Raw genomic sequence first — 45,986 nt, forward strand, 5'->3', positions numbered from 1 at the left:
GCGGGCCTGCTCGACGTGATGGGCCACCGAATCCAACAACTCGACCGAGTGTCCCCGCCCTCTCATCCAGGCTGCGTGCGCGCCCGGTCCACCTCCGATGTCAGCGACCCTGGATTTTGGCGGCAAATAGCGGTCCAGCAACTCGCGCAACCGGGCCGCCTCCAGCCGACCCCGAATGGTCGCCTCCAGGCGACCGCCTTCGTCGTAGCTGTGCACGTAGTGATCGATCAGATTCTGACTATCGCCCATCGCGTCCTCCACATTTGATGAAAAGTTGCCGCTTCCGGACCGCCTTGCCGTCTGGTCTGTCCAACTCGTAGCCCTCCACCCACGCCCACCCGGGGTAGGTCGGCCGATCGAGGACCCGGATCACCCGGACCCAACCAGGTCCTGCACCTCACCGCTGGAAGTTCATCGGCGGCGGTATGCGGGCTGCTCGCCGGACGCGCCCAAGCCCTCTCACTCTCGGGCCGGCACATGGAGGCGATCGCGACCGTACGGCAGCTTTCCGACCGAGCTGAGGACCTACCCGGGTCGGTGATCGATGATGTGGATGGGCTGTGGGGTTGGCCCGAGCATCGACTCCGGCACACAGAGGCGTGGGTGTACGCACACGCCGGCCGACTCAACGAGGCCACCCTCGCCCGCGACCGGGCCCTGCACCTGTATCCGCCGGCGCTAGCCCGGCTCCGCGCTCAGGTACAGCTACACCATGCTGCCGCGCTGATCCGCGGCGGTGATGTCCCCGACGGGCTCAACCTCGCCACCGATGTCCTCGATGACCTTCCAGCCGAGCACCATAACAAGGTCCTCCGGGCGGTGGCAGGACAGGTTGTCGCAGCGGTGCCGGGTACGGAACGGCGTCGACCGGAGATGCGAGAACTGGCCGACCGGGTGACCGCATAGCATCCGGGAATGGTTACCTACGGCCAGTGTGTCGGCAGAACCGCCAAGCGCCACTTCGACGACCTAGCCGGCTTGTACACCGCCGTGTACACCGGCCCCCCATACAACGAAGGCCCCGAACAGGTCGCACGATTCCGGGAAAAGCTCCCCGTAGAGGCCAGCTTCCCTGGGTTCGCTCTGGTTACAGCTCATGCTGAGGGGCCGCTTATAGGGGCAGCCTACGGATGGACTATGCCCGCCGGAACCTGGTGGTCCCGCGCCGACCAAGAACCGCCCTCAGAGCTACGCAAAGTCGACAAGGTTGCGGTCATGGAGTGGATTGTCCATCCTGGTTACCAGAGCCACGGGGTCGGTCGGAGACTGATGCACAGTCTTCTCGCTGATCGAGCCGAACGGTGGGCAACCCTCGCCTCCAACCCGGAGTCAGCTGCACGCCGCATATATGAGCGGGCAGGTTGGCAACAGGTGGGGACATCCAGCCTTCCATGGGGCACCCCCATGGCGCTACTTGTGTTGGACCTACATCGCCAAGCGACGAGCCGGTAGTCGACCGCCACAGTCGACGGTATTCCCGCCCGCCACGTCACGCCGTCACCTGTCCGTGTGGTCGTTCCTGGCGCGTCGCGGCGTACCGAATTCCCGTACGCCCGCGCTTCTGAAGCTGACTGGTTTCGTCTCAGCCTGTCCGTGTCGGACGTTCCATTAGTCGCAAAAGGCGCAAATGCCATTAACTTTCTTTACTCGTCGATTATGGAGCTGCTATTACCGTTAGTCGCCCAGTGGTCGCATTGAGGTGGTAGGGGTTGGCGCCGCACAGGTCCGGCCATCCGTCGCACACATTCCAGGCTCTACGAAGTTAGTGGGGTTGAGGTGTCCTCGGGTTCGTCGGGCGGTGGCGCAGCGGGTGCGGGTAGCGCGGACAGTTCGGCTTGCAGGTCGGCAACGTGCTCGGCGCGGATGTTGGCGGCGCTGAGGGCCAGCCGGTTGCGTAGTTCCCATTCGTGGTTGCTGCCCGACGACCTCCAAGCCGCCCTTGACGCCATCCACGGCACGCACTAAATGAGCCAATTCAGGCGTCACCATCGGAGCCGCGGACGCTATCCGGTGCTGCCGATGGCTGAAAAGGGGGCCAGACTTCACCATCGTTGGCCGGATCCTCCCCCTCCACCGGTAGATAGCAAGCGCTGGCCAGAATTAGAGCGAGACCGTCTCTATTTTTGTTGGTGGTGAGGCTCATAGTGATGCCTGTATCCGAGTCACGCATTGAGACACTACCTCCAGTGTCATCATCGAAGACGTGATCCTCGGTGATCTCGTAGCCCTGCTTCCGCCGCATGTCGCGGATCCGATCCAGGATAGAGAGCTGCTCTTCAGCATCGACCCAGATCGTGGCGAAGCCAGCCAAATCCCAGCTGCCATTATCGGTAATTTCCCCGGAATGACCCAAACAGGGGGCGGCACCGACGCGCCAGTTCTCCAATGAAGCCCCAGCGGCAGTAGCTGCAGCCTGAGCGCGATCCTCAGCTTGAGCAGCCACCTCGGCAACAGGCTTGGTCTGCAACGGTTCATCCTTTCCAAACGGGGAGCCGGGGCCTCCGGAACAGGAAGCGGTGAGAAACAGCAGGGCCGAAAAGACGGCAGTTCGCTGCCATGCTTTCTGGCGAAAGGAGGTCATGGCGCACTCCCGTCCTCGAGAACGGCTGCTGGGTAGTGGCCCAGAATTACCGCTGCCTGAGACCTCAGGCTCTGGCCACCCTTTTCCCAATATCCGCTATGACCGGAGGTGTCGATGTCGAAGATATTGCCACCGAACTCCGCGTTGTGGGGTGCGGGGCCACGGCCGTTTCAACATCATTCGGCGAGGCCGAGAATCGTGAATGGCCTGGTCATGTTGCGGTTGGCCCATCGGGTGGCTTCGGTGATGTCGGTGCGGCCGGCCAGGCGTAGGGCGTTGATCGCGAGGTTGCGTAGTGAGGCCAGGACGCGGGGTCCGGAGCGGGTGCGGACGCGGGAGTGGTCCTCGCGGTAGCAGGTGTCTCTGATGAAGTGCAGGGTTTCGATGGCCCACTGGCCGTGGTTGAACGCGGCGATCTCGGCCGGTCCGGCGGACTCGGCGCGGTGGCTGGTGACTCCCAGCTGCGCCACGGCGGACCGTTCGCCGTTGTTGGCAGTGGCGTAGCGTTCGATCAGCCAGACCTGGCGGACGTGGGGAAACGGCAGGCCGGAGGGGGCGGGTAGGACCCGGATGGTGCGGCGGGTGGTACGGCCGTGCCCGGTTTCGGTGCTCTCGTGACCGGTCGGGGTGTCGGCCCAGGGCAGCGCGTCGAGGGCGTCGAACAGCGCGGCCCGGTTCTCCTTGACCGGTAGCACGAAGTGGCCACCCTGCTGGCGGATGAGGTCGGCGGTGGCCTTGACGGTGTGCAGCGCGTCGGCTGTCACGGTCACGTCACGCAGATCAAGGGTTTCCAGCAGGGCTCGGGCGGCCGCTGGTTCTTGTGTCTTGGCGCCGTCGGTCGGCGTCTGGGCGATGACGACGGCGGCCGGGTCCGGCCCCAGCGAGCCGGCTAGGGCGGACAGCAGATGCGGTTGTTCGCCGTCGGCGTCGACGGCACCGCGTATGGTCTTACCATCCAGACGGACCTGTGTCGGTGTGTCGCTGCTGGTGGGAGTCTGTTCGCCGATGGTGGGGCGCTGGGCGGTGGTCCACTTGGCGATCACCGCGTCTAGGACGTCGCCGTCGGTGTCGGTGCAGACCCGCCACAGCGTCGAGCGTGACGGCCGTCTGGCCGGCCGGGCCTCGACCCGTGTGTACAGGCTGTCGAGGATCTGGGTCGGTACGTCAGCGACCCAGCCGCTGATAGCGGTGTAGCCCTTCAGCCCAGCTACCGTGGCCGCAGCAACCAACGCGAGTACGACCGCGACCGGATGATCACGGCCCTGGTCCGAACGGCCGTCGGACACGGCGAGGAACAACTCGAGCAGACCGTGACACGACGGCGTGGACGACACATCCCCGGTCGGCGGCGGTGTGGACACCAGATCGGTGGCGAAGATGACAGACTGCGACATGACGAAGCTCCGTTGCACCAGTTCCGTGAAGAAGACCTGGATTCAACGGAGTTTCGTCCATATCCGACACGCCTCCCGCCGCCCCGTCACCCACCGCAACTATCGATCTTAAAACGGCCGTGGGAGCCGCCGGGGCGCACACGGGGCAAAAGACAGCGTCGAACCTTGGCAACCAGCCACCAACGACGTGAGCCCAGGAGCGAGCGTAAGCAGCACGTCGACCGGGCCGCCCCAGGTCGCGGGCGAGACGGTCTGAGTTCCGCTTCAACGTCTGACGCCCGGCTGGGTGGCCAACTGGGTTATGACGGGCGTCAGCAACGCCGGACGTCCATGGACTCCGGTGGACCGTTCGGACAGCTCAGCCCTGCTGTTGACGCAGCTCAACGACAGCCGCCGGTTCCTTCGGGACGAAGCAGCGGGCGAGGGCGAAGCCCACGCTGATCATGCGGGTTGGCCATGTCGGAGAATCGGATCGGCCCCGCCTTGGCCACCGCCACGGCTCTCCACACACCGTCACCGTGCTGGCCGCATCAAATCTAATGATCGTAAAAGGAGCTGCGGATGTCGACTGCGGCTCCTTTCACGATCATTAGTGATGCCTTTGTCGTTCCCGGTCGACCAATCGCTTAGCTCGCCGGCACCACTGTGGTGTCGATTTGCGGCGACGATCCGGCTGGGAGTAGCACAAACACCATGATCACGGACGCAGCGAACAGCACGAGGCTGAGCGATAGCATCACGAGGTGGAGGGCTCGATGGTCTTTGGATGCCCTAGCCCCCCGGGCACTTGCAATGGCCGCAACTATCGATACCGGCACTGCGATTATAAAGTTGACCACCAACGTTACCGCAGCTGCGAGAACTAATGCGACATTGAGGAGCTCACGCGAACTCCACCCTGCGTTTCGTTCGACGGGCAAATCCATCGTAACCGGGCCCTCTGCTCTGGCTCACCAGGTGCTGGCAACTTTAGAGGACAGAGCATACCCGATCGGCGCTGACCGTACCAGAAGCTGTACCCTTACCGCGCAGGCAGTGCTCGGGATGGTTCACATCCCAGCCACCAACGCCGAGGATGAAACGGTGCTTCGCCCAGCCGCGTCCCTGGTTGCTAACTACCTTATAGCCTGAGGCCCTGACGCCGTCATAACGCCAACCGGGGGTCTTGGTCTCGCCACTTGCCTCGAGGATGTGCCCGATGGCAGTGACATGGGAGGCGGTCCCATCATGGGCGGCACGCAGTCCGTTGACGAAGCCGTCGAGCGCCTTGGCGCCAGCTTCCGACTTGCCCCCAAAGACCGCAGAAGGTATGTCGGTGTCGAGCGACGGGGTGTCGTAGCCGAGCCACGCCACAACGGCGATGTCAGACTTATCGCGTTCGAGTTCAAACGCGGCCTCCTGCAGGCGGTCGGCTCGGCGGATCAATCCACCAATGTCGTCGAGCTCGGTGCCGACGCCGGGGACGAGGACGGCGGTGTGGGCAGCCGCGTCAGGGTTACCAATGGAGACGGCCGCCTTCCCATCGCCGCCCGGGTCAACCGACAGCAGGTACAGGCGCTTGTGCTGCGGGTTGCTCTCCGCGCCCTCAAGCTTGTTCAGTAGCATCAATGCGGTCGCGTGCTGCGGATTATCCTGCTCGCTGTGGTTGACGTTATCGCCGATGAAGTTACGCAACACCAACTGGTTGGCCCTATCCCGATCTGCGGCGGGCAGTCCGTCGAGAGCGCCGATGCGTTCCGGGTCGCCGGTCAGGTAGATGCGCCGATCATCGTCGGACAGCTCGCGCCACCACGCCTGCCGGGTCACTGTCCGGGGCCGGGATCTCGTTCGCGGAGAGCCCAAGGGCCTCAGCGGCGGCCGAGGCACCGTCACTGGTCTTGTTGTATTCCCACGCATGCTGCCCCGGCAGGTCGCTCGGAAGCCGAGCCAACGCACGGGTGATACGAGCATCGGCCTCGGTGGCCTCCGCGACGAGCTTCGCAATTAGGTCACTGTAGATTGACGCGTTTTGCGCATCCCGCTGGTAGACGGGCTCCGCGTCCGGGTCATTCCTGCCCGCCGCCGGTATGGGTGGTGGGGATACCCGGCCGGTGCCGTTGACGACCAGGCCCAGGAAGCGGGCTGCCTCGACGGCCGACAGCAGCCTCCGCTGCAGCTCCTCGAACTCCTCGGCTGCTTGCCGCAACACGCTGGCGGCCGTTCGGATGCGCAAGCTCGCGACCTCGAACTCGTCATCGAGCTGGTCACACCGGTAGAACGCCGCGTGGGCAGCCGGCCCCTCCCAGCCCGACGAGCGCAGCGGACCGGTCAAGTCAGCACCGCTCCGCTGCTCCAGCTTCGCGCAGGCCAGGGAGAGCTCCGTCCAGCGGTGCGCGGCGTAGCGAAGCGGGGTGAGGCGGGCCTGGCGAAGATCGGCGTAGGTGACCACCGAGCGTTCACCGCCCGCGGATGTCGAAGTGAGCGGCGTTGGCCTCGTCGCTGTAGCGGTATTCCCGCGCGCAGTCGCCGAAAGCGGCACCGAGCTGGTCGAGGTAGCCGGTCAGCCTGGTCAGATCGTCCAGCCAGGACTCGTGAGGCTGCTCTAGCGCTGCTCGGGTCCGCCACCGCTGCAATCCGGAGACAGCCATTCCTGTCTCGTCCCCGATATCGGCCGCTTCGCGCCGCAGGTCCTCGCGGAGGTCCACGCAGACGCCGGCCGCCCTATCCAACACGTCCGGTACCACCCGTAGCACCGTCACCAGTCCTCCCCCAAGATTGATGCGTAGCTCATAGTAGTGGCACTGTCGCGAATCGGGTGTCCCGCAGCCGCCGCCAGCACGGACGGCTACCGGAGACTCTTCGGGGATCGGTCGCAACGACGAATGCGCCCGCCCCAGGTCGGGACGGGCGCATTCGGAGGGTAGGTCAGTCGCGTCCTGGAAGCTGGGCGACGAACGCCCGCCACGACGCCGGCCCGAAGGCCAGCGCCGGGCCGGTCGGGTCCTTGGAGTCCCTAACCCCCACCACACCGGGCAGATTGTCGGCAAGGGCTTCAGTTCCGACAAAAATGCGCATATAGGCGTCAAAGTCGCCAGTTTGACATTGTTTACTTCGATGATCTGGTAGGGTCGTAATCACAAATCCCCGGCTGGAATGCTAAGGGTGGACAAGGTCACCGATGGATGCGAGGCTTCGACAGTGTTTGCATTCGCATCGGGGGAGAATGCCCGAAAATGCGGCCGTCGCTGTTCCTGTGGGGGAAATGACTGCCACTAGCCTAAACAGCCTTTTCAACGCCTATGGTGACGCCGGTGGACACTGGACGGGAGCTGATGGGACCGCGTCGGTTGCCCTGCCCGACGGTCGTCTCGTCTGGCTCTTCTCCGACGCCTTCCTCGGCACTGTCAACGCTGATCACACTCGGCCTATGTGCAGCCCGATGGTGAACAACGCCATGGTGGTGCAAGAAGGAGAGCAGCTTACAACAACCCTTCATGGCGGTACTTCGGATGAGCCACGGGCACTCGTGGTACCCGCTGGGGAGAATGGTGAGTTCTTCTGGTCGGCCGACGGAATTGTCGAAGATGGCATGCTCAAAGTCCTGTACAATCGACATCGGCGTAATGGCTCCGGCCCGCTGGACTTCGAGTTGACCGGCAACGCGCTGGCGACCTTCAACCTGCCATCCCTGACTCTCGCCTCCGTGGAGGACCTTTCGCTCGGTTCCGTCGTAGCATGGGGAGCGGCGTTGTTCACCGAAGGTGAACATACCTACATTTACGGCACGTCGTCAGCTCCGGGGCGAATGAAATTCGCTCATGTCGCCCGCGCTCCAATCGGAGCGCTGGGCGGGCCGTGGCAGTTCTGGACCGGTTCGGCGTGGTCCGCCGACCCGAACGCGATTCGGCGTATGCTCAGCGGTGTCGGCACCGCATACTCGATGAATAAGGTAGGCGCGCAGTATGCGCTGGTCACTCACGAAAATAACCTGCTCTTTGATTCACAGATCGCCGTATACACGGCCACATCGCCGACCGGCCCGTTCTCCGGGCCAAGGTACGTATATACGGCGCCAGAGGTGCAGGCAGGATCGAAAAAGGTCATTTATGATGTCCGCCTTCACCCAGAGCTGGCCCGCACCGGAAAACTCTTGCTGTCGTACAACGTAAACAGCATGGAGTTTAGTGACTTGCTGGCGGATGCCCGCATATATCGCCCCCGCTTCGTCGAGGTGGACTGGCCGCTGTCTACGGCCCCGGGAGTGCCGCTTGCACCCTCCGGGCTTACGGTTTCAGCCGCTGATGAAAACGCCGAACTGTCCTGGGTGACGGTCACAGGGGCTAAATCCTACCGGGTCTACCAACGCGACTCGACTGGCGGTCAGACTCATTTCGTCCGGCACTCCACTGCGTTGACTGAAACCTCTCACAACGTTGGTCTTCTTATCCCTGGGCATCTCTATGAGTTCAGGGTTACTGCGGAGAACGACGCGGGTGAGAGTGCATTAAGCCCGATCGTCACTGCCAAGCCACAAAGTACGAAACCGGTGACGGAAGTCATCACGTTTGCCGGATCCGAGGAAGCCATTGCTGGCAGCTATATCGTCAGTCTCCGGACCGGAGCGGTGACCGACGAAAACTTGGAGCAGTTTTCCCGAGAACTGTTGGCCCAGTATGGCGGCAATCTATCTCGCCTCTATCCCGTATCATTACATGGATTCTCGGCAGATATGAGCGAGGCCGAAGCCCGCAACCTGGCATCGCACCCCGACGTCGTCGCGGTCGAGCAAAATGTAGAGGTTACCCTCGACGGAGGCGGTAGCAGTCCAGCCCGCCCTGGCACTTAGATCGGATCGACCCGCGCGAGAGCCTACTCGATGAAAAGTACCGATACCCCAGCACAGGTTCCGGCGTGGGTGCGTACATCGTCGACAGTGGGCTGTGGCCGGGACACCCGTAGTTCAGTGGCCGGGTCGCTGCTGGCCACAACAGCATCGACCTGACCACTGACACGGCTGATTGCAACGGTCATGGGACTCAGGTCGCCGGGGCCCTCGCCGGGACGACCAGTGGTGTGGCCAAGGGCGTGACTGTCAGTCCGGTGAAGGCATTCAACTGCATCGGGCGCGCCAGGAATGACAGCATCATCGGGATCGAGTGGATAACCCGGAACGCCGAGCTTCCGGCTGTGATGAACCTGAGCTTCGGGATTCCTCGCGGAGACAGTGAGGCGAGCCGCCTCGAATGGGCTGTTGAGCGGAGCGTCCAGAGAGGTACTACCGTTCGTGCATGTGTTCGATGAGCACGCTCCTGTCGGCACTCGATGGAGGTCTTCGACAGCGCCATGAACTATCCCTCCCACCCCCCACCGTCGCCCCGCCATGCCGCTGGCCACCCGCGCGGCACACGCCGCCACCGCCGCCTACCAGCGCGCAATGACCAATAAGCGCGAACGCCTGCACCAGGAAATCTACCGGCTCCGACAGGAGAGCCAGTGGCTTCGGGGCGAGGTCCGGGCCTGCTTCGATGTCATTGACACGATGGGCCACGACATGGAGGCGCGGCGCCAGGAATTCGTCGTGGGCGAACTCTCCCGGGCAGGCGCCCGCAGGCGCACGGTGGTCGTCGATCAGCGGCGCCGGTTGGAGGTGCACCTTCGCGAACAGCTCGCCGCCGAGTTGGAGGAGGCGCGGCGTGGGGGCTACGCGAAGGGGTATGTGGCGGGGGTGTTGAACCGACTGTCGCGGGGGAGTGGCGAGCCCGCTGGGCGATCTCCCCTACCTGTCCCCTAAAGATCGTCAGGCCCCGGCGTGAACCGGGGCCTGACCTGCGCCTTTACGCGCTAACCGCGAGCGGAGGATACGAGATTCGAACTCGTGAGGGTGTAAACCCAACACGCTTTCCAAGCGTGCGCCCTAGGCCTCTAGGCGAATCCTCCGCCGAACAGGATACAGGTCCCGCCGAGGGCGCCCACCCCACCACCCCCCGTTGATCGACATCAGGTCGGGTAGGCTGTCTGCACCCCCCGTGCGGCGTGCATCTCGTGAACCTCCCCAGGGCCGGAAGGCAGCAAGGATAAGCGGGCTCTGGCGGGTGCACGGGGGGCCTTTCGGTGCCGCCGTCGGCACCTGCCGCTGAGCTGCCTTGCCAGCAAGGGCTCCTTCTGTTAACGCGGGCGTCAATTCGGTTCCTTCCTTGCCCCAGGGCCAGCGGGGCGGGTGGTCACCCGGGCCGGACCGGCGCAGAATGGCTCGGTCGAGAGGAGGCGGGACGCTGTGGCGCTGGCGCTCTACCGCAAGTACCGGCCACGTACCTTCGCCGAGGTAATCGGGCAGGAGCATGTCACCGAGCCGTTGTCGCAGGCGCTGCGCAGCGGGCGGCTCAATCACGCGTACCTCTTCTCTGGGCCGCGTGGCTGTGGCAAGACCTCCAGCGCCCGAATCCTGGCCCGGTCACTCAACTGCGAGCACGGCCCGACCCCGGAGCCCTGCGGGACCTGTGCCTCCTGCCGGGCGCTGGCCACCGATGGTGCCGGTTCGATCGATGTCATCGAGATCGACGCGGCCAGTCACGGCGGCGTCGACGACGCGCGCGAGCTGCGGGAGAAGGCGTTCTTCGCGCCGGCGCAGAGCCGCTTCAAGATCTACGTCATCGACGAGGCGCACATGGTCTCGTCGGCCGGCTTCAACGCCCTGCTGAAGCTGGTCGAGGAGCCCCCGGAGTACGTCAAGTTCATCTTCGCCACCACCGAGCCGGAGAAGGTCCTCGGCACGATCAAGTCGCGGACCCACCACTACCCGTTCCGGCTGATCCCGCCGAAGGTGCTCCGGCCCTACCTGGAACAGCTCTGCCAGGCCGAGGGGGCCCAGGTCGAGCCGGCGGTCTTCCCCCTCGTGGTGCGGGCCGGCGGCGGCAGCGCCCGGGACAGTCTCTCGGTGCTCGACCAGCTCATCGCCGGGGCCGGTCCGGAGGGCGTCACCTACGCCCGGGCCGCCGCGCTGCTCGGTGTCACCGACTCGGCGCTGATCGACGAGATGTGCGACGCGCTCGCCGCGGGGGACGGTGCGGCGGCGTACGCCACCGTTGACCGGATCGTCGGTGCCGGTCACGACCCGCGTCGGTTCGCCGCCGACCTGCTGGAGCGCCTGCGTGACCTGATCATCCTCCAGCGGGTGCCGGACGCCGCGCCGAAGGGTCTGGTGGACGGCCCGGACGACCAGATCGAGCGGATGACCGCCCAGGCGCAGCGGCTTGGGCCGGGCACCCTGTCCCGGTGCGCCGACATCGTGCACGACGGCCTGGTCGAGATGCGGGGTGCCACCGCGCCCCGGCTGCTGTTGGAGTTGATCTGCGCCCGGCTGCTCCTGCCCGGCGCCGACGACTCGACCGTTGGCCTCCTGCAACGCCTCGAAACTCTGGAGCGTCGGCTCACGCTCGCCGGTGCCGGTGCCGGTGCCGGTGCCAGCGCCAGCGCCAGCGCCAGCGCCGGTGTCCCGTCGGCCGTTGTCCCCGCGCCGACTTCCGCCACGCTGGCTGCCCCAGCCCCGCCGGCTGCTGGCCCGTCCGCCGTGCCGGTTGCCCCTGCCCCGGCAGGTGGTACGCCTTCCGCGTCGGCCGCCGCCCCGTCTCCCGCGTCAGCGGCCGACTCCCCGTCCGGCCCGGCGGCTACCGCGACGTCCGCGAGTACGCCGGGCCCGGCTGGTCCGGCCGCGTCCGACGATGCTCGCCGCACCTCCCCCCGGCCGGCGGTCATGCCCGACCCGGCCACCCCCGAGCCGCCCCGGCCGGGTACGACCGGCCCGGGCCCACTCGACGCGGCCGCGGTACGGCGGCGCTGGTCGGAGGTGGTTGGCCTGGTGGGTCGCAAGAGTAAGAAGGCCGCTGCCTGGGCACGGGAGGCGACGGTCCACGAGGTCGACGGTCAGACCCTCGTGCTGGCCTTCCGTTATCCGTTTCACGCCCAGGCGCTTGCCAACGAGCCGGATCTGCTCATCGAGTCCCTCCACGAGGAGTTGGGCGAGCGCTGGCAGATCAGGTGCGAGGTAGCTGGTGAGCGGGTCGGCGGACCCGCTGCCGGGCCCCGTTCCAGCGGCCCGGCTCGGCCTGCGGCCGCGCCGGCGCGGCCGGAGCCGGCGGCGGCTCCAGCCGCTCCGACCCGTTCGTCGGCTGGCGGTGGAGCGGCTGGCGGCGGGGTGGCTGGCGGTGGAGCGGCTGATGGTGCGGCCCGGCGCTCCGCTGGGTCCGCCGATGAGCAGGAGTGGCCAGAGCCGGCGCGCCCCGGTGGGGCTGCTGCCCCGCCCGAGCCGGCCGGCAGCGGGGCCGAGGAGTGGCCCGCGACAGCCCGTCCGGGTGGGCCGGGGGCGGCCGCCACGGCTCCGTCAGCAGCGGCGTCGGCAGGATCAGCACCGGGAGCGGCACCGTCAGCACCGGGCGCGGCGGGGACGGCCGCGGGTGCTGGCCGGGTCTCCGGCGCGGGTGCGGCGCCTGCCGCTGCGGCTGCATCCCGGCCGTCCACGACGAGCGGTTCCCCGGCGAGTAGTGCGATCGCCGCTGCCCGGGCGGCGGCTGCCGGTGGGGGGCGGGCGCAGCGTTCCGCCGCCCCGTCGCGGCGGATGGCGGAGCCGGACTGGGCCGGCGAGCCGCCGTACGATCCGGACTACGACGGTGCGCCGCGCGGTGGTACGGCTTCCGCGGTGGTGCATGAGGGGTTCGATCCGGGGGACGAGCCGCTGGACGAGGTGATTGATGAGCGGACCGCCCGTCAGTCCAGTGAGGAGCAGGCGGTGCGGCTGCTCCGTGAGGCGTTCGGCGCGGAGCGGATCGACGAGGTCGAGTCCCGTTAGGCCGGCGTGCAGCCGGCGGGGAGCAACACCCGTGAGTAACGCCAGCTAGCAGCACCAGTAAGCAGTATGCAGAGTTAGCAGCAGGTCGAGTGATTAAGGAGCCGTTCGTGCGCCCAGGTGGACAGCCGAACATGCAGCAGATGCTGAAGCAGGCGCAGAAGATGCAGCAGCAGATCGCCCAGGCGCAGGCCGAGTTGGCCGAGGCGGAGCTGACCGGTGCCGCGGGTGGTGGCCTGGTCACCGCGACCGTCGCCGGCACCGGCGAGCTCAAGTCGGTCACGATCGACCCCAAGGCGGTCGATCCGGAGGATGTCGAGACCCTGGAGGATCTGGTGGTCGCGGCGGTGCGGAACGCCGCCGAGGCGGCCCGGGAGCTGACCGACCAGAAGATGGGGCCGGTGGCCGGCGGCATGGGCGGCCTCGGCCTGCCCGGTTTCTGAGTCGACGATGTACGAGGGCGCCATCCAGGACCTGATTGACGAGCTGGGCCGGCTGCCGGGCGTTGGCCCGAAGAGCGCCCAGCGGATCGCCTTTCACGTCCTGTCCGCGGATCCGGCCGACATCAACCGGCTGGCCGGTGCGTTGCGCAAGGTCAAGGAGCTGGTGCGCTTCTGCACCAGTTGCTACAACGTGGCCGAGTCCGAGCAGTGCCGGATCTGTCGCGATCCACGCCGTACCGATGAGGTGCTCTGCGTGGTGGAGGAGCCGAAGGACGTGGTGGCGATCGAGCGGACCGGTGAGTTCCGCGGCCGCTACCACGTCCTCGGTGGCGCGATCAACCCGCTGGAGGGGGTCGGGCCGGACAATCTGCGCGTCCGGGAGTTGCTGACCCGGCTGGGCGGTGGCGCGGTGCGGGAGCTGATCCTGGCCACCGACCCGAACACCGAGGGTGAGGCGACCGCCACCTACCTGGCGCTGATGGTGAAGCCGATGGGCATCGCCGTGACCCGGCTGGCCAGTGGCCTGCCGGTCGGCGGTGACCTGGAGTACGCCGACGAGATCACTCTCGGTCGTGCCTTCGAGGGGCGCCGGACGGTCTGAGCTCCGGCGGGCACCCGGGGCCAACGGCCTGGGCGCCACTGGCATCCCGGGGGCCAACGGCCCGGGCCCCGCTGGCGCCCGGGCCAACGGTCTAGGCCCTGCTGGAGCGGCATCAACGGGGATCGTATTGATCTAACACCTGAGGTCTTTCAGGGCCGGAATGACGTAACAGTTTCGCATCGCGGCTACCGATCATTCGGCAAGATCGTCTTTTTTCCTTCGATCCTTCGGTCTGGGCGGCGAAAAGCCGCGATCCGACATCGACTGTCCACCTGGCAGTTTCCGCGGCGTTGGCCGGACGGCTATGGTTCCCGCCATCGGTGACCCCGGTCACCGCGTTGTCCGTATCCACAAGGACGAGGTGAAGCACCCATGCGTGCATCCAGGCCGAAGGCTGCTGTCGCGGCCGTCGCGGTCGCGGCCCTCGCGGTAGCCGGCTGCGCCGAGAGTGACCGCGAGGATTCCGGCGGTAGTAACAACGACACCCTTGTCTTCGGTGTCGCCTTTGACCCGAAGGTGCTCGACCCGAGCTTCGCCAGCGACGGTGAGTCGGCGCGGGTGGCCCGTCAGGTCTTCGAGACCCTGGTCCGCCCCGAGGAGGGCGGCACCAAGGTGAGCCCGGGCCTGGCTGAGTCCTGGACTCCGGACGAGGCCGGCACCACCTGGACCTTCAAGCTCCGCTCGGGCGTGAAGTTCCACGATGGCACCGACTTCAATGCCGAGGCCGTCTGCGTCAACTTCAATCGCTGGTACAACGCCACGGGCCTCATGCAGAGCCCGGACGTGACCTCCTATTGGCAGGACGTGATGGGCGGCTTCGCCCAGAACGAGGACGAAGGGCTCTCGGAGAGCCTCTTCAAGTCCTGCACCGCCAAGGACGACACCACGGTCGACCTGACCTTCACCCGGGTGTCCAGCAAGGTTCCGGCCGCCCTGATGCTGGCGTCGTTCTCCATCCACAGCCCGACGGCGCTGGAGAAGTACGACGCGAGTAACGTCGGCGGCACCGCCACGGACGTCCAGTACCCCGAGTACGCGACCAAGTACCCGACCGGCACCGGACCCTTCAAGTTCAAGTCCTGGGACATCGCCAACAAGTCGCTCACCATCGAGCGCAACGACGACTACTGGGGCGAGAAGGCCAAGCTGAAGAACATCATCTTCAAGACCATCCCGGATGAGAACGCGCGCAAGCAGGCGCTGAGCTCCGGCGACATCGACGGCTACGACCTGGTCGGGCCGGCTGATGTCGAGCCGTTGAAGAGCGAGGGCTTCAATCTCCTGACCCGGCCGGCATTCAACATCCTCTACCTGGCCATGAACCAGGAGGGGAACCCGAAGCTGGCCGACCTCAAGGTCCGGCAGGCGATCGCCCACGCGATCAACCGGCAGGCCCTGGTCGACTCGAAACTGCCCCCGGGCGCGAAGGTCGCGACGAACTTCTTCCCGGACACGGTCGAGGGTTGGAACGGCGACGTCACCACCTACGACTACGACGTCGACAAGGCCAAGCAGTTGCTGGCCGAGGCCGACGCGGCGGACCTGACGCTGCGGTTCCACTACCCGACCGAGGTCACCCGTCCGTACATGCCGAACCCGAAGGATCTCTTCGAGCTGGTCTCGGCGGACCTCCAGGCGGCTGGCATCACGGTCGAGCCGATCCCGCTGAAGTGGACCCCGGACTACATCAACGCCACCACCTCCGGTAGCGAGCACGACCTGCACTTCCTCGGCTGGACCGGCGACTACGGCGACGCCTACAACTTCATCGGTACCTTCTTCGACCGGCAGAAGGACGAGTGGGGCTTCGACAACCCGGCCCTCTTCGAGCAGTTCCAGGACGCCGACTCCACCGCCGACTCGATGGAACGGGTGGAGAAGTACAAGGGTCTGAACAAGACCATCATGGACTTCCTGCCCGGGGTGCCGGTCTCGCACTCACCGCCGGCGATCGTGTTCGGCAAGGACGTGACCGGTGTCACGGCCAGCCCGCTCACCGACGAGCGGTTCGCCAAGGCTGAGTTCAAGTCCTGATCTAACGCAAGAAACCGGGCGGGCGCTGTGCAGCACAGCGCCCGCCCGCGCCCCTCCGCACCCTTCTGAGGCCTCGTGTTCCGGTTTATCGTCAGACGCCTGCTCCAGCTGATACCAACGCTGTTCGGGCTTTCGCTCCTGCTCTTCATCTGGGTCCGTCGCCTACCGGGCGGCCCCGAGGACGCCATCCTCGGCGAGCGTGGCACCCCCGAGATGCGCGCGGCGATTCGCCGCAGTATGGGTCTCGACGAGCCGATCCTGGTGCAGTACGGCCGCTTCGTGCGGCGGCTCCTCCGCCTGGACCTGGGCACCTCGTCGTCGACCAAGCGCCCGGTGGTCGAAGAGTTCCTGGAGCGCTTCCCCGGCACCGTCGAGTTGACCATCACCGCCCTGGTGATCGCGATCGGCGTCGGCATTCCCCTCGGCTACCTGGCCGCCCGCCGTCGGGGCCGGCTACTCGACCATCTCTCGGTCGGCGGATCGCTGGTCGGGATCTGCATCCCCATCTTCTTCCTGGCCTACGTCCTGAAGGCGATCTTCTCGGAGAACCTGGGTTGGTTCCCGTCCAGCGGCCGGCAGGATCCGACCCTCGACGCGACCCGGATCACGAACTTCTTCGTCCTCGACGGACTGATGACCCGGGAGTGGGATGCCGTCGCGGACGCGCTCTGGCATCTGGTGCTGCCGGGGCTCGCGCTGGCCAGCATCCCGCTGGCGATCATCGTCCGGATCACCCGGGCGAGCGTGTTGGAGGTGCTCAACGAGGACTTCGTCCGGACCGCCGAGGCGAAGGGGCTGACCGAGCGGACCGTGCGGGGACGGCATGTGCTGCGCAACTCGCTGCTGCCGGTGGTCACCTCGATCGGCCTGCTCACCGGGGGGCTGCTCTCCGGTGCCGTGCTGACCGAGACCGTCTTCGCCTTCTCCGGCATCGGGGCCTTCATCTACGAGGCGATCGGCCAGCGTGACTACCCGGTGCTGCTCGGTTTCATCATGATCATTTCGGTGGTGTACGTGTTGGTGAACCTCCTGGTTGACCTCTCCTACAGCCTGATCGACCCGAGGGTGAGGGTTCGATGACAATCACAGGTAAGAAGGAGCGGCTGGACCGGCTCGCCGAGTTGGTGAACCGGGACGACGAGCGGGGGGTCAGCCTCTGGCAGGAGGCGTTCCGGCGACTGCGGCGGAACCCCGCCGCCATCATCGGCGCGGTCATTCTGACGGCCTTCGTCCTGGTGGCGCTGGTCGGCCCGTTCTTCGTCCCCTACGAGCCGAAGGACACCATCGGGATTCGCGAGGGCCTGGTGAAGTCGGGGCAGGGCATCATCCCCGGCGCCTCCGCCGAGCACTGGTTCGGCTACGACCACCAGGGCCGGGACGTCTTCAGCCGGATGATCGTCGGGGCCCGGCAGACGCTGCTGGTCGGCGTGGTCGCCACCCTGATCGGACTGACCGTGGGCGCCCTGATCGGCGGCGTCGCCGGTGCGGCCGCCGGTCTGGGGGGCCGCTGGGGGCGCGCGCTCGACAACGCGCTCATGCGCGTCATCGACATGATGCTGGCGCTGCCCAGCCTCCTGCTCGCCGTCAGTATCGCCGCCCTGCTCGGGGCGAGTCTCCAAACCGTCATGATCGCGGTCGGCATGGTGTCGGTGCCGGTCTTCGCCCGGCTGCTGCGGGTCTCGATGATCGCGCAGGCCAACAGCGACTACGTGCTCGCGGCCACCTCACTCGGGGTCCGGAAGCCGAAGATCGCGCTGACGCACATCGTGCCGAACTCGTTGGCCCCGGTCATCGTGCAGGCCACGCTGACCCTTGCCACCGCGATCATCGAGGCCGCCGCGCTCTCCTTCCTCGGCCTCGGCAACCCGGACACGGCGCAGCCCGAGTGGGGCGTCATGCTCGCCGACGCACAGCCGTACCTCGGCATTCGACCCGCACTGGCGATCTTCCCGGCGGTAGCGATCATCATCACCGCGCTCGGCTTCACCCTGCTCGGTGAGGCGATGCGTGAGGCCCTCGACCCGAAGCTGCGGAAGTAGGTCCCGCCATGTGTGTAGCCCGAACGATGGGCGCGCGAGCCCCGCAGGTGCGAACGGAGGGCCGGTAATGGCACTGCTCGATGTGGATGACCTGAGCGTGACGTTCGCCCGGCGCGGGCAGCGTACGGTGCGCGCGGTGGACGGGGTCTCCTTCTCGGTCGACGCCGGTGAGGTCGTCGGTCTGGTCGGCGAGTCCGGCTGTGGCAAGAGTGTCACCTCGCTGGCGCTCATGGGGCTGCTGCCCCGGCACCCCGGTACCCGGATCGGCGGCAAGGCGGTCTTCGACGGGACCGACCTGCTCGGCCTCGACGACCGCTCCCGGCGGGACATCCGCGGCCGCGACGTCGCGATGATCTTCCAGGATCCGCTCTCCTCGCTGAATCCGGTGATCCCGATCGGGTTGCAGGTGACCGAGGTGCTGGCCCGCCACCGGGGGATGAAGGGCGACGCGGCGCGCAAGGAAGCGGCCGGGTTGCTGGACCGGGTCGGCATCCCGGATCCGACCCGGCGGCTCAAGGAGTATCCGCACCAGCTCTCCGGTGGGATGCGGCAACGGGCGTTGATCGCGATGGCGGTCGCCTGCCGTCCCCGGCTGCTGATCGCCGACGAGCCGACCACCGCGCTGGACGTCACCATCCAGGCACAGATCCTGGAACTGCTCAAGGAGCTGGTCCACGACTCCGGCACCGCGCTTGTCATGATCACCCACGATCTGGGGGTGGTCGCCGGCATGTGTGACAGCATCAACGTGCTGTACGCGGGTCGGGTGGTCGAGACCGCCCGTCGACGTCCCCTCTTCCGGGAACCACGGCACCCGTACACCGCGGGTCTGCTCGGTTCGGTACCCCGCCTGGACAGTGGGCGCGGCGAGCCACTGAACCCGATTCCCGGCTCGGTACGGGACGTGCTGTCCTGGTCGGAGGGCTGTGCGTTCGCTCCGCGCTGCTCCCGGCAGGTGGACGCCTGCCTCGACGAGACGCCGCCGCTGGTGCGTACCCACGACGGCCGTAGCTACCGCTGTGTCGACCCGGTGCCGCTGCCCGGCGCCGTCCCGGCCCAGGCCGGTCCGGCCGACCAGCCCGAGGCGTCGAGCCCGGAGCCCAACGAGGAGAAGACCCGTGACTGACAACGACATCCTCGTCGAGGTCCGTGACCTGAAGGTGCACTTTCCGATCAAGCGGGGGGTGCTCTTCGATCGCACGATCGGCCACGTGAAGGCGGTCGACGGGGTCGACCTGCGGATTCCTCGTGGCAAGACCTACGGCCTGGTGGGCGAGTCCGGGTGCGGGAAGTCGACGCTCGGCCGGGCACTGCTCCAGCTGACCCCGCCCACCGGTGGCGAGGTCAGCTTCGACGATGTCGAGCTGACCACGCTGCCGCCGGCCCGGCTGCGCGCCATGCGCCGTCGGATGCAGATGATTTTCCAGGACCCCATGTCCAGCCTGGATCCGCGGCAGAACGTCGAGTCGATCCTCACCGAGGGTTTGCAGACCCACGGCATCGGCGGCAACCGAGACGAACGACGCGCGATCATCGGGGAGGCGCTCGACAAGGTGGGGCTGCCCCGGTGGGCGCTGTCCCGTTACCCGCACGAGTTCTCCGGTGGGCAGCGGCAGCGGATCGGGATCGCCCGGGCGGTGGTCCTCGGCCCGGAACTGATCGTCGCCGACGAACCGGTGTCCGCCCTGGACGTGTCGATCCAGGCGCAGGTGGTCAACCTCCTCGACGAACTGCAGGAGAGCCTCGGCCTCACCTACCTGGTGATCGCGCACGACCTGGCCGTTGTCCGACACATCTCCGACATCGTCGGCGTCATGTACCTCGGCGCCCTGGTGGAGGAGGCGCCGAGCGACCGGCTCTACACCGAGCCGCTGCACCCGTACACCCGGGCGCTCATGTCGGCGGTGCCGGTGCCGGACCCGGATGTGGAGGACCGCCGGGAGCGGATCCTGCTCGCCGGTGACCTGCCGTCGCCGGCCAACCCGCCCGCCGGCTGCCGGTTCCACACCCGCTGCCCGTGGGCCCAGCCAACGCGCTGCGCCGACGAACGGCCGGTGCTGCGCGACATCGGCGGCAGCCGGGTGGCCTGCCACTGGGCCGAGCGGATCGCCAGCGGGGAACTCCGTCCGAGTCACGGCGGGGCGGGAGTCACCGGGGTGCCCGACGGCGGTGCGGCCCCGGCCTAGCCGTCGGGGCGGTGGAGCAGGGCGACGGCGATCGCGTGTACCGCATCGAGGCTGGCCGGGTCGGGCAGCGTCGCCCGTCCGCCGGTCACGACGTACCACTCGTCGGCCTCGCGGTACTGCACCCGCAGGGTGACCTGGCCGTCGAGGTGTTCGGTGCGGAGCGTCAGCTCGCCGGTGATCACGCCGACCTCGTCGGTCATCACCCCACCCGGCCCGGGGACGATGTCCGCACTGCAGACTCGGGACCCGCCGTCGGCCCGCATCCCGGAGCCGGGAGTGCCGCCCGCCGGGGCGCCGGTGGTGTCCGCGCTCATCCCGGCGCCGGGTACCGCGGCACCGGCCGCGCCGTCGGCCGTCATCCCGGCGCTGCCCGGGGCGGGACCACCAGCGGTGGCCGTCGCGTCGTTGTCGGCTCCCGCCGGCCGGTGCGGTGTCGGTTCCGTCCCGGTGCTGGTCATGATTGGTTCCCCCCGGTGCAACCCGCCAACATGTCGGCCAGCGCGGTCTTCTCGTCGGTGTGCACCGACAACTGCCAGTGATGCTTCACCGTGACCCAGCTTTCGGCGTAGCGGCACCAGTACGACCGGTTCGCCGGTCGCCACTGGGATGGATCCTGATCACCCTTCGACCGGTTGGCGGTGCGGGAAACCGCGAAGAGGTGCGGCGACCGGGTGTCGTTGGCGAAGTCACCCCGCTTCGCGTCGGTCCACCGGTCGGCCCCGGATCGCCAGGCGTTCGCCAGCGGCACCATGTGGTCAACGTCGACCTCGGAGGGGTCGGTGAGGACCTGGCCGTCGTAGACGCTCTCCCAGCGCCCACCGACCACGTTGCAGCCGGAGAGTTTGATGCTCTCCCCGTCGCGCACGAGCACGGTGTCCCGGACATCGCAGTTCTTGCCGGTGCCCCGCCAGTGGGGGAAGCGGTCGCGGCTGTAGCCTTTCATCGATCCGGCGCTGGCCACCGTCAGCTCGGCCAGCTTCGCCACGACATTCCCGCCGTCGCTGGTGGGCGACGGGTCGGGCGTGCTGGCCGGGACGCAGCCGGCCAGGCCGAGCGCCAGCACTGTCGCGAGCAGCGGTCCGGATCTGGTACGCAGAGATGACACCTCTTTAGCTTGGCGGTTTCCGGCGGCTCCGCCCAGTACCGCGGCGGGGGGTTTCGGCGTTTCGTAGCCGCTTCGAGATCGTGTCGGGGCAACCTTGGGGCCATGACGCCACCCTCCCTTCGCCTGGGTACCCCTGCGGGGGCCGGCACGCTACTCGCCGCGGTGCTCGCCTCCGGCATGGTCTTCCTCGATGGGACCGTGGTCAACGTCGCCCTTCCCCGCCTTGGTGAAGACCTCGACGCCACCGTTTCAGATCTGCAGTGGACGGTAAATGGCTACCTGCTGATGCTCGCTGCGTTCGTACTGCTCGGTGGCGCGCTCGGTGACCGGTTCGGCCGGCGGCGGGTCTTCCTGCTCGGGGTGGTGTGGTTCACCGTGGCGTCGGTGCTGTGTGGGCTGGCCCAGGACACCGGGCAGCTCATCGCGGCCCGGCTCCTGCAGGGCGCCGGAGCGGCCCTGCTCACCCCCGGTTCCCTGTCGGTCCTGCAGGCCAGTTTCCACCCCGACGACCGGGGGCGGGCGATCGGTGCCTGGGCCGGCTTCTCCGGCGTCTCCACCGCGCTCGGCCCCTTCATCGGCGGCTGGTTGATCGACCAGTTCTCCTGGCGATGGATCTTCTTCCTGAACGTGCCGCTGGCCGTGCTGGTGCTGCTGGCGGCCCTGCGCTGGGTGCCGGAGAGCCGGGACGAGAGCGTCTCGCGTACCAGGACCGCGGGGTCGGGCCGGCGGCGGTTCGACGTGCTCGGCACGGTGCTGGGGGCGGTCGCCCTGGCCGGGATCACGTTCGCGCTGATCGACGCACCGGCTCGGGGTGCGACGTCGGTTGCGGTGTTGCTCGCCGTCGCGGCCGGGGTCCTCGCCTCGGTGGCCTTCGTGCTGGTCGAGCGACGCCGGGGGGAGACCGCAATGCTGCCGACCGGGCTGTTCACCAGCCGGATCTTCTCCGTGCTGAACGTCTTTACCGTGGTGATCTACGCGGCACTCAGTGGGTTCACCTTCTTCGTTGCCGTCTTTCTCCAGAACGTGGCCGGCTGGTCGGCGCTGGCCACCGGCGTCGCGCTGTTGCCGGTGACCGTGCTGCTGCTGGTCGGTTCCCCGGTCGCCGGTGATCTGGCGAATCGGGTCGGGCCCCGACTGCCGTTGACCGTGGGGCCGGTGGTGTCCGCGATCGGGCTTGTTCTGCTCCGCGAGGTCGGGGCGGAGGCGTCCTACTGGCGGGACGTGCTGCCCGGGGTGTTTCTCTTCGGGCTCGGGCTGGCCGTGGTGGTGGCGCCGTTGACGGCCTCGGTGCTGGCCGCCGTCGCGGATCGCTTCGCCGGAGTGGCGAGTGGCTTCAACAATGCGGCCTCACGCGCCGGGGGGCTGCTCGCGGTGGCCGCCCTGCCGCTGCTGGTCGGCCTCTCCGGCACCGACTACGAACGGCCGGACGCGTTGACCGCCGCCTACCGGGGCGCGTTGGCCTGGTGCGCCGGGCTGCTGCTGATCGGGGCGGCGCTGGCGGTGGTCTTCGTCCGCCGTCCGCGCCGGGCGCCGCCACCGTCGCAGCCCTGCCAGTCCCTGCCGGCCGCCACCGGGCCGGAAAAGGGTACGGGGACGGCTTCCTGACGACGCCGGGGCCCGGGTTGACCTCGGGTGGGGAGGCCAACCCGGGACGGGCCCCGGGTGCCTCAGTGGGCGCGGTTGACGGCGCTGGTCACCGCCCTGATGGTGGCGGTGACGATGTTGGCGTCCACCCCGACGCCCCAGACCGTGCGGCCATCCACCGCGCACTCCACGTAAGCGGCCGCTTGGGCGTCGCCGCCGGCGGAGAGGGCGTGTTCGTGGTAGTCGAGGACGCGTACGTTGACGTCGAGGGACTGCAGCGCGTTGACGTACGCGTCCACCGGGCCGTTGCCGATGGCGGTGACGGCGCGTTGCCCGCCGCCGTGCCCGATCAGCGCCTCGAACTCGACCTTGCCGTCCACCGTGCCGAGCGTGTAGTTGGTCAGGGTGACCGTGGGGTCCGCCTGGTGGTCGAGCAGGTACTGCCCGGCGAAGATCTCCCACATGGTCTGCGGGTCGACCTCGCCGCCGTTGTCGTCGGTGACCTGCTGGACCACGCCGGAGAACTCGATCTGGAGCCGGCGGGGCAGGTCGAGCTGGTGCTCGGTCTTCATGATGTAGGCGACGCCGCCCTTGCCGGACTGCGAGTTGACGCGGATGACAGCCTCGTAGGTGCGACCCAGGTCTTTCGGGTCGATCGGCAGGTACGGCACCGCCCACGGGTGCTGCTCGACCGGGATTCCGGCGGTGCTGGCGGAGGCCGCGAGGGCGTCGAACCCCTTGTTGATCGCGTCCTGGTGGGAGCCGGAGAAGGCGGTGTAGACCAGGTCGCCGGCGTACGGGTGGCGCTCGTGCACGGGTAGCTGGTTGCAGTACTCGACGGCGCGTTTGATCTCGTCGATGTTCGAGAAGTCGATCATCGGGTCGATGCCCTGGGAGAAGAGGTTCAGGCCCAGGGTGACCAGGTCCACGTTGCCGGTGCGTTCCCCGTTGCCGAAGAGGCAGCCTTCGATCCGGTCCGCACCGGCCAGCAGGCCCAGCTCGGCGGCGGCCACTCCGGTGCCGCGGTCGTTGTGCGGGTGCAGGCTGAGCACCAGACTGTTCCGTCGGGGCAGGTGCCGGTGCATCCACTCGATCGAGTCGGCGTAGACGTTCGGCATCGCCATCTCGACGGTGGCCGGCAGGTTGATGATCAGCCGGTGGTCGGGGGTCGGGTCGAGGACCTCGATCACCTTCGCGCAGACCTCCACGGCGTAGTCCAGCTCCGTGCCGGTGTACGACTCGGGGGAGTACTCGTAGTGGATGTCGGTGTCCGGGGTGTGGATCTCCGCGGATTTCTGGCAGAGCCGGGCGCCGGTGGTGGCGATGTCGGTGATGCCGTCCCGGTCCAGCCCGAAGACGACCTGGCGTTGCAGCGTTGAGGTCGAGTTGTAGAAGTGCACGATTGCCCGCTTCGCGCCCCGCAGCGCCGCGAAGGTGCGGTCGATCAGATGTTCCCGGCACTGGGTCAGCACCTGGATGGTGACATCGTCGGGGATCAGGTCCTGCTCGATGAGCTGCCGGACGAAGTCGTAGTCGGACTGGCTCGCCGAGGGGAAGCCGACCTCGATCTCCTTGTATCCGAGCTGCACCAGGAGCTGGAACATCCGGCGCTTGCGCTCGGGGGACATCGGGTCGATCAGGGCCTGGTTGCCGTCTCGCAGGTCGACCGCGCACCAGCGCGGCGCGGCCTCGACCTGCCGGGTGGGCCAGCTGCGGTCGGGGAGGTCGGTGCGGAACTGCTGCTGGTAGGGCTGGTAGCGGTGGTGCGGCATCCGGCTGGGGCGTTGCCGGGCGATGGGGTCGGTCTCAGCGTCGGGGGTGACAGCAGGGTGGGCCATGCGGAGTGCCTCCGTGGTCATGTGACGTCAGCGGTCGAGGTCGGCGAGGCGCCGAGGAACGGGTCGGAGTGGACGGCACGATTCGACCCCGCGGCGAGGTGCCGGCCGTCAGGCCTCGCCGCGGCGACCAAGGAGAAGTAACGGCTGCCACATGACCACGTCACCCTACGTGGCGGGGGTGGATCTGGGAAGGATCGCCCGGACTGTGAGATGGGAGTCGCAGCCGGGGTGACCAGCGGTAGGTCGGTGGGAAGGCCGAACTGGCTGGTAGCGCCGGCGCGGTTGGCAGTGGGCAAATTTGGGAAAAGGCATCCGTAACGGTCCGCTGTCCGGAGCGTCCCGGCGCTGGGAGCCGGATGCTGGGATCACCCGACGCGACCGAGCGGTCCGCCGGATACCCTGAGGGCGTCTTGACATGACGCCGCCGGCTCCGTCGGCGGCGTCGGCACGCTCAGGGTCACGTGGGAGGGGAGCGCCGTCGTGGCACTCGTGGTGCAGAAGTACGGCGGATCCTCCGTCGACAACGCCGAGCGGATCAAGCGGGTGGCCGAGCGGATCGTCGCCGCCCGGAAGGCCGGCGACGACGTGGTGGTGGTGGTCTCCGCCATGGGCGACACCACCGACGAGTTGACCGATCTCGCCAACCAGGTCAGCCCGCTGCCGCCCGGTCGGGAGCTGGACATGCTGCTCACCTCCGGGGAGCGCATCTCGATGGCGCTGCTCGCGATGGCGATCCACAACCTGGGGTACGAGGCGCGGTCGTTCACCGGCTCGCAGGCCGGGGTCATCACCACCTCGGTGCACGGCCGGGCGCGGATCATCGACGTCACGCCGGGGCGGCTCAAGGGTGCCCTCGACGAGGGCGCGGTGGTCATCGTCGCCGGCTTCCAGGGCGTGTCGCAGGACACCAAGGATGTCACCACCCTGGGGCGGGGTGGTTCGGACACCACCGCCGTGGCCCTCGCCGTCGCGCTCAACGCCGATGTGTGCGAGATCTACAGCGACGTTGACGGCGTCTTCAGCGCCGATCCACGGATCGTGCCGGACGCCCGGCACATCCGACAGATCACCTATGAGGAGATGCTGGAACTGGCCGCCTGCGGCGCCAAGATTCTGGCGCTGCGCGCCGTGGAGTACGCCCGTCGGGCGGGGTTGCCGGTCCACGTCCGTTCGTCATACTCGACCAGCACCGGCACGATGGTCACCGGATCGATGGAGGACCTTCCCGTGGAACAGGCGTTGATCACCGGAGTCGCCCACGACCGCAGCGAAGCCAAGATCACGATCGTTGGAGTGCCCGACGAGCCGGGAGCGGCCGCGTGGATCTTCGACACCGTCGCCGGTGCGGAGATCAACCTAGACATGATCGTGCAGAACGTCTCCACCGAGGGCACCGGCCGGACGGACATCTCGTTCACCCTGCCCAAGACCGACGGCCCCACCGCCATGGCCGCGCTCAGCAAGGTTCAGGACAGCGTCAAGTTCAAGGGGCTGCTCTACGACGACCACGTTGGCAAGGTCTCGCTGATCGGTGCCGGGATGCGTTCCCACCCGGGCGTGGCGGCCGGCTTCTTCGCCGCTCTCGGCCAGGCCGGCGTGAACATCGAGATGATCTCCACGTCGGAGATCCGGGTCTCCGTGGTGTGCCGGGACACCGACCTGGACAACGCCGTACGCGCCATCCATGACGCCTTCGAGCTCGGTGGTGACACCGAGGCGGTCGTGTACGCGGGGACGGGGCGGTAGCCCGTGGCGTCGCAGCCCACCCTGGCTGTGGTCGGGGCGACGGGCGCGGTCGGCACCATCCTGTGTGAGCTGCTCACCGGCCGGCGGAACGTCTGGGGCGAGATCCGACTCGTCGCCTCCCCCCGGTCGGTCGGGCAGCGGGTGGGTTGCCGGGGCGAGGAGCTGACCGTCCAGGCGCTCACCCCGGAGGTCTTCGACGGCGTTGACGTGGCGATCTTCGACGTTCCGGACGCGGTCTCGGCCCAGTGGGTGCCGACCGCGGTCGACCGGGGCGCCATCGTGGTGGACAACACCGCCGTGTTCCGTACCGAAAGCGATGTTCCGTTGGTCGTCCCCGAGATCAACCCGGAGCAGGTCCGGAACCGGCCGAGGGGCATCGTCGCCAACGCGACCTGCACGACCCTCGCCATGATCGTCGCGGTGGCGCCACTGCACCGCGAGTACGGCCTGCGGGAACTGGTGCTCTCGTCCTACCAGGCGGTCTCCGATGTCGGGCAGGCCGGGGTGGACACCCTGCACCGCCAGCTCATCAAGATCGTCGGAGACCGGGGGCTCGGCTCCCGCCCCGGGGATGTCCGGCAGGCGGTCGGGGACGACCTCGGACCCTTCCCCGCACCCCTCGCGCTGAACGTGGTGCCCTGGGCCGGGGTGCCCGCCGACGGTGGCTGGTCCTCCGAAGAGGTGACCCTGCGTAATGACTCGCGCAAGATCCTCGACCTGCCCGACCTGAAGGTCACCGCCACCTGCGTCCGGGTGCCCGTGGTCACCGGGCACTCGGTGGCGGTGCACGCCGTCTTCGGCACCGAGGTGGACGCCGAGGGAGCCGGTGAGGTGCTGCGCAACGCACCCGGCGTGATCCTGGTTGACGAACCGGCGGCCGGCGAGTTCCCGATGCCGATCGACGCCGTCGGCACCGACCCGTCCTGGGTCGGCCGCCTCCGCCGGGCCCTGGACGACCCCCGCGCCCTCGACTTCTTCGTGACCGGGGACAACCTCCGCAAGGGCGCCGCCCTGAACGCGGCGCAGATCGCCGAACTCCTGGCCGGCGAACTGACGCAGCGCTGACGTTTCAGGCTGCGGCTAGGCGTACGCCGTCGCGGCCCTCCCGTTTCACCCGGTAGAGCGCCTGGTCGGCGCGGTGGAGGGCGTGGCCGGCGGGCTCATCCGGGTACGGGAGGGCGATGCCCACGCTGATGGTGCGGCCGATCCCGCGCGCCGCCGCGGTGAGGCGCTCGGCGACCCGGACCGCCTCCTCGGGGCGGTTCACCTCGATCACCGCCGCGAATTCGTCGCCACCGGTTCGGTACAACTCGTCACCCTGGCGCAACGCGCCCTCCAACGCCCGTGCCAGCTCCACCAGCAGCCGGTCACCGGCCTGGTGGCCGTACGTGTCGTTGACGGTCTTGAAGCCGTCCACGTCGATCGCGAGCAGGGCGGTACGCCCGGGGGTGGCCGCCGCGATCCGCTCCCCGAACGGCCCGGTGTGCCGCAACCCGGTCAGCGGGTCGGAGCTGGCCCGCTCGCGGAGCCGAGCCACGGTCCGGAGCCGGTCCAGGGCGCTTCCGGTCTGGCCGGCGAGCAACTCCAGCAGGTTGACGGTGGTCGGGTCGGTGCGGAGCCGCCGCGCGTCGGCGACCAGCAGGAGCCCGGCGTCGTCGGCTGCGCCGACCGGCACCGCCACCAGTGTGCGGACCCCGGCCCGGGTCAGCGGAGCGTGGTCGTCGGTCGCCGGCGGTTCGGCCTCACCGAGGGTGTAACCGGCGCCGTAGCGGTGCGCCAGGTGGATGATCCGCTCCAGCGCCGCCGGGCCGGCCGTGGCGAGCGCAGAGCGGACCCGGGCCTCCAACTCGTCGGGGCGGGTGGTCGGCGCGCACAGCCGGGGACCCGACGGCCCGGCGAGCACCAGAACGGCGGTGGAGAGCGTCGACACATCCCGCGCCGCCATGCACGCCGCGTGTCGCAGTTCCCGCTCGGTGTCGGCGGCGGCCAGCGCGGCGGCGTGCCGCAACAGCTTCTCGCTCCGGGTCTCCGCCGGCGGTCCGCCGAGTGCCACGATCCGCGCGCCGAGCTGTTCCGCGAGGCGTTCGGCGGTGTCCCGCCACGCCGTCAGGTCCGCCGGTTGGCTCCAGAGCAGGTCGAGGACGCCGACAGGTCGGCCCGCCGGCCCCGGCACCGGTACGCAGACCTCACCGGTGGCGTCGGGGCGGACCGGGAGGCGATCCGGGTCCGCCCCGAGGTCGGTGATGACCGCGGGGCGACCGGTGGTGTGCACCCGACCGGCGACGCCGGTAGCCGGCCCGACGGTGGAGAAGACCTGCCACGACCCGGTGGCAGCAACGCAGCGGAGCCGGTCGTGGACCTCCAGCAGCACCGAGACGGCGGCCGGGGTGGACTGGGCCAGGGCGGCGACGGTCCACTGGCACGCCTGGGTGACGGTCGACGCCATCGGCAGGCGGGCCGTGCCGGCACAGATGATTTGATCGTGATCCACTCGCGTGTTGTCCCGGGTCGGAGGTGACCGGCCGCTGCCGGTGCCGGGTACCAGGGTAGCCAGCCGGTCGCTGGCACCCCGGTCTGCGCGGTACGGCGTACCAGCGGGCCACCCACTGTTGTCGAAGCTGTGGTGTGCCGCCCGGTCGACTGGTGGCGGGAGCGATGAGAGGCTGTTGTCGGTGCTGGTGGCGGTACCCGTCGTCGCCGGTGCCCGAATCCTGCCGATGGCGCGAAATGGTGGGCGTGCCCAGCCCGGATGTTTCCGCGCCGTTCCCACGAGGAGTTCCATGTCCATCCCCGGGATGCGTCGGGCCGCGATCGGCCTGACCGCGTTCGCTGTGGCCGCCTTCGGCGCGGTCGCGACCACCCCCGAAGCGGCGGACGCCGGTCCGAAGCCGGTCGACGTCACGCTGCTCGCGCTGAACGACTTCCACGGCCATCTGGAGCCGCCCGGTGGTTCCAGCGGCACGATCGAGGACCAGCCGGCCGGCGGGGTCGAGTACCTGGCGACCCACCTGGCCGAGTTGCGTAAGGCCAGCAAGAAGAAGAACACCATCACGGTCGCCGCCGGGGACCTGATCGGCGCCTCGCCGCTGCTGTCGGCGGCCTTCCACGACGAGCCGACCATCGAGGCGTTGTCGCAGGCCGGGCTCGACTACGCGAGCGTCGGTAACCACGAGTTCGACGAGGGCTCCGACGAACTGCTGCGGATTCAGCACGGCGGCTGCCACCCGGTCGACGGCTGTGCCGACGGCACCCCGTACCGGGGCGCTGACTTCCAGTACCTCGCCGCGAACTCCTTCGTGACCGAGACCGGCGAGCCGCTACTGCCCCCGTACGCGATCCACCGGGTGCAGGGCGTCAAGATCGGCTTCATCGGAATGACCCTCGAGGGCACGCCGGACATCGTGAGCCCGGACGGCGTCGCCGGCCTGACCTTCGCCGACGAGGCGCAGACCGCCAACCGGTACGCGCGGGAACTGCGCCGCAAGGGCGTGGAGACCATCGTGGTGCTGCTGCACGAGGGCGGTAACCAGGCCGGCGCCGGTGGCATCAACGACTGCGTCGACTTCACCGGCCCGGTGGTCGACATCGTCAACCGGATGGACCGGTCCATCGACGTCGTCGTCAGCGGGCACACCCACCAGGCGTACAACTGCGAGGTCAACAACAAGCTGGTGACCAGCGCCAGCTCGTACGGCCGGCTGATCACCGACATCGACCTGAAGATCGATCGGCGGACCGGGGACGTGCTGCGGGCCACCGCCGAGAACCTGGTGGTCACCCGGGACGTCGCCGAGGACCCGGCCCAGACCGCGCTGATCGACCACTACCAGGCCGTCCTCGGCCCGGTCGCCGGTCGGGAGGTCGGCGAGACCACCGAGGCGATCACCCGGACGCAGGAGACCCTCTTCGACACCGTTCGCGGAGAGTCCCCGCTCGGGAACCTGATCGCCGACGCCCAGCTCCGGGCCACCGCGGGGGACCAGGACGCGGTCGCCGCGTTCATGAACCCGGGCGGTGTCCGGGCCGACCTCGACGCCGGCCCGGTCACCTACGGGGAGGCGTTCACCACCCAGCCGTTCACCAACAACCTGGTGACCCTCGACCTCACCGGCGAGCAGCTCTACTGCCTGCTGGAGCAGCAGTTCGTCACCGAGCGGGTGCTCTACCCGTCGGCCACGGTCCGGTACGTCGTCGATCCGGCCGGCAGCACCGCCCCGACGGATGACCCCTGCGCCGGCACCCGCGTGGTCCGCGGCAGCCTGACCTTCGCCGACGTACCGGTGGAGACCGACGGCACCTACCGGGTCACGGTGAACAGCTTCCTGGCTGGCGGGGGGGACGGCTTCTCCGTACTCACCGACGGCGCCAACCCGGCCACCGGCCAGATCGACCTGGACGCGCTGGTCGCGTACCTGACCGAGACCTCGCCGATCTCCGCCCCGGCACTGGACCGGATCCGTACCACCGGGGAGCTTGGCCGCTGACGTCACCGCTTCCAGCACCGACGGGCCCCGGGAACACCCGGGGCCCGTCCTCGTCCTAGCCCGGTGTTCCCCACCGATCAGGGCGGGGTGGTGGCGAGTCGGTGGTTGAGGGCGGTGTGCCGGCGGCCGGCGCCGACGGTGCGGACCGCGGCGGCGAGGGCCCGGCGGGAGCCGACCAGGACGACGAGCTGTTTGGCGCGGGTGACCGCGGTGTAGAGCAGGTTGCGTTGCAGCATCATCCAGGCGCTGGTGGTCAGCGGGATGACGACCGCCGGGTACTCGGAGCCCTGCGACCGGTGGATGGTCATGGCGTAGGCATGGGCCAGCTCGTCCAGCTCGTCGAAGTCGTAGTCGATGCTCTCGTCCTCGTCGGTGCGGACGGTCAGCGTCTGCTCCTCGGTCGAGAGCTGGGTGACGATGCCGAGGGTGCCATTGAAGACACCCGCCTGCCCCTTGTCGTAGTTGTTGCGAATTTGGGTGACTTTATCGCCGATGCGGAACACCCGTCCACCGGCGCGCCGCTCCGGCTGCCCCTCCCGATGCGGGGTGAGCCGTTGCTGGAGCAGGGTGTTCAACGCGCCCGAGCCGGCGGGGCCCCGGTGCATGGGGGTGAGGACCTGGATGTCGCGGCGGGGGTCCAGGCGGAACTTGGCGGGGATGCGGGAGCAGGCGACATCGACGGTCAGTTCGGCCGTGGCCTCCGTGTCGTCGCAGGCGAAGAGGAAGAAGTCCGGCAGGCCCTGGAGCAGGGGCGGGCGGCCGGCGTTGATCCGGTGCGCGTTGGTGACAACGCCGGACTGGGCGGCCTGGCGGAAAATCTGGGTCAACCGCACCCGCGGGATGGCCGGAGCGGCGAGCAGATCGCGCAACACCTCGCCGGCGCCGACGGAGGGAAGCTGGTCGACATCGCCGACCAGCAGCAGGTGCGCGCCGGGCGGAACAGCCTTGACGAGCTTGTTGGCCAGGATCAGGTCGAGCATGGAGGCCTCGTCCACGACCAGCAGGTCAACGTCGAGGGGGTTGTCCCGGTCGTAGGAGGCGTCCCCACCCGGGCGTAGCTGCAACAGGCGGTGCACCGTGGCGGCGGGGTGCCCGGTCAGCTCGGCGAGGCGCTTGGCGGCCCGCCCGGTCGGGGCCACCAGGGTGACCTTGGCTTTCTTGGCGGCGGCCAGCTCGACGATCGACCGGACGGTGAAGCTCTTGCCGCACCCCGGCCCGCCGGTCAGCACCGCGACCTTCGAGGTCAGCGCGAGCCGGACCGCCTGCTCCTGCTCCGCGGCGAGGTCGTTGCCGGTACGCGCCTTCAACCAGGTCAGAGCCTTGTCCCAGTTGACGCCCACGAAGTGCGGCAACCGATCGTTCCCATCGCCGAGCAGGCGGAGCAGGCTGGTGGCGAGAGACCGCTCCGCCCGGTGGAACGGCACCAGATACACCGCCCGCACCGGCTCCGCTGGGCCGGGTGTCGCCGATGCTGGCCGATCGGCGCCGCCGCCCGGTAGTGACTCCCGGACCACGCCCTCCTCGGCGACCAGGTCGTCCAGGCAGCGGGTGACGAGGTCGGCCGGCACGTCGAGGATCTTCGTCGCGTCCGCGACCAGCTCCGCTTCGGGCAGGTAGCAGTGGCCGTTGTCGGTGGCCTCGGAGAGCGTGTACTGCAGGCCGGCCATGACCCGCTGCGGGCTGTCGTGCGGGATACCGACCGACTGGGCGATGGTGTCGGCGGTCTTGAAGCCGATGCCCCACACATCGGCCGCCAGCCGGTACGGCTCCTTCATGACCACGTCGGTGGCGGCGTCGCCGTACTGCTTGTAGATCCGTACCGCGAGGGAGGTCGAGACGCCGACGCCCTGGAGGAAGACCATGACCTCTTTGATCGCCTTCTGTTCCTCCCACGCCGCGGTGATCTTCGCGGTGCGCTTCGGGCCCAGCCCCGGCACCTCCACCAGCCGGGCCGGCTCCTCCTCGATGATCCGCAGTGTCTCCAGGCCGAAGTGGGCGACGATCCGTTCGGCGAACACCGGTCCGATGCCCTTCACCAAGCCCGAGCCGAGGTAACGCTGAATGCCCTGGATCGTGGCCGGCAGGACCGTGGTGTACGAGTCGACCTCGAACTGTCGGCCGTACTTGGGGTGCGAGGACCAGCGCCCGTGCAGCCGTAGGCTCTCCCCCGGCTGCGCGCCCAGCAGCGCGCCCACCACCGTCAACAGATCGCTACCGCGGTCGGTGGCGACCCGGGCCACGGTGTAGCCGGTCTCCTCGTTGACGTACGTGAGCCGCTCCAGCACGGCCTCGAGCGTCGCCAGGGCGGGACGGGGGGCAGCGGTCACGCCGGCCATCCTGCCGTACTCCAGCGGCGGCGTGGCGCTCCGCCTAGGGCTTTAGTCGAGGAGTTCGAGGCGCACGGTGGTGACGTCGCCGGCCTCAATGGTTTCGGCCTCGCGGACGGCTCGCTTGACGGGCAGCACGTAGCAGCTTCGCTGCTTGTCCGGAAATATCGAGGTCGCCCAGGTGCTGTCACCGACCGTGACCCGGACCCGCAGCGAGCCGAAGCCACGACGCGGCGGTCCGGAGAGGTCCCGGATCTCCTCCGACAGGTCGGTGGGGAGGCTGGCGAAGGTCCAACTGTCGGCCCGCCGGGCACTCCAGCTCCACAGCTCGGCCTCGAAGGTGACGATCACGGGCTCAGCCTGACACGACGGTCCGACACCGACTGTGGCTCGGCCCTCCGAGTGACCGAACCGGCACCGCGGCGCGGTCGCTGGTGCTACAACGTGAGCTGAGCCGTGGTGCCTCGTGGCTACTGTCGGGCCATGCCGCTGAGTTTAGACGAGGTCGAGCTGTTCGAGCACTCCAGGGCCCGGTTGGAAGCGATCGCCTACCGGCTGCTCGGCTCAGCGAGCGACGCCGAGGACGCGGTCCAGGACACGTTCCTGCGCTGGCAGGCCGCCGATCGCCGGCACGTCCAGACACCCGAGGCGTGGCTGACCAAGGTGCTCACCAACCTGTGTCTCAACCAGCTCACCTCGGCGCGCGCTCGGCGCGAGAGGTATGTGGGCACCTGGCTGCCCGAGCCGCTGCTCACCGGAGACCCGATGCTCGGTCCGGTCGACACCGCCGAGCAGCGGGAGTCGGTCTCGATGGCGGTGCTCGTCCTGATGGAGCGGCTTTCGGCCAACGAGCGGGTCGTGTACGTGCTCCGGGCGGCGTTCGGCTACTCGCACGGTGAGATCGCCGAGTTCCTTGACCTCACCGAGTCGAACTGCCAACAGATCTACCGGCGGGCGAAGCAGCACATCAGCACCGACCGGGTCCGTACGGAAGTGGATGCGACCAGCACGCGGAAGATCGTCGAGGAGTTCCTGGCAGCCGCCACCAGTGGGCAGGTTCGGCGGCTCGTCGAGCTCTTGACCACGGACGCGACGAGCGTCGGCGACGGTGGCGGCAAGATCCCGGCCCGGACCACGCCGGTCGCCGGAGCGTTGGCGGTGGCGAGGTTCCTGCGCGGCCTCCTCGTTCCCACCAAAGCCAAACGCGACCGGATCGGCGGTCGACCTGCTGTCTATGCCGGCGTCGTCAACGGCGGGCCCGCGGTGGTGGTCGTGCTCGACGACCGGGTCGTCGCCGTCATGTCCCTACAGGTGACTGGGGAGGGCATCGCGGCCATCCATACCCAGGTCAATCCCGACAAGCTTGCCCGCGCCACCCACCGCTGGTCCGCGGTTGAGCCCGGCGCACCTCTTATCGAAGCCTGGTGACCCAGCTCATAGCCGACTCCTGTCAGCAACCGCGTCGCTGTCCGGTTCAGGAAGCGGACGCATCGAGACAGGAGTGAGATCATGAAGCACCGCATCGTCGTCCTCGGGGCCGGATACGCCGGAGCCGCCGCCGCCGGGCGCCTGGCCCGGCGGCTGCACCCGGACAGTGTCGAGGTCACTGTCGTCAACGCCGGGGCCGAGTTCGTGGAGCGGGTCCGGCTGCACCAACTGGCGGCCGGACAACGCCTCGCCCCCCGCCGACTGCGCGACATCTACGCGGGTACAAGCGTGCGGCTGCGACTGGCACGGGTCACCGCCGTTGACGTCTATCAGAAGATCGTCACGCTCGTTGATGAGCACGGTACCGACGAGGTCGGTTACGACACCCTCGTCTACGCCCTCGGTAGCACCGGTACTGACCACGGAGTTCCCGGTGTCACCGCGCACGCCTACAGCATCGCTGTAAGGGAGTCCACGCTGCGGCTACGCGACCGCCTGGTCCGCCTCGGCGCCGGCGGGAACGTCCTGGTCGTCGGAGGTGGTCTCACCGGCCTCGAAGCTGCCACCGAGATCGCCGAGACGCGGCCGGACCTCGCCGTCGCGATCGCCGCCCGCGGCGGCCTCGGCGACTGGCTGGACGTCGGGGCGCGGGGTCATCTGCGACGCGTCTGTGACCGTCTCGGTATCACCGTGCACGAGCACACCGACATCGTTGAGGTCGCGGAAGCCAGCGCGGTCACCGGCGACGCTCGAACCATCCCGGCTCAGGTGACCGTCTGGACGGCGGGCTTCGCCGTCCACCCCATCGCCGCGGCCACCCCGCTGAAGCTCGCCGAGACCGGACAGATCATCGTGGACGCCAGCACGCGTGCGATCTCGCACCCCGACGTGTACGCGATCGGTGATGCCGCGTTCGCCGAGGGGCCCGGCGGCAAGCCGCTCCGGATGTCCTGCGCCTCCGGAATCCCCATGGGGTGGCAGGCCGCCGACGCCATCGCCGCGCGCCTGACCGGTCGAGAGGTCCCGAAGTCCTCGCTCCGCTACTACAACCAGTGCATCAGTCTCGGCCGGCGGGACGGGCTCATCCAGTTCGTGACGGCTGATGACCGCGCCACGTCGTCTTTCCTGGCCGGAAGGGTGGCAGCCCGGTACAAGGAGATGGTCTGCAGGGGGGCGGCCTGGAGCGTCCGCCACCCCACGCTGCTGCTGCCATCCCGTCGCCACCGCACCAGCCCGCGCGGACAGGACGCGCTGCGGTGAGCCGCGGGGCGGGTGGCGCATGGCTACCGGTGTGTCTGCCCGTGGACGGGTCGGATGCCGGTAGCCGTGGGATGGTCCGATATGGCGGCCTGTTCGGGTGCGGTGGCTGGTGGGCCGACCAGCTTGGTCAGTTCGGCGCCGAAGGCGTCGCCCACGGCGCGAATCTGGGCACTGGCGCCGTCGAGTTGACTGGTGGCACCCGCGACTGCGGCGAGGATGTTCCGGGCGATGGCGGCGAGGCGTTCGACCTGTTCGCGGTCGGCGGAGTACTGCTGCCCGGCGCGGGTGCGGTAGGAGTGGGCGGCTGCCTCCGCCTCGCGGCGTGCCTCCGCGACGACGCGTTCGGCTTGGCCGCGGGCGTCGGTCTGCATGCTGCGGGCGTGGGTCTTGGCGTCGGCGATGAGTTGGTCGGCCTGGTGCTGGGCGGTAGCCAGCATGTTGATCGCCTCGTTGGAGAAGGCACGTTGGCCGGCGGGTTCGGTGTCGATGTTTTGGTTGCGGAAAAAGCCGCGTAGCCGGTTGATTTCCGCGAGGTCGCGGGCATGGGTGCTGGTCCACCGCTGCACCTCCTCGGCCATTCGGGCGAGAAAGGCCTCCACCTCGTCCGGACGGTAACCACGGCGGCCGAGTGCGGTTTCGCGGAACCGGTGTCCCCGGATGTGTTCCGGGGACATCGGTCGCCACCCCCGGAGCGCGGTGTGGCGGCTGAGGTCAGGCTCGTCGCCGGGGTAGTTGGCTGGGTTCATCGTGCGTACACCTCGGCGCGGTCGGCCACCGTAAGGGTGGCTACGGAGTCGGGGCGGTAGGGGTCGTTGGTGCCGTCCTCGCTACGAATCTGCTGCGGGGCGATACCAGCCTCGGCGAGGCGCTCGCGGCTGGTGGCGACCATTTCGGCTGGACCGCACACGTAGATGTCGTGCGCGTCCCAGCGACCCGTGCGTAGCGCGACATCCACGGCGTTGCCCCGGTGAACGCCGACGGCGTGGGCATCGTGGGACAGGCTGGGGACGACGGTCAACCAGGGCATCTGCTGCGCCATGGACTCCAGGGCGGGCAGGTCGTACAGGTCGCCACTCGTGCGGCCGCCGACGACGAGGGTGACTCGTCGTCGGCCGCCCTCGGCGGCGAGTTGTTCGGTCAGTGCCTTAAGCGGTGCCAGGCCGGTGCCGCCAGCGAGCAGTAAGAGGTCGCGGCCGGAGTCCGGGTCCAGGGTCAGGCTGTGCCCGATGGGCGCGCCGACGCGGATCTCGTCACCGTTGCGCAGCGACTGCACGATGGCGGTGGAGACCTCCCCACCCGGTACTGCCTTCACGTGTAGCTCGACCAGCCCATCGCGACGCGGAATATTCGCCGGCGAGTAGTACCGCCAGAGGCGAAGCCGCGTCGGCACCTCGATCGCACAGGACTGACCCGGCAGGTACCAGTAGGGCATGGGCTGGTCCACCTGTAGCCGGACCACGGCCACGTCCAGACCCCGGCGCTCGTGTTCGACAACCAGCGCTCGCCAGTACGGGGGCTCGTTGCGGGTGGCCTCCGCCGCGGCATCACACATGACCTGCGCGACCAGGCCGTACGCCTCAGTCCATCCGGCGGCGAGGTCGGCGTCCCAGTCGGGGCCGAGGAACTGGCTGAGGGTGGCCAGTAGCGCCTCCCCGACGGGCGGGTAGTGCTCGGGACGAACGTCGAAGCGTCGGTGGTCGCGGCCCAGCCCGCGCGCGAAGGGCAGCATCACGTCTGGCTGACCAACGCCGGCGACAATGCGTCCAAGCGCGGTGACCAGCCGATCCCGTTGGCCCGCCATGGACGCCGGGAAGAGCTGTCGCAGCTGTGGATTACGCGCGAACAAGGCTGCGTAGAAGTAGGCCGGCACCGCATCACCGTGCGAGACGACTCGCGCCCAGGACGCCTGTAGCCGGTCAGGGTCCACGGTCACGTCGACGAGCCGGCTGGTGCGAGAGCGGAGTCGGCGCTGGACGCACTGCCGGTACGGTTGTGCATCGACTTCACTCGGCCCCCTGGGTACTGGTCCGTGGAGTGACTGGCACGGCGGTTAGGTGTAACCACCGTATCGACTAGGGTCACTTAAGCGGTTTAGTTGGCTGTCTGCATGATACTGGCTCGGCTCGACTGGGCGCCCACTGCCCCGAGCCCGGCAGTGCCTACCGCCGCCCGTCAGCCGCGACGGGCGGCGTCAATCAGCTCGGTGACCGCGGCGGCAGCGGCGTCCGGCCGGCCGTGCCGGCGCGCGGCCTCCGCCAGGGCGTGCCGACGCTGCGCGTCGTCGAGCAACGTCAACAGTTCGGTGCGGAGCGCGGCACCGGTGGCGTCACCGCCGGTGAGCATTCGCGCCGCGCCGGCCTCGGCGAGGTACCGGGCGGTCTGCCGCTGCTCGTCGCCGGAGGTCGGCACGAGTGGGATCAGGATCGCCGGTCGGCCCAGCGCGGTCAGCTCAGCTACTGTGCCGGCGCCACTACGCGCGACCACGATGTCGGCGGCGGCGAGCACATCGGGCAGTTGTCCATGGATGTAGTCCACGACCCGGTAGCGGGCCTGTAGGTGCGGTGGTAGCTGGGCGGCGATCTGTCGCATGCGGTCCAGGCTGTACTCCCCGCACTGGTGCAGCACCTGGCAGCGTTGCAGGACATCGGGGAGGACCTCGGCGACCATCTGGTTCACCTGCACCGCGCCCTGCGCCCCGCCGGTGACGAAGACCAGTGGCAGGTGTGGCTCCAGCCCGTAGGCGGCGCGGCCGGCAGCCGGGTCTCCGGCAAGCATGTCGGGGCGGACCGGGTTGCCGGTGACCACCGCTCGGGCCTGCGCTCGCTTCGACAGGTTCGCCAACGAGGAGGTGTGGCTCAGCAGCACCCGGCGGGCGACCAGGGCGAGAATCCGGTTGGCCAGGCCCAGGTTGAGGGTTTGCTCGTGCATGACCAGGGGGCGCCGGGCCAGCCAGGCGGCCAGACCGATCGGGACAGCGACGTAGCCGCCGGTGGAGAGGACCACGTGTGGCCGGACCCGCAGTACGGTCGCCATGGCCTGCAGTACGCCGATCGGAATCCGGAACGCGTCGGTGATGTTGCGCCACAACTCCTGACGGTTGGGGGACCGCCGTAGCTTTCCGGTGGTGATGGCGCGGAAGGGCAGGCCCTCCTGCCGGGCGATCTTCGCCTCCAGTCCCTGCTCGACGCCGACCCAGAGAATGTCGGGCTCGGCGCCGGTTTCGGCGAGGCGGGCGCGGAGCGTTCGGATGGTCGTCAGTGCCGGGTAGGTGTGCCCCCCGGTGCCGCCACCGGTGACGATGATTCGCAAGCCGTGGAGCTGCTGAGCACTGTAGACGGCCATGCGTTCCCCTGTGCGGTGTCCGTCCGGCTGGCATCCTTGCTGGCGAACCAGGATGGACTGGGTGGGCGTTCTGACGTTGGAGTAGATCGACTATAACGTCCGCCACCCCCGTCACTTCGTCGCCTGCCGCGCCGCTCACCGCCTGCCGCGTCGCCCACGGCCCGGGGCGTACGCACCCAGGCCGAGCCGGCTGACGCCGGTGAGCTACCGCCCTGGCTGGGCCGCGACGACCTGCACCTGAGTCACCGTTCGTCGCTGCTGCGCAAGAACCCCGAGCACTATCGACCGCAGTTGGGCACATCCCGATCGATCTGGAATACGTCTGGCTCCGCTCGGATCGCGCCGCCGGCTAGGAGGAGCCGCCGGCTGGGACGGGCGCCGGACCGTGACCGGCGTCACCGAGGCGGGGCGGGGCGGCGGCTGCGTCGATATCGTCATCGCGGCGGCAGGTACCGGAAGGAGAGTTGCGGTGGCGGACGCGGAACTGCTGGTCGAGGTGGCCGGTCCGGTGGCGACCGTGGTGATCCACAATCCGGCCCGCCGGAACGCGATGACCGCGGCGATGTGGCGGCGCCTGCCGGGGGTGCTCGATCAGCTGGAGGCCGACCCAGCGGTACGGGCCCTGGTGCTCACCGGAGCCGACGACACCTTCTGCGCCGGCGCGGACCTCGGCGACCTGGACGAGCTGCTGGATGCCGGTGATGCCAGTATCGCTGTCACGGCCGAGGAGCGGCTCGCCGCCTTCGCCAAGCCGACAATCGCCGCGATTCGGGGTGCCTGCGTCGGCGGTGGGTGCCAACTCGCCGTCGCCTGCGACCTGCGGTTCGCCGCCGACGACGCGCGCTTCGGCGTACCTCCGGCCCGGCTCGGCCTGGTCTACCCGGCACCCACCACCCGCCGGCTGGCTCGACTGGTCGGGCCGTCCACGGCGAAGGCTCTGCTCTTCACGGCGGAGCTGATCGACGCTGGGCGGGCGCTGCGGGTCGGCCTGGTGGACGAGGTGCTGCCCGCCGCCGCGCTCTCGGCCCGGGTCGGTGCGGTTACCGCCGCGGTGACCGCGCGGTCCCAGCTCAGCGTCATGGCGGCCAAGGAGATCGTCGACGGGCGGGCGGACGATGATCGGATCGCCTGGTGGCACGGGCAGGTGCGGGCCAGCGGGGAGGCCCGGGAGGGCGTGGCGGCGGCCAACGAGCGCCGACCGGCCCGCTTTCCGTGGTCCCCGCCCGAGGTGGGGCCCGGCGAACCGGGCACCGGGTAGCGGTTGGGGCCCGCCGGCTCCGCGGCCAGTGCCCCCGGGCGGTCAGCGCCCCCCAGGCGGCCAGTGCCCCCGGGCGGTCAGCGCCCCCGGGCGGTCAGTGCCCTCGGGCGAGCAGGCCCCGGGGGCGGATCGAGTGGACCGGCTCGGTCGCACCGCCCTCGTCCCGCAGGATGTGGTTGGCCGCGAGGATGCCGGTGGCGGCGGAGCGCTCCATCAGCGCACTGGGGAAGTCGGTGCGGATGCCGTCGCCGGCCAGGTAGAGCCGGTCGGCGTCGGTGCGGACGCCGGGCCGCCCCGCGTGGCCGCCGGGTGGGAACGCGGGCGCCCGGGCCTCCACCCGGGCGCGCAGCTCGCGGATCCGCAGCCGCCCCGCCTCCGGCCAGAGGGGCCTCAGCTCGCGCCACATCCGTTCGGCCAGCTCCTCGGCGGGCACGTCCGGCTCGCAGGCGTACGCGTGCAACTCGACCACCGCGCCGCCGTTGCGCGCCGCCCAGCGGCGGGACTCCGCCTCCAGCCGGTGGTAGAGCGTCACCGAGTCCAGGGTGGGCTGTCGGGAGACCCCGCTGAAGACCGCCCGCCCGGGATCCACATCCCCGGCACACCAGTAGCGGGCCACCGCGTACGGCGGACCGGGCCGGCCGAACGCGGGCATTCGCGTGACCAGGCCGGGGGCGGCTTCGGCGAGGACGGGGGAGGCCGCTACCAGCGCGGCGAGGGCCGGTGGGTCGACGGCGAGCACGACATGCCGGGCCTCGTACGCGCCGGCGGTGCTCATCACCTGCCAGCCGGTGGCGTCGCGGTGCAGCCCGGTGACCGTGGCCTCGGTGACGACCCGGCCGCCGTGCTGCTCGAGGTGCCGGGTGAGGGGCTGCCAGATCGACGCCGCGTAGTCCGCCGTGGGGCAGTCGAAGGCCAGCCCTTCCGGGTTGCCCAGCAGGTAGAAGTGGAACTGGGCGATCATTTCGGCGGCGGACATCTCCGCTTCGTGGTTGAAGAACGAGTGGGAGAAGACCTCGAAGAGCATCGCTCGGGCTCGGTCCGGCAGTCGGAGCGAGGTGAGCAGGTCGTCGGCGGTGGTGTCGTCGAGTTCGGCGTACGTCTGGATCGGGTCGTAGCTGAGCAGCGGCAGCGCGGCGTCCCGGTTCATCGCACGTAGGTCCCGCAGGCGCAGGCTGGGGCTGCGGAGCAGGAGGGCGAGCAGGTTCGCTGGCGCCGCGGGCGGCAGCCTGCCGAACTCCTCGGTGGGCCAGCGCGCGGACAGGACCGGGTAGCGCGGGATCTGCCGGAGGAAGCCCAGCGTCGGGTCGACCCGGCGGAGGATGTTCCGCCAGTTGTAGTACTGGCGGAAGAAGGCGTGGAACCCGTGTTCGTTGGTCCGGGTGCCGTCGGGCGAGGTCTCCGGCCATGCGCCGAGCCGCCCGCCGATGGTGGGGGCGGCTTCCAGGACGGTGACCGGCACTCCCCGTTCGGCTAGCACCACCGCCGCGGACATGCCGGCGATTCCGCCGCCGACCAGCACGGTGGGTGCGGGGTGGGGTACGCGCGGCGAGCCCCCACCGCCCTGCTCCACCACGTGTTCGCGGACGCCGAGCAGCCGACCCGCCAGTTGCGACAGCGTCATCGCCCCAGTTTGCCCGAGTCGGGCCGGGGTGGAGAATGGACTCGCGCCACTGATCCGTCGCAATCGTGATCAATGGGCTGCACGAGGGGCCGCCGGCTGTCTACTATGCGCCACATGACGGGGCCCTTCGATCGTGCGTGGTGGACCGGGCGGCGGCTCCGAGGCAACAGTGACCCCTGGACCCACTACGTGGTCTGTGGCCACGACGCCCTGGCGTACTGGGTGGTGAGGTCACTGCTCGGCACCGAGCCGCAGCTGACCCGGATCCGGATCACGTTGGTGGTGCCCAAGCGGCAGCGGACGGACAGCCCGGACGGTCGAGATCTCGACGGCATCGAGGTCATCCAGGCGGACCGGCTCGACGAGGTGACATTTCGTGAAGCCCGGCTGGATCGGGCCGAGGGTTTGGCGCTGCTGCACCAGGACGATGTGGGCAACATGCACGCCGCGCTCTGCGCGCAGGAGGTCCAGCCGAGCCTGCGGTTGGTGGTGCGGATGTTCAACACCAGCCTGGCCAACGGGGTGCGACAGATCTTCCCTGACTCGGCGGTGCTCTCCGATGCCGTGATGGCGGCCCCGGCCTTCGTCGCCGCCGCGCTGGGTGAGGTCGCGCCGGCGCATTTCCGACACGGCGGGCGGACCCTCTACGTGGCCCGCCGCGTCGATCTTCGTGACGAGGATGTCGTCTGCCCAGTGGCGGATACCCGCGACCCGCGGGAGGTACGGGTCCTGCCCGCGGACGCGACCGCCGCCGACGTGGTGCTCGCCGAGGCGGCCGGTACGCCACCGGGAACCGAGGTGGCAGCACGCCGACTGCGCCGGGCCCGGCGGTGGCGGCGGCCGGTCACGATGCTGCTCCGGGCGGTCCGCGGCTTCGCCACGCGCCGGATCGGCATCGCCGTGTTGGCGCTGCTGGCGGTGATCGTCGTGCTCGGCGGCCTCTACGCCAGCACCGCCGAGGTGAGCTGGGGGGAGGCGCTCTACCTGACCCTGGTCACCGCCCTGAGCGGGCAGGACCCGGACGCCGCCAAGCCGGTCGGCGAACAGGTCCTCCAGGTGGTCCTCAATCTCTCCGGGCTGGCACTGATCCCGTTGATCACCGCCGTGGTGGTGGATGGCCTCGTCAACGCCCGGCTGGCGTTGCACTCCGGGCGGCCCCTGACCGACCGTTCCGGGCACGTGGTCGTGGTCGGCCTCGGCAACATCGGGATGCGGGTGACCGCTCAGCTCCGCGATTTCGGGGTCGAGGTGGTCGCCATTGACAAGAATCCGGATGCGCGGGGCGCCGAGCTGGCCCGGCAGCTCGGCGTGCCGGTGGTGGTGGGGGACGGCTCCGCCGAGGAGATCCTGCGCGCGGCCTCGGTCGCTGCCAGCCAGGCCCTCGTCGTGGTCTCCACCGACGACGGGGTGAACCTACGGGCCGCGCTGACCGCTCGGTCCCTCAACGACGATGTTCAGGTGGTGCTGCGGCTCTTCGATGGGCACTTCGCCGAGCGCGTCCAGCGGTCCTTCGGTATCGGCGTCTCGCGGAGCGTGTCGTACCTGGCGGCGCCGTCGTTCGCTGGTGCCCTGCTGGACCGTGCCGTCATCGCCACCATCTCGGTCGGCCGGCACGCCCTGTTGGTCACCGAGGTCCCGGTCGCCGCCGGCTCCTCGCTCGAAGGTCAGCCGCTCGCCGTCGTCGGCCGGGCGGGAAGCGTCCGGCTCCTCGCCCATGCCCGCTCCGGCCAGCGGTACGAGTGGGAGTTCGACCACCGGCTAGTGATCATGGCCGGGGACCGCTTGACCGTGGTTGCCCGGCGGGCCGGGCTGAATGCCCTGCTCCGTGCGACCGGCCCCCTCGATTCAGAGGTTTCCGCGCCGCCGGGGGCCGTAACGCCCCCAGGGGCCGCGACGCCCTCAGGGGCCGTAACGCCGCCGGGGGCCGTAACGCCCCCAGGGGCCGCGACGCCCTCAGGGGCCGTAACGCCGCCGGGGGCCGCAACGCCCCCAGGGGCCGCGACGCCCCCCGGGGGTCCGCCGCTGCCCCGGACGGGGGAGCAGGACGGTTCGGTTAGTCAACAATCCGACTCTGCCGACTAACCCAGGTCCCGGAAGGCGCCAGCACCAGGGGGAGGCCCCTAGCACCTATGCGGCGGCCCGGGACCAGTGTTGTTCGGTCACCGTTCGGTTGGTCAGGAGGGGGCGCCGCTGAGGACCTCGACCGCACCGGTGTCGAGGGAGTAGTAGGCGCCGACGATGGCGAGGTCCTGCTTCGTCACGAGCGGGGCGAGTTCCGGGTTGGAGCGCAACTCGTTCGCGGCCAACTCGATCTGGGCGCGGACCATGGCATCGATCGGGTCGTCACCCCCCGCCTCAGCTACCTGTTCGTACGCCGGCTGCAGGGCGGTGACGATCTCCGGCAGGTTGCCGGGCGGCGTTTCGCCGTCCCGGAGGGAGGCGTACGCCGCCTTGATGGCGCCGCAACGTTGATGACCGAGGACCACGATGAGCGGAGTGCCGTTGGCTAGCGGCCCGTATTCGACAGAACCGGTGACCACCGGGCCAACCGCCTCGCCGCCGGTTCGGGTCACGAAGAGGTCGCCCAGGCCGACGTCGAAGATGAGTTCCGGTGGTACCCGCGAGTCGATGCAGGAGAGGACCGCCGCGAAGGGCTTCTGCTCCTGGGCCACGGCCTGCCGCCGGTCCGGGTCCCGGTGGGGGGCCTGCGGCTCGCCCTGTACCCACCGCTGGTTGCCCGCCATCAGCCGCTCGAGTGCTGCCTTGGGCGTGGTGGGTGGCGTTTGGGGGGAGGTGCTGGTCGTTGACGACTGCGCCTCCGTTGATGAGCAGCCCGCGAGCGCGGCCACGGTGCCGACAAGCGCGCCGGAGAGCACCGCCCGCCGATTCGGGCGTACTACTCTATTCATTAATCTCCCCTGAACTGGTTTATAGCCATACTCTCACCTTTAGCGGTCGAATTATACGTCGAAGCTCTCAGAGGCGGACAAGCAGGCGTATTCTCGGTGTTCCCATGGGCGGCCGGTGGTGGGGTGCTCAGCGCCGCCACGGACCGCAGGTGCGAGGGCGGCCCGCCGCTCGCAGGCCAGATGCGTCTCGGTGCTCAGACCGCCGCGGGATCGTCCGAGGGCATGGTCATCGAGCCCACGCTGACCGTCCACGCGCAAGCCGCTAACCGGGCGATGACACCGTCCGGTTAGCGGCACCGTTAGCGGGTTCTAGTCAGGCCGACATGGATGGTCCTCACGCCCCGGGTGTTGGTCGGCGTCGGTGGGTGGCAAGGGTCAGGGCGGCGCCGGTGAGGGTGAGCAGGATTCCGGCGGTGAGGATGGTGGGCAGACTGGTGCCGGTTACTGGGATGGTGGGCTTTGGGATGGTGAGTGTCGTGGAGTTGGATGTTGAGGCTGGGCAGTTGCTGTCGCCGTTGTAGCGCGCCTGGATGTGGTGGGTGCCGGGTGTCAGGTGTGTGACGGTGAGGGTTGCGGTGGTGGTGGGGTTGCCGGACAGGGGTTTCGTGTCCAGGGTGGTCGTGTCGTCGAGGAAGGTCACGGTCCCGGTGGGGGTGCTGCCGGTGCAGGTCACGGTAGCGGTGAGGGTGACGGGTTGATCTGGTGTCGGGTTCGGTGGGGACACCTGCAGGGTCGTGGTTGATGTTGATGCCGATGGGACGATAGCCAGGCCGTGGAAGCTGCCGCCGGTGACGGTGGTGATTGTGGTGTCGGCTGGCAGGTTCACCGCAACTGGGGTGCTGCTGGTGGTGTTGGTCCCGTCGCCCAGCTGGCCCGAGGCGTTGAAGCCCCAGGCCAGCATGGTGCCGGTGGAGGTCAGCGCCAGACTGTGGCGGTTGCCGGCGGCGACGGTGGTGATTGTGGTGTTGGCCGGCAGGTCCACCGCAAC

Annotated in this window: 40 protein-coding genes, 1 tRNA gene, 1 other RNA gene and 1 pseudogene; 23 read left to right on the forward strand and 20 right to left on the reverse strand. The window is 69.1% G+C overall.

What is annotated here, in order from left to right:
- The coding region (locus T398_RS12595) for a class I SAM-dependent methyltransferase (protein WP_496446843.1) at window positions 1-249 on the reverse strand (249 nt) is incomplete at its 3' end.
- Window positions 250-477: 228 nt separating this feature from the next.
- On the opposite strand from T398_RS12595, the gene T398_RS12600 reads away from it, so the two are divergent.
- Window positions 478-906 (forward strand): hypothetical protein, encoded by a 429-nt coding sequence (locus T398_RS12600; RefSeq protein ID WP_496446845.1) that lies wholly within the window; start codon window positions 478-480, stop codon window positions 904-906.
- A 9-nt stretch (window positions 907-915) separates the two neighbouring features.
- Entirely contained in the window at window positions 916-1,452 is a 537-nt protein-coding gene (locus T398_RS12605; RefSeq protein ID WP_496446846.1) for a GNAT family N-acetyltransferase, read from the forward strand.
- Window positions 1,453-1,975: 523 nt separating this feature from the next.
- Here the strand turns inward: T398_RS12605 and T398_RS12610 are convergent.
- From T398_RS12610 to T398_RS12635, 6 genes are all read right to left on the reverse strand, one after another.
- The gene (locus T398_RS12610) at window positions 1,976-2,581 is read right to left on the reverse strand and encodes a hypothetical protein (RefSeq protein WP_496446848.1); all 606 of its coding nucleotides are present in this window, start codon (window positions 2,579-2,581) and stop codon (window positions 1,976-1,978) included.
- A gap of 176 nt (window positions 2,582-2,757) precedes the next feature.
- Window positions 2,758-3,975 carry an ISAs1 family transposase gene (locus tag T398_RS12615; RefSeq protein ID WP_496446850.1) on the reverse strand — a complete coding sequence of 406 codons (1,218 nt, stop codon included), beginning with the start codon at window positions 3,973-3,975 and terminating at the stop codon, window positions 2,758-2,760.
- A gap of 969 nt (window positions 3,976-4,944) precedes the next feature.
- A complete protein-coding gene (locus T398_RS12620; RefSeq protein ID WP_496446851.1) occupies window positions 4,945-5,781 on the reverse strand; it encodes an alpha/beta hydrolase in 837 nt (278 codons plus the stop codon).
- Window positions 5,741-6,403 (reverse strand): hypothetical protein, encoded by a 663-nt coding sequence (locus tag T398_RS12625; protein WP_496446852.1) that lies wholly within the window; start codon window positions 6,401-6,403, stop codon window positions 5,741-5,743. The genes T398_RS12620 and T398_RS12625 overlap by 41 nt, the downstream gene beginning before the upstream one ends.
- Before the next feature lie 7 nt (window positions 6,404-6,410).
- Entirely contained in the window at window positions 6,411-6,713 is a 303-nt protein-coding gene (locus T398_RS12630; protein ID WP_496446854.1) for a WXG100 family type VII secretion target, read from the reverse strand.
- Between the two features lie 166 nt (window positions 6,714-6,879).
- On the reverse strand, window positions 6,880-7,029 hold the full coding sequence (locus T398_RS12635; RefSeq protein ID WP_496446856.1) for a DUF397 domain-containing protein: 150 nt from the start codon (window positions 7,027-7,029) through the stop codon (window positions 6,880-6,882).
- Between the two features lie 187 nt (window positions 7,030-7,216).
- On the opposite strand from T398_RS12635, the gene T398_RS12640 reads away from it, so the two are divergent.
- The 3 genes from T398_RS12640 to T398_RS12650 all read left to right on the forward strand — a co-directional run bounded on the left by T398_RS12640 (window position 7,217) and on the right by T398_RS12650 (window position 9,745).
- Window positions 7,217-8,800, forward strand: a complete 1,584-nt coding sequence (locus tag T398_RS12640; protein ID WP_496446858.1) for a DUF5005 domain-containing protein — start codon at window positions 7,217-7,219, stop codon at window positions 8,798-8,800.
- A gap of 152 nt (window positions 8,801-8,952) precedes the next feature.
- Window positions 8,953-9,255: a S8 family serine peptidase gene (locus tag T398_RS12645; RefSeq protein ID WP_496447025.1), complete on the forward strand. Its 303-nt coding sequence runs from the start codon at window positions 8,953-8,955 to the stop codon at window positions 9,253-9,255.
- Window positions 9,256-9,334: 79 nt separating this feature from the next.
- Window positions 9,335-9,745: a hypothetical protein gene (locus tag T398_RS12650; RefSeq protein ID WP_496446859.1), complete on the forward strand. Its 411-nt coding sequence runs from the start codon at window positions 9,335-9,337 to the stop codon at window positions 9,743-9,745.
- Window positions 9,746-9,806: 61 nt separating this feature from the next.
- On the opposite strand, the gene T398_RS12655 is transcribed toward T398_RS12650, so the two are convergent.
- Window positions 9,807-9,891: transfer RNA gene (locus T398_RS12655), tRNA-Ser, on the reverse strand.
- An 81-nt stretch (window positions 9,892-9,972) separates the two neighbouring features.
- On the opposite strand from T398_RS12655, the gene ffs reads away from it, so the two are divergent.
- The 9 genes from ffs (at window position 9,973) to T398_RS12700 (ending at window position 20,096) form a co-directional block, all read left to right on the forward strand.
- Window positions 9,973-10,063, forward strand: an RNA gene (gene ffs, locus T398_RS12660) — signal recognition particle sRNA small type.
- Window positions 10,064-10,228: 165 nt separating this feature from the next.
- Entirely contained in the window at window positions 10,229-12,796 is a 2,568-nt protein-coding gene (locus T398_RS12665) for a DNA polymerase III subunit gamma and tau (RefSeq protein ID WP_496446860.1), read from the forward strand.
- Window positions 12,797-12,927: 131 nt separating this feature from the next.
- On the forward strand, window positions 12,928-13,236 hold the full coding sequence (locus tag T398_RS12670; protein ID WP_018254726.1) for a YbaB/EbfC family nucleoid-associated protein: 309 nt from the start codon (window positions 12,928-12,930) through the stop codon (window positions 13,234-13,236).
- 7 nt (window positions 13,237-13,243) lie between these two features.
- Window positions 13,244-13,837, forward strand: a complete 594-nt coding sequence (gene recR, locus T398_RS12675) for a recombination mediator RecR (protein WP_018723861.1) — start codon at window positions 13,244-13,246, stop codon at window positions 13,835-13,837.
- A 372-nt stretch (window positions 13,838-14,209) separates the two neighbouring features.
- Window positions 14,210-15,871, forward strand: coding sequence for an ABC transporter substrate-binding protein (locus T398_RS12680; protein ID WP_496446862.1), 1,662 nt, complete (start codon window positions 14,210-14,212; stop codon window positions 15,869-15,871).
- 75 nt (window positions 15,872-15,946) lie between these two features.
- Window positions 15,947-16,951, forward strand: coding sequence for an ABC transporter permease (locus tag T398_RS12685; protein WP_496446864.1), 1,005 nt, complete (start codon window positions 15,947-15,949; stop codon window positions 16,949-16,951).
- Window positions 16,948-17,910 carry an ABC transporter permease gene (locus tag T398_RS12690; protein ID WP_496446865.1) on the forward strand — a complete coding sequence of 321 codons (963 nt, stop codon included), beginning with the start codon at window positions 16,948-16,950 and terminating at the stop codon, window positions 17,908-17,910. Before T398_RS12685 ends, T398_RS12690 begins: the two co-directional genes overlap by 4 nt.
- A 67-nt stretch (window positions 17,911-17,977) precedes the next feature.
- Window positions 17,978-19,036, forward strand: a complete 1,059-nt coding sequence (locus T398_RS12695; RefSeq protein ID WP_496446867.1) for an ABC transporter ATP-binding protein — start codon at window positions 17,978-17,980, stop codon at window positions 19,034-19,036.
- On the forward strand, window positions 19,029-20,096 hold the full coding sequence (locus T398_RS12700) for an ABC transporter ATP-binding protein (RefSeq protein ID WP_496446868.1): 1,068 nt from the start codon (window positions 19,029-19,031) through the stop codon (window positions 20,094-20,096). The genes T398_RS12695 and T398_RS12700 overlap by 8 nt, the downstream gene beginning before the upstream one ends.
- On the opposite strand, the gene T398_RS12705 is transcribed toward T398_RS12700, so the two are convergent.
- Both T398_RS12705 and T398_RS12710 read right to left on the reverse strand, forming a co-directional pair.
- Window positions 20,093-20,554 (reverse strand): hypothetical protein, encoded by a 462-nt coding sequence (locus T398_RS12705; protein ID WP_496446870.1) that lies wholly within the window; start codon window positions 20,552-20,554, stop codon window positions 20,093-20,095. The two genes, T398_RS12700 and T398_RS12705, sit on opposite strands and share 4 nt — an antisense overlap.
- A complete protein-coding gene (locus T398_RS12710) occupies window positions 20,551-21,159 on the reverse strand; it encodes a GmrSD restriction endonuclease domain-containing protein (RefSeq protein WP_496447026.1) in 609 nt (202 codons plus the stop codon). Before T398_RS12710 ends, T398_RS12705 begins: the two co-directional genes overlap by 4 nt.
- 144 nt (window positions 21,160-21,303) lie before the next feature.
- Here T398_RS12710 and T398_RS12715 point away from each other — a divergent pair, with 144 nt between their 5' ends.
- Window positions 21,304-22,806 (forward strand): MFS transporter, encoded by a 1,503-nt coding sequence (locus T398_RS12715; RefSeq protein WP_496446872.1) that lies wholly within the window; start codon window positions 21,304-21,306, stop codon window positions 22,804-22,806.
- 62 nt (window positions 22,807-22,868) lie between these two features.
- Here T398_RS12715 and leuA read toward each other — a convergent pair whose 3' ends face one another.
- The gene (gene leuA / locus T398_RS12720) at window positions 22,869-24,644 is read right to left on the reverse strand and encodes a 2-isopropylmalate synthase (RefSeq protein WP_496446874.1); all 1,776 of its coding nucleotides are present in this window, start codon (window positions 24,642-24,644) and stop codon (window positions 22,869-22,871) included.
- A 459-nt stretch (window positions 24,645-25,103) separates the two neighbouring features.
- On the opposite strand from leuA, the gene T398_RS12725 reads away from it, so the two are divergent.
- Both T398_RS12725 and T398_RS12730 read left to right on the forward strand, forming a co-directional pair.
- Window positions 25,104-26,369, forward strand: coding sequence for an aspartate kinase (locus tag T398_RS12725; protein ID WP_496446875.1), 1,266 nt, complete (start codon window positions 25,104-25,106; stop codon window positions 26,367-26,369).
- Window positions 26,370-26,372: 3 nt separating this feature from the next.
- The gene (locus T398_RS12730; protein ID WP_496446877.1) at window positions 26,373-27,434 is read left to right on the forward strand and encodes an aspartate-semialdehyde dehydrogenase; all 1,062 of its coding nucleotides are present in this window, start codon (window positions 26,373-26,375) and stop codon (window positions 27,432-27,434) included.
- A gap of 4 nt (window positions 27,435-27,438) precedes the next feature.
- Here T398_RS12730 and T398_RS12735 read toward each other — a convergent pair whose 3' ends face one another.
- Window positions 27,439-28,860, reverse strand: coding sequence for a sensor domain-containing diguanylate cyclase (locus T398_RS12735; RefSeq protein WP_496446879.1), 1,422 nt, complete (start codon window positions 28,858-28,860; stop codon window positions 27,439-27,441).
- 289 nt (window positions 28,861-29,149) lie between these two features.
- Here T398_RS12735 and T398_RS12740 point away from each other — a divergent pair, with 289 nt between their 5' ends.
- Window positions 29,150-30,853, forward strand: coding sequence for a bifunctional metallophosphatase/5'-nucleotidase (locus tag T398_RS12740; protein ID WP_496446881.1), 1,704 nt, complete (start codon window positions 29,150-29,152; stop codon window positions 30,851-30,853).
- 77 nt (window positions 30,854-30,930) lie between these two features.
- On the opposite strand, the gene recD2 is transcribed toward T398_RS12740, so the two are convergent.
- Window positions 30,931-33,189, reverse strand: a complete 2,259-nt coding sequence (recD2, locus tag T398_RS12745; protein ID WP_496446883.1) for an SF1B family DNA helicase RecD2 — start codon at window positions 33,187-33,189, stop codon at window positions 30,931-30,933.
- A 42-nt stretch (window positions 33,190-33,231) separates the two neighbouring features.
- Window positions 33,232-33,531, reverse strand: coding sequence for a DUF1905 domain-containing protein (locus tag T398_RS12750; protein WP_496446885.1), 300 nt, complete (start codon window positions 33,529-33,531; stop codon window positions 33,232-33,234).
- 132 nt (window positions 33,532-33,663) lie between these two features.
- Between T398_RS12750 and T398_RS12755 the strand changes: the two genes are divergently transcribed.
- The gene (locus tag T398_RS12755; RefSeq protein WP_496446887.1) at window positions 33,664-34,608 is read left to right on the forward strand and encodes an RNA polymerase sigma-70 factor; all 945 of its coding nucleotides are present in this window, start codon (window positions 33,664-33,666) and stop codon (window positions 34,606-34,608) included.
- 81 nt (window positions 34,609-34,689) lie between these two features.
- The gene (locus tag T398_RS12760) at window positions 34,690-35,868 is read left to right on the forward strand and encodes an NAD(P)/FAD-dependent oxidoreductase (RefSeq protein WP_496446889.1); all 1,179 of its coding nucleotides are present in this window, start codon (window positions 34,690-34,692) and stop codon (window positions 35,866-35,868) included.
- A gap of 23 nt (window positions 35,869-35,891) precedes the next feature.
- Here T398_RS12760 and T398_RS12765 read toward each other — a convergent pair whose 3' ends face one another.
- From T398_RS12765 to T398_RS12775, 3 genes are all read right to left on the reverse strand, one after another.
- Window positions 35,892-36,614: a DivIVA domain-containing protein gene (locus T398_RS12765; RefSeq protein ID WP_496446891.1), complete on the reverse strand. Its 723-nt coding sequence runs from the start codon at window positions 36,612-36,614 to the stop codon at window positions 35,892-35,894.
- Window positions 36,611-37,801, reverse strand: a complete 1,191-nt coding sequence (locus tag T398_RS12770; protein WP_496446893.1) for a globin domain-containing protein — start codon at window positions 37,799-37,801, stop codon at window positions 36,611-36,613. The genes T398_RS12765 and T398_RS12770 overlap by 4 nt, the downstream gene beginning before the upstream one ends.
- A gap of 239 nt (window positions 37,802-38,040) precedes the next feature.
- A complete protein-coding gene (locus T398_RS12775) occupies window positions 38,041-39,210 on the reverse strand; it encodes a UDP-N-acetylglucosamine--N-acetylmuramyl-(pentapeptide) pyrophosphoryl-undecaprenol N-acetylglucosamine transferase (protein ID WP_496446894.1) in 1,170 nt (389 codons plus the stop codon).
- A gap of 162 nt (window positions 39,211-39,372) precedes the next feature.
- Between T398_RS12775 and T398_RS12780 the strand changes: the two are divergent.
- Both T398_RS12780 and T398_RS12785 read left to right on the forward strand, forming a co-directional pair.
- A pseudogene (locus tag T398_RS12780) lies at window positions 39,373-39,563 on the forward strand (MSMEG_6728 family protein); the annotation flags it as partial.
- 83 nt (window positions 39,564-39,646) lie between these two features.
- Window positions 39,647-40,468, forward strand: a complete 822-nt coding sequence (locus T398_RS12785) for an enoyl-CoA hydratase/isomerase family protein (protein WP_496447027.1) — start codon at window positions 39,647-39,649, stop codon at window positions 40,466-40,468.
- A gap of 94 nt (window positions 40,469-40,562) precedes the next feature.
- On the opposite strand, the gene T398_RS12790 is transcribed toward T398_RS12785, so the two are convergent.
- The gene (locus tag T398_RS12790; RefSeq protein ID WP_496446896.1) at window positions 40,563-42,089 is read right to left on the reverse strand and encodes an FAD-dependent oxidoreductase; all 1,527 of its coding nucleotides are present in this window, start codon (window positions 42,087-42,089) and stop codon (window positions 40,563-40,565) included.
- 105 nt (window positions 42,090-42,194) lie between these two features.
- Between T398_RS12790 and T398_RS12795 the strand changes: the two genes are divergently transcribed.
- Window positions 42,195-44,171, forward strand: coding sequence for an NAD-binding protein (locus T398_RS12795; RefSeq protein ID WP_496446897.1), 1,977 nt, complete (start codon window positions 42,195-42,197; stop codon window positions 44,169-44,171).
- Window positions 44,172-44,263: 92 nt separating this feature from the next.
- Here T398_RS12795 and T398_RS12800 read toward each other — a convergent pair whose 3' ends face one another.
- Window positions 44,264-44,833 (reverse strand): carbonic anhydrase, encoded by a 570-nt coding sequence (locus T398_RS12800; protein WP_496447028.1) that lies wholly within the window; start codon window positions 44,831-44,833, stop codon window positions 44,264-44,266.
- Window positions 44,834-45,332: 499 nt separating this feature from the next.
- Window positions 45,333-45,986, reverse strand: a 654-nt coding sequence (locus T398_RS12805; RefSeq protein WP_496446899.1) for an Ig-like domain-containing protein, incomplete at its 5' end; no start/stop codon positions are given.

The organism is Salinispora goodfellowii, from assembly GCF_059570675.1.

Excerpts from the sequence above, each read along its gene's own strand:
- T398_RS12600 (WP_496446845.1), top strand. The coding sequence starts at position 478 with ATGGAGGCGATCGCGACCGTACGGCAGCTTTCCGACCGAGCTGAGGAC.
- T398_RS12605 (WP_496446846.1), top strand. The coding sequence starts at position 916 with ATGGTTACCTACGGCCAGTGTGTCGGCAGAACCGCCAAGCGCCACTTC.
- T398_RS12610 (WP_496446848.1), bottom strand. The coding sequence starts at position 2,581 with ATGACCTCCTTTCGCCAGAAAGCATGGCAGCGAACTGCCGTCTTTTCG.
- T398_RS12615 (WP_496446850.1), bottom strand. The coding sequence starts at position 3,975 with ATGTCGCAGTCTGTCATCTTCGCCACCGATCTGGTGTCCACACCGCCG.
- T398_RS12635 (WP_496446856.1), bottom strand. The coding sequence starts at position 7,029 with ATGCGCATTTTTGTCGGAACTGAAGCCCTTGCCGACAATCTGCCCGGT.
- T398_RS12640 (WP_496446858.1), top strand. The coding sequence starts at position 7,217 with ATGACTGCCACTAGCCTAAACAGCCTTTTCAACGCCTATGGTGACGCC.
- T398_RS12650 (WP_496446859.1), top strand. The coding sequence starts at position 9,335 with ATGCCGCTGGCCACCCGCGCGGCACACGCCGCCACCGCCGCCTACCAG.
- T398_RS12670 (WP_018254726.1), top strand. The coding sequence starts at position 12,928 with ATGCAGCAGATGCTGAAGCAGGCGCAGAAGATGCAGCAGCAGATCGCC.
- recR (WP_018723861.1), top strand. The coding sequence starts at position 13,244 with ATGTACGAGGGCGCCATCCAGGACCTGATTGACGAGCTGGGCCGGCTG.
- T398_RS12680 (WP_496446862.1), top strand. The coding sequence starts at position 14,210 with ATGCGTGCATCCAGGCCGAAGGCTGCTGTCGCGGCCGTCGCGGTCGCG.
- T398_RS12690 (WP_496446865.1), top strand. The coding sequence starts at position 16,948 with ATGACAATCACAGGTAAGAAGGAGCGGCTGGACCGGCTCGCCGAGTTG.
- T398_RS12695 (WP_496446867.1), top strand. The coding sequence starts at position 17,978 with ATGGCACTGCTCGATGTGGATGACCTGAGCGTGACGTTCGCCCGGCGC.
- T398_RS12705 (WP_496446870.1), bottom strand. The coding sequence starts at position 20,554 with ATGACCAGCACCGGGACGGAACCGACACCGCACCGGCCGGCGGGAGCC.
- T398_RS12715 (WP_496446872.1), top strand. The coding sequence starts at position 21,304 with ATGACGCCACCCTCCCTTCGCCTGGGTACCCCTGCGGGGGCCGGCACG.
- leuA (WP_496446874.1), bottom strand. The coding sequence starts at position 24,644 with ATGACCACGGAGGCACTCCGCATGGCCCACCCTGCTGTCACCCCCGAC.
- T398_RS12740 (WP_496446881.1), top strand. The coding sequence starts at position 29,150 with ATGTCCATCCCCGGGATGCGTCGGGCCGCGATCGGCCTGACCGCGTTC.
- recD2 (WP_496446883.1), bottom strand. The coding sequence starts at position 33,189 with ATGGCCGGCGTGACCGCTGCCCCCCGTCCCGCCCTGGCGACGCTCGAG.
- T398_RS12755 (WP_496446887.1), top strand. The coding sequence starts at position 33,664 with ATGCCGCTGAGTTTAGACGAGGTCGAGCTGTTCGAGCACTCCAGGGCC.
- T398_RS12760 (WP_496446889.1), top strand. The coding sequence starts at position 34,690 with ATGAAGCACCGCATCGTCGTCCTCGGGGCCGGATACGCCGGAGCCGCC.
- T398_RS12765 (WP_496446891.1), bottom strand. The coding sequence starts at position 36,614 with ATGAACCCAGCCAACTACCCCGGCGACGAGCCTGACCTCAGCCGCCAC.
- T398_RS12775 (WP_496446894.1), bottom strand. The coding sequence starts at position 39,210 with ATGGCCGTCTACAGTGCTCAGCAGCTCCACGGCTTGCGAATCATCGTC.
- T398_RS12790 (WP_496446896.1), bottom strand. The coding sequence starts at position 42,089 with ATGACGCTGTCGCAACTGGCGGGTCGGCTGCTCGGCGTCCGCGAACAC.
- T398_RS12795 (WP_496446897.1), top strand. The coding sequence starts at position 42,195 with ATGCGCCACATGACGGGGCCCTTCGATCGTGCGTGGTGGACCGGGCGG.
- T398_RS12800 (WP_496447028.1), bottom strand. The coding sequence starts at position 44,833 with ATGGCGGGCAACCAGCGGTGGGTACAGGGCGAGCCGCAGGCCCCCCAC.